The 57,671-nt window shown below is 69.9% G+C and carries 48 protein-coding genes (2 of these 48 only partly in view); 25 read left to right on the top strand and 23 right to left on the bottom strand.

Annotated features, from left to right (window positions below):
- The 3 genes from ACERZO_RS33570 to ACERZO_RS33580 form a co-directional block, all read right to left on the bottom strand.
- Positions 1–2,150: the 5' portion of a caspase family protein gene (locus ACERZO_RS33570; RefSeq protein WP_372669521.1), read on the bottom strand. 454 nt of this gene lie to the left of the window's left edge; the window shows 2,150 of its 2,604 coding nt (coding positions 1–2,150); the start codon lies at positions 2,148–2,150; its stop codon lies beyond the left edge, outside the window.
- Positions 2,147–2,494: an effector-associated constant component EACC1 gene (locus ACERZO_RS33575; protein WP_372669523.1), complete on the bottom strand. Its 348-nt coding sequence runs from the start codon at positions 2,492–2,494 to the stop codon at positions 2,147–2,149. The genes ACERZO_RS33570 and ACERZO_RS33575 overlap by 4 nt, the downstream gene beginning before the upstream one ends.
- A gap of 77 nt (positions 2,495–2,571) precedes the next feature.
- Positions 2,572–3,735: a cytochrome P450 gene (locus ACERZO_RS33580; protein WP_372669524.1), complete on the bottom strand. Its 1,164-nt coding sequence runs from the start codon at positions 3,733–3,735 to the stop codon at positions 2,572–2,574.
- Positions 3,736–3,885: 150 nt separating this feature from the next.
- On the opposite strand from ACERZO_RS33580, the gene ACERZO_RS33585 reads away from it, so the two are divergent.
- The gene (locus tag ACERZO_RS33585; protein WP_372669526.1) at positions 3,886–4,587 is read left to right on the top strand and encodes a VOC family protein; all 702 of its coding nucleotides are present in this window, start codon (positions 3,886–3,888) and stop codon (positions 4,585–4,587) included.
- Between the two features lie 14 nt (positions 4,588–4,601).
- Here the strand turns inward: ACERZO_RS33585 and ACERZO_RS33590 are convergent, their stop codons facing one another.
- The 3 genes from ACERZO_RS33590 to ACERZO_RS33600 all read right to left on the bottom strand — a co-directional run bounded on the left by ACERZO_RS33590 (position 4,602) and on the right by ACERZO_RS33600 (position 7,209).
- Positions 4,602–5,165, bottom strand: a complete 564-nt coding sequence (locus tag ACERZO_RS33590; RefSeq protein ID WP_372669767.1) for a TetR/AcrR family transcriptional regulator — start codon at positions 5,163–5,165, stop codon at positions 4,602–4,604.
- Positions 5,166–5,299: 134 nt separating this feature from the next.
- Entirely contained in the window at positions 5,300–6,358 is a 1,059-nt protein-coding gene (locus ACERZO_RS33595; protein ID WP_372669528.1) for a glycoside hydrolase family 75 protein, read from the bottom strand.
- A gap of 146 nt (positions 6,359–6,504) precedes the next feature.
- Positions 6,505–7,209, bottom strand: coding sequence for an SDR family oxidoreductase (locus tag ACERZO_RS33600; RefSeq protein ID WP_372669530.1), 705 nt, complete (start codon positions 7,207–7,209; stop codon positions 6,505–6,507).
- Positions 7,210–7,311: 102 nt separating this feature from the next.
- Between ACERZO_RS33600 and ACERZO_RS33605 the strand changes: the two genes are divergently transcribed.
- The gene (locus ACERZO_RS33605; RefSeq protein WP_372669532.1) at positions 7,312–7,806 is read left to right on the top strand and encodes a winged helix-turn-helix transcriptional regulator; all 495 of its coding nucleotides are present in this window, start codon (positions 7,312–7,314) and stop codon (positions 7,804–7,806) included.
- Positions 7,807–7,920: 114 nt separating this feature from the next.
- Positions 7,921–8,475 carry a snapalysin family zinc-dependent metalloprotease gene (locus tag ACERZO_RS33610; protein ID WP_372669534.1) on the top strand — a complete coding sequence of 185 codons (555 nt, stop codon included), beginning with the start codon at positions 7,921–7,923 and terminating at the stop codon, positions 8,473–8,475.
- Between the two features lie 60 nt (positions 8,476–8,535).
- On the opposite strand, the gene ACERZO_RS33615 is transcribed toward ACERZO_RS33610, so the two are convergent.
- The 4 genes from ACERZO_RS33615 to ACERZO_RS33630 are packed head-to-tail and all read right to left on the bottom strand — an operon-like array spanning position 8,536 to position 14,524.
- Positions 8,536–9,207 (bottom strand): GntR family transcriptional regulator, encoded by a 672-nt coding sequence (locus tag ACERZO_RS33615; protein WP_372669536.1) that lies wholly within the window; start codon positions 9,205–9,207, stop codon positions 8,536–8,538.
- Between the two features lie 29 nt (positions 9,208–9,236).
- A complete protein-coding gene (locus ACERZO_RS33620) occupies positions 9,237–10,217 on the bottom strand; it encodes an acetylxylan esterase (protein WP_372669538.1) in 981 nt (326 codons plus the stop codon).
- Positions 10,217–12,493 carry a glycosyl hydrolase family 95 catalytic domain-containing protein gene (locus ACERZO_RS33625; protein WP_372669540.1) on the bottom strand — a complete coding sequence of 759 codons (2,277 nt, stop codon included), beginning with the start codon at positions 12,491–12,493 and terminating at the stop codon, positions 10,217–10,219. Before ACERZO_RS33625 ends, ACERZO_RS33620 begins: the two co-directional genes overlap by 1 nt.
- A 42-nt stretch (positions 12,494–12,535) precedes the next feature.
- Positions 12,536–14,524: a fibronectin type III domain-containing protein gene (locus ACERZO_RS33630; protein WP_372669542.1), complete on the bottom strand. Its 1,989-nt coding sequence runs from the start codon at positions 14,522–14,524 to the stop codon at positions 12,536–12,538.
- A 190-nt stretch (positions 14,525–14,714) separates the two neighbouring features.
- Between ACERZO_RS33630 and ACERZO_RS33635 the strand changes: the two genes are divergently transcribed.
- Positions 14,715–15,866, top strand: a complete 1,152-nt coding sequence (locus tag ACERZO_RS33635) for an AAA family ATPase (RefSeq protein WP_372669544.1) — start codon at positions 14,715–14,717, stop codon at positions 15,864–15,866.
- Positions 15,867–16,139: 273 nt separating this feature from the next.
- Here the strand turns inward: ACERZO_RS33635 and ACERZO_RS33640 are convergent, their stop codons facing one another.
- Entirely contained in the window at positions 16,140–17,138 is a 999-nt protein-coding gene (locus tag ACERZO_RS33640; protein ID WP_372669547.1) for a LacI family DNA-binding transcriptional regulator, read from the bottom strand.
- A 154-nt stretch (positions 17,139–17,292) separates the two neighbouring features.
- Here ACERZO_RS33640 and ACERZO_RS33645 point away from each other — a divergent pair, with 154 nt between their 5' ends.
- The 8 genes from ACERZO_RS33645 to ACERZO_RS33680 all read left to right on the top strand — a co-directional run bounded on the left by ACERZO_RS33645 (position 17,293) and on the right by ACERZO_RS33680 (position 27,970).
- Positions 17,293–18,369 carry an ABC transporter substrate-binding protein gene (locus tag ACERZO_RS33645; RefSeq protein ID WP_372669549.1) on the top strand — a complete coding sequence of 359 codons (1,077 nt, stop codon included), beginning with the start codon at positions 17,293–17,295 and terminating at the stop codon, positions 18,367–18,369.
- Positions 18,369–19,934, top strand: coding sequence for a sugar ABC transporter ATP-binding protein (locus ACERZO_RS33650; protein ID WP_372669551.1), 1,566 nt, complete (start codon positions 18,369–18,371; stop codon positions 19,932–19,934). The genes ACERZO_RS33645 and ACERZO_RS33650 overlap by 1 nt, the downstream gene beginning before the upstream one ends.
- Positions 19,927–20,889 carry an ABC transporter permease gene (locus ACERZO_RS33655; RefSeq protein ID WP_372669554.1) on the top strand — a complete coding sequence of 321 codons (963 nt, stop codon included), beginning with the start codon at positions 19,927–19,929 and terminating at the stop codon, positions 20,887–20,889. Before ACERZO_RS33650 ends, ACERZO_RS33655 begins: the two co-directional genes overlap by 8 nt.
- A complete protein-coding gene (locus tag ACERZO_RS33660) occupies positions 20,886–21,860 on the top strand; it encodes an ABC transporter permease (RefSeq protein WP_372669556.1) in 975 nt (324 codons plus the stop codon). Before ACERZO_RS33655 ends, ACERZO_RS33660 begins: the two co-directional genes overlap by 4 nt.
- Before the next feature lie 30 nt (positions 21,861–21,890).
- Positions 21,891–24,386, top strand: coding sequence for a LamG-like jellyroll fold domain-containing protein (locus ACERZO_RS33665; protein ID WP_372669557.1), 2,496 nt, complete (start codon positions 21,891–21,893; stop codon positions 24,384–24,386).
- 131 nt (positions 24,387–24,517) lie between these two features.
- Positions 24,518–26,875 (top strand): DNRLRE domain-containing protein, encoded by a 2,358-nt coding sequence (locus ACERZO_RS33670; RefSeq protein WP_372669559.1) that lies wholly within the window; start codon positions 24,518–24,520, stop codon positions 26,873–26,875.
- Between the two features lie 34 nt (positions 26,876–26,909).
- Complete coding sequence (locus ACERZO_RS33675) at positions 26,910–27,308, top strand: carboxymuconolactone decarboxylase family protein (RefSeq protein WP_086681834.1); 399 nt, start codon at positions 26,910–26,912, stop codon at positions 27,306–27,308.
- Complete coding sequence (locus ACERZO_RS33680; RefSeq protein WP_372669561.1) at positions 27,305–27,970, top strand: epimerase; 666 nt, start codon at positions 27,305–27,307, stop codon at positions 27,968–27,970. The genes ACERZO_RS33675 and ACERZO_RS33680 overlap by 4 nt, the downstream gene beginning before the upstream one ends.
- On the opposite strand, the gene ACERZO_RS33685 is transcribed toward ACERZO_RS33680, so the two are convergent.
- From ACERZO_RS33685 to ACERZO_RS33695, 3 genes are read right to left on the bottom strand one after another with little or no spacing between them, the layout of a single operon-like run.
- On the bottom strand, positions 27,930–28,571 hold the full coding sequence (locus ACERZO_RS33685; RefSeq protein WP_372669563.1) for a TetR/AcrR family transcriptional regulator: 642 nt from the start codon (positions 28,569–28,571) through the stop codon (positions 27,930–27,932). The two genes, ACERZO_RS33680 and ACERZO_RS33685, sit on opposite strands and share 41 nt — an antisense overlap.
- 19 nt (positions 28,572–28,590) lie before the next feature.
- Positions 28,591–29,007: a PGPGW domain-containing protein gene (locus ACERZO_RS33690; RefSeq protein WP_372669565.1), complete on the bottom strand. Its 417-nt coding sequence runs from the start codon at positions 29,005–29,007 to the stop codon at positions 28,591–28,593.
- Complete coding sequence (locus ACERZO_RS33695; protein ID WP_372669568.1) at positions 28,974–30,398, bottom strand: serine hydrolase domain-containing protein; 1,425 nt, start codon at positions 30,396–30,398, stop codon at positions 28,974–28,976. The genes ACERZO_RS33690 and ACERZO_RS33695 overlap by 34 nt, the downstream gene beginning before the upstream one ends.
- A 132-nt stretch (positions 30,399–30,530) precedes the next feature.
- On the opposite strand from ACERZO_RS33695, the gene ACERZO_RS33700 reads away from it, so the two are divergent.
- The 3 genes from ACERZO_RS33700 to ACERZO_RS33710 all read left to right on the top strand — a co-directional run bounded on the left by ACERZO_RS33700 (position 30,531) and on the right by ACERZO_RS33710 (position 33,315).
- Positions 30,531–30,866 carry an ArsR/SmtB family transcription factor gene (locus tag ACERZO_RS33700; protein WP_372669570.1) on the top strand — a complete coding sequence of 112 codons (336 nt, stop codon included), beginning with the start codon at positions 30,531–30,533 and terminating at the stop codon, positions 30,864–30,866.
- Positions 30,863–31,321: an SRPBCC family protein gene (locus ACERZO_RS33705; protein ID WP_372669572.1), complete on the top strand. Its 459-nt coding sequence runs from the start codon at positions 30,863–30,865 to the stop codon at positions 31,319–31,321. The genes ACERZO_RS33700 and ACERZO_RS33705 overlap by 4 nt, the downstream gene beginning before the upstream one ends.
- Before the next feature lie 767 nt (positions 31,322–32,088).
- Positions 32,089–33,315, top strand: a complete 1,227-nt coding sequence (locus ACERZO_RS33710; protein WP_372669574.1) for an HNH endonuclease signature motif containing protein — start codon at positions 32,089–32,091, stop codon at positions 33,313–33,315.
- Positions 33,316–34,008: 693 nt separating this feature from the next.
- Here the strand turns inward: ACERZO_RS33710 and ACERZO_RS33715 are convergent.
- Positions 34,009–34,593: an FMN reductase gene (locus ACERZO_RS33715; protein WP_372669576.1), complete on the bottom strand. Its 585-nt coding sequence runs from the start codon at positions 34,591–34,593 to the stop codon at positions 34,009–34,011.
- Positions 34,590–35,726 (bottom strand): LLM class flavin-dependent oxidoreductase, encoded by a 1,137-nt coding sequence (locus ACERZO_RS33720; RefSeq protein WP_372669578.1) that lies wholly within the window; start codon positions 35,724–35,726, stop codon positions 34,590–34,592. Before ACERZO_RS33720 ends, ACERZO_RS33715 begins: the two co-directional genes overlap by 4 nt.
- Positions 35,727–35,834: 108 nt before the next feature.
- Here ACERZO_RS33720 and ACERZO_RS33725 point away from each other — a divergent pair, with 108 nt between their 5' ends.
- From ACERZO_RS33725 to ACERZO_RS33735, 3 genes are all read left to right on the top strand, one after another.
- Entirely contained in the window at positions 35,835–37,238 is a 1,404-nt protein-coding gene (locus tag ACERZO_RS33725; RefSeq protein ID WP_372669580.1) for a hypothetical protein, read from the top strand.
- Between the two features lie 134 nt (positions 37,239–37,372).
- Positions 37,373–39,424 (top strand): DNA gyrase/topoisomerase IV subunit B, encoded by a 2,052-nt coding sequence (locus ACERZO_RS33730; RefSeq protein ID WP_372669582.1) that lies wholly within the window; start codon positions 37,373–37,375, stop codon positions 39,422–39,424.
- Between the two features lie 27 nt (positions 39,425–39,451).
- Positions 39,452–41,935: a DNA gyrase/topoisomerase IV subunit A gene (locus tag ACERZO_RS33735; protein ID WP_372669584.1), complete on the top strand. Its 2,484-nt coding sequence runs from the start codon at positions 39,452–39,454 to the stop codon at positions 41,933–41,935.
- 18 nt (positions 41,936–41,953) lie between these two features.
- Here the strand turns inward: ACERZO_RS33735 and ACERZO_RS33740 are convergent, their stop codons facing one another.
- Positions 41,954–42,280 carry a hypothetical protein gene (locus ACERZO_RS33740; RefSeq protein WP_372669587.1) on the bottom strand — a complete coding sequence of 109 codons (327 nt, stop codon included), beginning with the start codon at positions 42,278–42,280 and terminating at the stop codon, positions 41,954–41,956.
- 119 nt (positions 42,281–42,399) lie between these two features.
- Between ACERZO_RS33740 and ACERZO_RS33745 the strand changes: the two genes are divergently transcribed.
- The 7 genes from ACERZO_RS33745 (at position 42,400) to ACERZO_RS33775 (ending at position 53,342) form a co-directional block, all read left to right on the top strand.
- Positions 42,400–46,725, top strand: a complete 4,326-nt coding sequence (locus ACERZO_RS33745) for a hypothetical protein (RefSeq protein ID WP_372669589.1) — start codon at positions 42,400–42,402, stop codon at positions 46,723–46,725.
- A 98-nt stretch (positions 46,726–46,823) separates the two neighbouring features.
- Positions 46,824–47,516, top strand: coding sequence for a Crp/Fnr family transcriptional regulator (locus ACERZO_RS33750; RefSeq protein WP_372669591.1), 693 nt, complete (start codon positions 46,824–46,826; stop codon positions 47,514–47,516).
- A 72-nt stretch (positions 47,517–47,588) separates the two neighbouring features.
- The gene (locus ACERZO_RS33755) at positions 47,589–48,284 is read left to right on the top strand and encodes a Crp/Fnr family transcriptional regulator (RefSeq protein ID WP_372669593.1); all 696 of its coding nucleotides are present in this window, start codon (positions 47,589–47,591) and stop codon (positions 48,282–48,284) included.
- Between the two features lie 83 nt (positions 48,285–48,367).
- The gene (locus tag ACERZO_RS33760; protein WP_372669595.1) at positions 48,368–49,882 is read left to right on the top strand and encodes a hypothetical protein; all 1,515 of its coding nucleotides are present in this window, start codon (positions 48,368–48,370) and stop codon (positions 49,880–49,882) included.
- 25 nt (positions 49,883–49,907) lie between these two features.
- The gene (locus tag ACERZO_RS33765; protein WP_372669596.1) at positions 49,908–51,821 is read left to right on the top strand and encodes a hypothetical protein; all 1,914 of its coding nucleotides are present in this window, start codon (positions 49,908–49,910) and stop codon (positions 51,819–51,821) included.
- Positions 51,822–51,876: 55 nt separating this feature from the next.
- The gene (locus ACERZO_RS33770; RefSeq protein WP_372669598.1) at positions 51,877–52,092 is read left to right on the top strand and encodes a hypothetical protein; all 216 of its coding nucleotides are present in this window, start codon (positions 51,877–51,879) and stop codon (positions 52,090–52,092) included.
- Positions 52,089–53,342, top strand: coding sequence for a CHAT domain-containing protein (locus ACERZO_RS33775; protein ID WP_372669600.1), 1,254 nt, complete (start codon positions 52,089–52,091; stop codon positions 53,340–53,342). Before ACERZO_RS33770 ends, ACERZO_RS33775 begins: the two co-directional genes overlap by 4 nt.
- A gap of 27 nt (positions 53,343–53,369) precedes the next feature.
- Here the strand turns inward: ACERZO_RS33775 and ACERZO_RS33780 are convergent, their stop codons facing one another.
- The 6 genes from ACERZO_RS33780 to ACERZO_RS33805 form a co-directional block, all read right to left on the bottom strand.
- The gene (locus tag ACERZO_RS33780; protein WP_372669602.1) at positions 53,370–54,482 is read right to left on the bottom strand and encodes a hypothetical protein; all 1,113 of its coding nucleotides are present in this window, start codon (positions 54,480–54,482) and stop codon (positions 53,370–53,372) included.
- Positions 54,479–55,165: an SMODS-associated NUDIX domain-containing protein gene (locus ACERZO_RS33785; RefSeq protein ID WP_372669604.1), complete on the bottom strand. Its 687-nt coding sequence runs from the start codon at positions 55,163–55,165 to the stop codon at positions 54,479–54,481. The genes ACERZO_RS33780 and ACERZO_RS33785 overlap by 4 nt, the downstream gene beginning before the upstream one ends.
- A 78-nt stretch (positions 55,166–55,243) precedes the next feature.
- Positions 55,244–56,080, bottom strand: a complete 837-nt coding sequence (locus ACERZO_RS33790) for an SDR family oxidoreductase (RefSeq protein WP_372669606.1) — start codon at positions 56,078–56,080, stop codon at positions 55,244–55,246.
- Positions 56,080–56,892: a MaoC/PaaZ C-terminal domain-containing protein gene (locus ACERZO_RS33795; protein ID WP_372669607.1), complete on the bottom strand. Its 813-nt coding sequence runs from the start codon at positions 56,890–56,892 to the stop codon at positions 56,080–56,082. The genes ACERZO_RS33790 and ACERZO_RS33795 overlap by 1 nt, the downstream gene beginning before the upstream one ends.
- Positions 56,889–57,320 (bottom strand): type II toxin-antitoxin system Rv0910 family toxin, encoded by a 432-nt coding sequence (locus ACERZO_RS33800; RefSeq protein ID WP_372669609.1) that lies wholly within the window; start codon positions 57,318–57,320, stop codon positions 56,889–56,891. Before ACERZO_RS33800 ends, ACERZO_RS33795 begins: the two co-directional genes overlap by 4 nt.
- Before the next feature lie 8 nt (positions 57,321–57,328).
- Positions 57,329–57,671 carry the 3' portion of a lipid-transfer protein gene (locus tag ACERZO_RS33805; protein WP_372669611.1) on the bottom strand. 842 nt of this gene lie beyond the right edge of the window, so 343 of the gene's 1,185 nt are visible here — the last part of the coding sequence; the start codon falls outside the window, past its right edge — the gene reads right to left on this strand; its stop codon occupies positions 57,329–57,331.

The following is a 57,671-nucleotide window of genomic DNA, read 5'->3' on the forward strand; positions in this document are numbered from 1 at the left end:
CCGCGGGAAATCCCGTAGCGCAGCTGCGAAAGCACCGATCCGGTGTAGACCGCGGAAGTGTCGTAGTGCCGGGTCACCAGCTGGCGGGCGTCCGGTCGCGCGGTCGCGACGATCGCCTCCACGTTCGACCGGACCGCCGCGGACGAGACGGCCGGGGATTCGGCGACGAGCGAGGTGAGGGTCTCCAGCGAGTCGATCGAGCCCGATTCGCTGAGCCGCCGCACGCTGGCCGCGGCGATCAGGTACTCGAGCGTCGCCGGGTAGCCGAACTGCACCCCGTGGCTGTTCTGGAGCAGGATCCGGTCTTCGATCAGCAGGCGCAGGAGGCTCACCGCGTCGGCCTTCGGGATCCGCCCGGTCCTGGCCAGCACCGCGACGGCCTGCTCGACCGGCGCCGTCGCTTCCGGGACGTCCATCAGGTCCATGGCGAGCCCGGTGAGCATCCCGCTCAACCGCTCGGCGTCGAGCCAGGGCAGCAGCCGGACGATCGACTCGCTCTTGCTCCGCACGTACCCGGCCAGCAGGTGCTCGCCGAACGCCTCGGCGGCGTCGACCTGCCCCTCGTATTCGTGGGTCTCGGACAGCAGCCGGAGGTTGACCGGCAGAGCGAGGGTGCGCCGGGCCCCGGCCGGGACGGCGCCGGTCAACCGGTAGTCGTAGGCGGCGGTGTAGCGGGTGATCGCGGTGTCGAGTTCGGCGGGGGTGAACTCCGGGATCGTCCGCCGGAACGGCACCATCGACCGTCCCTCGAGCACGGTGAACCACCGGTCCCAGTCGTTCTCGCGGATCGTCAGCAGCACCGAGATCGGGAACGCGAGGAGGCCGTGGCGCCGGGCGTGCCGGTTGAGCTTCCGGTCGACGAAGCGGAACAGGTCGATGACCTGCTTCTGGTCCGCCACGTGGTCGGCTCGTTCCAGCCCGTCGACCACGTACACGAGCGGCACCCGGGCCGCGACCAGTTCGGCCAGCCCGTGGTCCGGCCCGAAGGCGTCCAAAAAGGACCGGAGATCGTCGGCCACCGGACCGCCGGCTCGCCGCAGCACGGCGCCGAACCGCGTGGCCGAGCGGGACAGCTGCACGGCGAGCATCGTCTTGCCGGCGCCGGGAGCGTCGCTGAGCACGATCAGCTGCGGGGGCGCGACCCGGTCGACGAGCCCGCCGGACAACGCCTTGCTCGCCCGCCGGGTGTGCCTCAGGTTGGCGGGTGCGAGGGCGCCGATCGCCGACTCGATGTCCCGGTCGACCGGCCGCCGGACGTAGAGCCGGTCGTGGTCGCGCAACCGCTCGCGACGCAGGAAATCGGCGGACGCGCGGGAACAAGCCGTGCGCACCCGTTCGAGCGCGGCCTGGCTTTCCGCGTCCCGTTCCTCGGCGCTGAGGTCCCGCCGCACCGCGTCGGGCCGGAACGCCTTGTTGCGGAACGACGTCTGGGCGCCGAGGTTGTTGCGATCCCGCGCCTGCGGCTGTGGTCGCGCCCGGGTCCGCAACCGGGCCCGCACGTTGTTGTAGAGGTCGTTCAGGCTGATCAGCTGCGGGCCGTCGACCAGCCCTTCCTTCAGCACCTCGATGATCTCGTGGGTGAAGGCGGTGTAGTCCTGGTCGGCGGGCGCCTGGGCGAGCCGGTTGGCCGGCGTGGCGGTGAGCACGAAGGACCCGTCGACCTCCGCTTGGGCGGCGTAGGGCGAGTCGCCACCCAGCGTCTTCTCGGCCGCCCGGCCGCTGTAGCAGCAGTCCAGGATGATGATCCGCCGCGTCGCCGGGCTCTCCACGATCGGCTCGCGCACGTCGTCGTACCGGACCTGCAGGTACGGCTTGCCCGGAACCGACTTGGCGACCGTGAGGTACAGGTCCCCCGCGCGGTTGGTGAGCCCGTGGCCGGCGTAGTAGACCAGCAGCATGTCGGTGGCTTCTTCCGCCGCGGCGGAAACCGGGTCGATCAGGTCACCGGGCTCCGCCGGATCGAGCACGATCTTGCAGTGCTCGGGGGCGACCCCCCACACCTCCGGATCGTGCAGCACCCTGGCGAGGCCGCTGAGGTTGTTCCGCACGGAGTCCAGATCCGGGAGGCCGGGGTCCCGGTACCGGCTGCTGCCGGCGAGCACCACCCGCGACCGTTTCGGATCGGGGAGCAGGTGCCCGGCTCCGGTCATGCGTCGTCACCGCGGCCGAGCACCTCTCGGACGATCCCCTCGGGGTCGGCGGCTCGCTTCGCGTTCACCCGGACTTTCCGGCCGTCGGGCGTTTCGATGGTGATCTCGACGTCGGAGCGGCGGGGTTGCGCGAAGAACACCTTGAGCGACGACGCCACGACCCCGACGGCCCCGCCGCTGCCGAGGGCCACCATCAGCACGTCGGCGACGGCACCCATCTCACCGGCCGCCGGCGGGCGGTCGATCTGCTTGACGCGGCCGCGCAGCTCGGGTTCGTCGCGCAACCACTGGTACAGCGAGCGCAGCACCTCCGCGTCGTCGTCCGAAGAGAGTCGCAAGTCCACACCGATCCCCCGTTTCCGCTCCGAGGGAAGTCGATCCGGGAGGTACTTCCGTTACGGGACGTCACGCAGCGCGATCATCACCACGTGACCGGGAGGCAGTGCACCCCGTACACCAGCATGTCGTCCTTGAAGGCCAGTTCCTCCACCGGAACCGCGAGCCGCAGCCCCGGAATGCGCCGGTACAGCGTCCCGTACACCACCTGCAGCTCCACCCGGGCCAGCGTCTGGCCGAGGCACTGGTGCACGCCGTACCCGAAGGCGACGTGGTGGCGAGCCTCGCGCGTCACGTCCAGGCGGTCCGGGTCGGCGAACACCGCGCCGTCGCGGTTGGCCGCGTCGCCCGCCGCGATGAGGCCCTCGCCCGCGCGGATCAGCTCGCCGCCGACCTCGATGTCCTCGACCGCCACCCGGCGACGCCCGGTGTGCGTGATGTTCAAGTACCGCAACAGTTCCTCGACCGCCCGGCGCAGCAGGTCCGCGTCGCCGGTGCGGACCAGTTCGAGTTGCGAAGGGTGCTCCAGCAGCGCCACCGTGCCGAGCGCGATCATGTTCGCCGTCGTCTCGTGGCCCGCCACGAGCAGCAGCTGGCCCATCGACGCGACCTCTTCCGCGCTCATGCGGCCGGTCGCGTACTGGGTGACGGCCAGCTTGCTCAGGACGTCGTCACCCGGCGCAGAAGCCTTTCGCTCCACCAAGCCGCCGAGGTACGCGAGCAGTTCTTCGGTCGCCCGCACCGACTCTGCGGGTGTCGCGTTCGTCGACACCATGACCTTCGTGATGTCCTGGAACAGTGCCCGGTCTTCGTAGGGCACGCCGAGCAGCTCGCAGATCACCAGCGACGGCACCGGCAAGGCGAACGCCGTCACGAGGTCGACGGGTTTCGGGCCGGCCAGCAGGGCGTCGACCAGGGCGTCGACGATGCGCTGGATCGCCGGGCGCAGCGCCTCCATCTTCTTCACCAGGAAGTCGCCGGTCAGCAGGCGCCGCTGGGCCGCGTGCTCGGCACCGTCCATGGTGATGAAGGACTTCGCGCGCTGCCGCCGGGCCGCGGAAGCCGCGCTCTGGTGCGGGTAGCCGGGCCGGTCGGAGTCGGCGCTGACCCGCGAGTCGCGCAGCACCGCGCGAACGTCGTCATAGCGCGTGACCAGCCACGGCGTGCTGCCGTTCCACAACCGGACGCGCGACACCGGAGGCAGCTCGCCGAGTTCGGCGGGCGGGTCGAAGGGACACTGCCGGGTCATCGGAAACGCGGGCACACCGTCCACCGGATACCTCCCGAAGCTGCCGGAAATTTACATAGCTATGCTAAGCATCTTCCGGGGACTTCGCCACTGGTTCCGCCGGTTCGATATTGCGTTGCCGCGCCACAAGCCGATGTCTACGTTCCGGTGATGCCTTCACGACTGCTGGCGGTGACGTACGAGGCGGAAAACCCCGCCGAACCGGCCCGCTTCTGGGCCGAGCTGCTCGGCCGGGAGGTCGTCGACGACGCCGGCGGCGTGCTGCTGCCCGGCGGGGACACCCAGCTCGGCCTGCGGTTCGTCCCGGGCCGCGCCGGCCGGACCGGCGCGAACCGGATGCACCTGCACCTGACCAGCGCCGACCTCGACGACCAGCGAACCATCGTGGCCACGGCGGTCCGGCTCGGCGGCCGCCACGTCGACGTCGGGCAGCGACCCGAGGAGGGACACGTCGTCCTGGCCGACCCGGCGGGTTACGAGTTCTGCGTGATCGAGCCCGGCAACGGCTACCTCGCCGGGTGCGGCCCGCTGGGCGAGCTCACCTGCGCCGGCACCCGGCGGACCGGCCTCTTCTGGAGCGAGGCGCTGGGCTGGCCGCTGGTGTGGGACCGAGGCGAGCAGACCGCGGTCCAATCACCGCGCGGTGGCACGAAAGTCGCCTGGGACGTGTGGGACGGCACGCCCGTGGCGCCGAGCCGGCAGCGCTTCGAACTGCTCCCGGCCGACGGCGACCAGCGGGCAGCGGTCGACGCGCTGATCTCCTTCGGCGCCGCTCGACACGACACCCGCGACGACGGCACCGTCGTGCTGGCGGATCCGGACGGCAACGAGTTCCGCGTCCGGCCCGGCTGACCGGCTACCGGCGATCAGGCGAACACCAGCGACACCAGCTCGTCCACGAACGGCTCCACCAGCTCGGCCCCCGTCCGGTTCAGCACGCTGTGGAACAACGCGACCCGCCCGTGCGCACCCACGAAAACCACCGCCGCCGCCCGCCCCGGCGTCACCCGCAGCGCGTGCCCCGCCTCGACGCACCTCTCGAACCCCGCCGCCAGCCGATCGATCACGTCCAGCAGCGGGCCTTCCGCCGGGCCGCCCGGCTCGACCCGGGACGCTCCGTTCGCGAGCATCAGGCGGTAATGGCCCGGGTTCTCCATCGCGAACGTGCAGTACGCGTGAATCTGCGCCCGGACGCGGCCGACGACGTCGGTTTCGCCGAGCGTCTCCTCCGCCGCGCGCATCGATTCCGCGAGCCTCGCGTATTCGTGCTCCAACAGGCCGCGCACCAATTCCGCGCGGTCGGAAAAATGCTGGTAGATGCTGGCCGGGGCGATGCCGACCGCGCGTGCCACGCCGCGGATCGTCAGGCCGTCTTCCCCGCCGAGCTCGGCCAGCAACCGCGCGGCCGCCGCCAGGATCTCCCCGCGCAGCCGTTCGCCCTCACCCCAGCGGTTCCTCGTTCGGCCGTTTCCGGCTTCGACGCTCTCCGGCACCCGGCCATTCATACGCCCGGGTGCGGGCCGCCCGTGTTCCGGGGTCCCCGAAAGGACCCCGGAACGGACGGTCAGTGGTTGTTCACGAACTGCCGCGCAAGCGCTTCCCCGGTGCTCACGGCGTTGGCGTGGCTCTCGATCGGGGTCACCTTGGAATTCTTGAAGAACAGATAGGTGACGCCGGAATCGGTTCCGCCGTTCGACGGGTCGGGGTTGATCCCCAGCGAACTGGCCGTCGCGTACGACGCCTCGCCGATGATGTCGGTCGGCCCGGTGTCGCCGACCACGGCGTAGGTGACCTGGTTGTTGTAGATCACGGCCACCACGCCGGCGCCCGCGATGCCGAACTTCCGGTAGTCCCACGTGCTGCTCGGGCTCGGCACGACCACGTACGGCAGCGTGGCCGCGTTCAGCGGTTTCCCGTCGGACTGGTGGAACGCGGTGTCGGCCTGGAAGCAGCAGTCGGTGTTCTCGTTGCACTGCGACGTCCGCTGGCCGTCGCAGTCGATGTCCATGTCGGCCTTCCAGAAGACGGCGTCGGAGAGCCCGCAGACCGGGATCGTCCGGCTCGTCTCGGAATCCGTCTTGTACTTGCCGCTCGAGATCTGGCTGCACGCCGTCAGCTTCGAAAGCAGCTCGGACGCGCTCGGCGCACCGCCGCCACCCCCGGAATCGCCGACGATCAGCGAGTCGACGTTCGGGCCGCCGTTCGCGGTCGTCGCCGTGGCCCGGACGGTGTGCGTGCCCGCGGCCAGCGTGGCGGTCACCGCCGTGGTGGCCCACGTCGTCCAGGCACCGGTCCCGGCGAACGACGGCGTCGCCACGGTCGTGCCGTCGACGGCGATCGTCATCGGCCGGGCGGTCGTCGTGCCGTTGGCGAACCGGAAGCCCAGCGACGTGCTGCCGGCAGTGGCGACCGACACCGACCACTGGACGGCCGAGCCGGTCACGTTGTCGTAGTTGACGAATCCGGTGCCGGTGAACCCGGCGTGGTCGGAGTTGACCGCGCCTTGGGAGATGGTGGCGTTCTCGGCTTCGTAGGTGACTGTCGCGGCGTTCGCGGCTGCCGGCGCCACCAGAAGGGCGCCGACGGCCGCGATCGCCATGGCGATCGCCCGGGGTCTGTGCATGAGGACCTCCGACAGTTAGGAAAGTTTCCTTACTGTCGGAAAACGCTAAGTCGGCACACCGGCCCGGTCAAGACGGACCTCTGCGGGCCGGTGGGCTCTCGTTCAGCGGGAACCCGTTCAGCCGGCCGACACCGTCCGATGTGGACTCAGGAGGCGAGCGCCGGGTACAGCCCCGCGAGGTCGCCCGACAGCCCGGCCCGGACGTTGCGGCTGACGTCGTCGGCGAGCACCTCGAAGCGGCCCTGCTCGACGCCGTCGAGCGCGAGCCCGGCCACGACCGCCGGGTCGATCTTCGGCCCGTCGACGTGCTTGGCCATGTCGGTGTCCATGTAGCCGACGTGCAGCGCGGTCACCTGCGTCTTCTGCGACGCCAGCTCGAGGCGCAGCGCGTTGGTCAGCGACCAGGCCGCCGCCTTCGCCGCGGAGTACGCGGCGACCTGCGGCGAGGTGAACCACGACAGCACCGACAGCACGTTCAGGACCGCGCCACCGCCGTTGCGCTCGAGGATCGGCGCGAACTCGCGGGTCACGGCGAGCGTGCCGAAGTAGTGCGTGTCCATCTCGAGCTTGATGTCGTCGAGCGACCCGCCGAGCAGCGACGACCCGGTGGACGAACCGGCGTTGTTGACCAGCAGCGTGACGTCCCCGGCCTGCGCGGCGGCCTCCCGGATCGACGCGGGGTCCGTGACGTCGAGGCGGAGCGGCACCACGCCCGGCAGGTCGACGGACTCGGGGTTGCGCGCGGCGGCGTAGACCTTCGCCGCACCACGCGCGAGGAGGGCGGCGGCGAACTGCCGGCCGAGTCCCCGGTTGGCTCCGGTGACCAGCGCCACCGCACCCGTGATCTCCATGACGAGCTCCTCTCGCACCTGGCTTGCTCGTTGCAAGCTAGCTACGGCCGACTGTACGGCGTAGACTTGCTCGGAGCAAGCCAGGTAGGAGAGGTCACAGTCATGAGCCGCCGCATCACCTTCGAGGACAACTCCTGCCCGATCGCCCGCGCCGCCGACGTCCTCGCCGAGCCGTGGACGCTGCTGATCCTGCGCAACGCGACCGCGGGCACCACCCGGTTCGAGGACTTCCGCACCCAGCTCGGCATCGCCGACAACGTCCTGACGACGCGGCTGGCGAAGCTCGTCGAGCGCGGCCTGCTCACCAAGCTCCCCTACCGCGACGGCGGCCGGACGCGGTACGAGTACCGCCTCACGAAGGCCGGCTCGGACGCGTTGCCGGTGCTGCACGCCCTCGGCGCGTGGGGCGACGCCCACACTTCGTCGGAAAGCGCGTACGGCCCGATGCAGCTGGTCCACTGCGCCTGCGGCGAGTTGACCCGGCCGGGTGAGAAGTGCGACGCGTGCGGAAAACCGCTGGTCAGGGACGATCTGGCGTGGCGCGGCTCATGGCTGTCCAAGGGTGAGATTCCGCTGGCAGACCCCGTCGGTTGGTAAATCACCATTTTCCTTGCAGTACGAAAGTCGGGTCACAAGAGCCGCACGACTTTGTAAGTTCGACACCCAGCGCGCGCAAACCCGGCAAATTCCCCACGGCAAGGAGTCGTCCCGATGTCCCGGAAGTACCTGCTGCCCGGTGCCGCCGTCGCACTGGCGATGATCGCGACCCCGCTGACCGCCGCGCCCGCGATGGCGGCGCCGGAAGCGGCCACGATCGTCTACTACGACACCTCGGACGCCCCGACCTTCCGCGACGTGATCAACGCGGGCGCGGCCAACTGGAACGCGGCGGTGTCGAACGTCAAGCTCCAGGAGAGCTCCTCGGGCGCGTCCCTGCACTACACCGAAGGCAACGACCCGCGGGGCTCGTACGCCCAGACCGACGGCCACGGCAGCGGCACGATCTTCATCGACTACACGCAGGCCGAGCAGTACAACCAGACCCGCATCGCGGCGCACGAGACCGGCCACGCGCTGGGCCTGCCGGACCACTACGAGGGTCCGTGCTCGGAGCTGATGTCGGGCGGCGGCCCCGGCCCGTCGTGCACCAACGCGAACCCGAACTCGGAGGAGTCCTCGCAGGTGGAATCCCTGTGGGCCAACGGCTTCACCGGCGCGCGCAAGGCGCCGACCCGCGTCTACGAAGTGACCATGCCGGTCAAGTGACCGGAGTCTGACGTCGTCGGGGGAGGCCGCACCGGGTACGCCCGGTGCGGCCTTCGTGCGTCAGAGCCGCGACAGCAGGCGGTCCCGCGCCACTTCCAGGTGGTCGGTCATCGCCCTGCGCGCCGCCGCCGCGTTCCCCGCCACCAGCGCGTCCACGATCACCCGGTGCTCGGTGATCGTCTGCTCGCCGAACGGCTGGTTGTAGTTCAGCCGGAAGAAGTGCAGGTGGCAGTGGGTCCGCGCGAACGCCTGCTCGACCGCCGCGTTGCCGGCCAGGCGCAGGATCAGCTCGTGCAGCCGCTGGTCGTGCGCGGTCAATGCCTTGTAGTCGCTGTAGGCGTCTTCGGCCGGGGCGGGCGGACACGTCGCCAGCTCGGCTTCGAGCAAAGCCACGTTCGCGTCCGACATCGCCGCCGCCGCCAGGGCCGCCGACGGCGGCTCCAGCAGCAGGCGCAGCGCGTACATGTCGTCGACTTCCTTGCGGTCGAGCAGTTCTGTCACCCGGTACCCGCGCAGCGGCAGCCGGCTGACCAGCTCCTCGGACTCCAGGCGCGCCAGCGCCTCGCGCACCGGCGTGCCCGACACGCCCAGCTCGCGCGCGATCTCGTCGATGTTGACGCGCGCGCCGGGCTCGATGCCGTCGTTCATGATCAGCGCCCGGATCTGCTCGTAGACGCCGTCGGCGAGCACCTGCCTGCTCGGCAGGGCTTCGAGCCTTCGTCCGGCGGCCACTCTGGCTCCCCTCGTGTCGTGCCTACAGGCTACTGCTTGCCCGGGACCGATCGCCTCCCGTGAGGATGCAGAATGGTCCGGAATCCTTCGAGCACGGCCTGGACGTCTTCGGCGCCACCGGCTTCGTGGCCGTTGTACTCCCAGACGCCGAGCTGTTTCGGTCCTTTGTAGACGTGGTAGGCGCCGAACACCGTGGACGGTGGCACGATCCCGTCCATCAGCCCGGTGCTGAACCAGGCCGGCGCCGTGGCGCGGGCGGCGAACCCGACGCCGTCGAAGTAGGACAGCACCTCGAACACCCGCGAGATCGCGTGCCGGTGGCCGGCCAGGTACCGGGACAGCTCGACGTAGGGCCGCTCCCCGCCGACCAGGCTGGCCCGCCGGAAGTCGCAGAGGAAGGGCGCTTGCGCGTGCAGGGCCGCCACGTCCGGCACCAGGCCCGCCGCGGCGAGCGCGATGCCGCCGCCCTGGCTGTTGCCGAGCACCGCCACCCGCGCCGGGTCGACCTGCTCCAGCGCCCGGACCGCGTCGACCGCGCGGACCGCGTCGGTGAAGACACGCCGGTAGACGTAGGTTTCGCGGCTCTCGATGCCGCGGGTCAGGTGGCCGGGGTAGGCCGGTCCGCTGCCGACCGGGTCGGCGGTGACCCCGCCTTGGCCGCGGATGTCGACCTGCAGGTGCGCGTACCCGGCCGAGGCCCAGTGCAGCTCTTGGAGAGCACTTCCCCGGCTGCCGCCGTAGCCGTGGAACTGGACGATCGCCGGCAGCGCTCCCTCCGTGCCGCGCGGCAGCCGCAGCCAGGCACGCTGCGGGTGGCCGCCGAATCCCGGGAAGGTCACGTCGAACACGTCGAGGGTTCGCAAGGGGGTCTCCACCGGGACCAGCCGCGGGGCCGGGTCGTGGTCGCGGGCTTCGGCGAGCGTCGACGCCCAGAAGCCGTCGAAGTCTTCCGGTGCTTCATAGGAGCTGCGGTACTCCCACAGCGCGTCGAGGCCGAGGTCGGGGTACATCACAGTCCTTTCAGGACGGTCGATTCGCCGGTCCGCAGCCGCAGCTCGGCCTCCCGGCCGCGGTAGCGCACCCGCACCGGCTCCGCCGGATCGCCCGACAACCGCCGCAGGACGGCGTACCGCAGTTCGCCGTCGCGCCACTCGACGTCGGCCGCGAGCCCGCCGCGGCACCGCAGTCCCCGCGCCTCCCCCGACGTCCAGTCAGCGGGCAGGGCGGGCAGCAGCGTGACGACGTCGTGGTGGCTCTGCAGCACCAGTTCCGCGAGCCCGGCCGGGAAGCCGTAGTTGCCGTCGATCTGGAACGGCGGGTGCGTGCTGAACAGGTTGGGCAGCAGCCCGCCCCACTCGGAGCCGTCGACCGGAGCGTCGCGGTGGCGGTCGCCGGTGAACGGCTGGGTGGCCTCGCTCAGCAGCTTCCGGGCGGTCTCGCCGTCGCCGAGCCGCGCGCGCAGCGCGATCTTCCACGCCCACGACCAGCCCATCGCGCCCGGTCCACGCCGGTCCAGGACCCGCCGGGCCGCGTCCAGCAGATCCGGGGTGTCGAGCCGGCCCAGGGGGTAGAGCGCGACCAGGTGCGACAGGTGCCGGTGCGTCGAATCCGCTTCGGGAAGGTCCTCGGCCCACTCCCCCAGCCGCCCGTCGGGCAGGATCGGCCACGGGCGCAGCCGCGGCAAAGCCCGTTCGATCTCGGCGTACAGCGGATCGTGGACTTCCAGAGCGTTCATCGCGGCGAGGCCGCGCTCGAACACCGCCCGGATCAACGCGATGTCCATGGTCGCCGAGTGGGTCAGCGACTCCTTCGTCCCGGCTTCGGAGAGGAACAGGTTCTCCGGGGACGTCGACGGGCACGTCTCGAGGAAGCCGTCGCGTTCGACGAGCCAGTCCAGGCAGAACTCGGCGCAGCCGCGCAGCAACGGCCACGCCGTCGTCGCCAGGAAGCCGAGGTCGCGCGTGAAGTCGTAGTGCTCCCAGGCGTGCTGGACGAGCCAGGCGCCGCCCAGCTGCCAGAGCGCCCACGAGGGGTTGCCGTGCCCCATCCCGGCCGGCAGCGCCCAGCCCCACAGGTCGGTGTTGTGGTGGGTGACCCAGCCGCGGGTGCCGTACAGCTCGCGGGCGACGTCGGCGCCGGTGACCGCGAGCTTGCCGAGCAGGTCGAACAGCGGGAGGTGGCATTCGCCGAGCCCGGTCGTTTCGGCGGCCCAGTAGTTCATCTGGGTGTTGATGTTGATCGTGTAGTTCGACGACCAGGCCGGGCGGAGGTCGTCGTTCCAGATGCCCGAGAGGTTCGCGGGCGGCGCGCCGGGCCGGGACGCGCTCGCCAGGAGGTAGCGGCCGTACTGGAAGAGCACGGTCGCGGTGAGCTGTTCGTCCGTTCCGGACAGCAGTTCGGCGACGTCGTGGGTGCCGCCCCGCCGTTCGCCGATGGTGAGCGAAGAGGCGCCGAGCAACGGACGCAGATCGGCTTCGTGCGCTCGCCGCAGTTCCACGGCTCCGGTCTCGATGGCCTGCTCGGCCAGCACGGCCGCGCGCCGCCGGTGCTCGTCGCGGGTGTGCCGGCGGTCGCCGATCCAGGCGTCGTACGCGCTGGTCGAACTGGCCAGGACGATCAGGGTACCCGCCGAAGTCCGGGCGACCCGGACGGAAACCGCGCCGAACGGGTCATAGCCCTCGACAGTCCCGTACCGCAGGGGCTCCTCGACTTGGGGTTCGTGCCGGGGTGCGCCGTCGATCGGGATCTCGATGCCGAGGTCCAGGCCGTCCCGCGACACCTCCCGCAGCCGTGTCGACACGTCGACACCGACCTCGGTCACCCCGGACAGCGCGACGCACAGGACCTGCGCGGGCCGGCTCACCCAGGTCGTCCGTTCGACGTCGTGGCCGCCGATGGTCAGCCGTTCGGTGGCCACGCCGCTGTCGAGGTTGAGCGTCCGGCCGTGCGAGGTGCCCTCGGGCAGCGTCAGCCAGAGGTCCACATAGGGCAGGAACTCCTGGCTGTACGGCCCTTCGAAGCCCATCAGCAGGCTTTCGGCCCGCCGGAAGTCCTTCGCGAACACAGCTTCCCGCACTTCGGCGAGCCGTTCGGGTCCGGCGTCGACACCGGCCAGCGCGGCCGCCGGGCCGTCCGGCGTGCCGGACCAGACCGTGGCGTCGTTGACCTGGATCCGGGTGCGACCGGCGCCGCCGAAGACCATCGCGCCGAGCCGGCCGTTGCCGACCGGCATCGCCTCGGTCCAGTCCGCGGCCGGGTCCGGCCAGGAGAGCAGCAGATCCGTCATTTCAACCCCGTGAAGCCGATGGAATCGACCAGCCGGCGGCCCCTAGACGGTGATCTTGTCGACGTCGTAGACATAGCCCGCCTGGTTGCCGATCTGGACGGTGTTGGCCCCGGCCTGCAGGTACACCGGGACGGTGACGGTCTGCGGCGTGTTCCAGTCGTTGTCGTTGCTGCCGGCGACCGGCAGCGGGAACGACGTACCGTTCACCGTGACGATGCCGGTCCGGCTGGAATCGCCGTCCACATAGGACAGCTGCATCAGGTAGGTGCCGGCCTTCGGCACGGTCACGGTCGGCAGGACGACGTAGCCGCTGCCGCCGAGGTAACCGACCTTCTTCCCGTTGCTGCACGCGCAGTCGTAGACCGTCGCGCCGCCCTGGGGACTGCCGTTCTCCGCCTCGTAGGACTTCGGGCCGTCCGCCGCGGGTGTGGTCACGCTGATCTTCTTGCTCGCGGCCGAGGGCCGCCCGTACCGCTGGTTCGCGACGACGGTGAAGTCGTAGCTCGTCGAGGGCCGGAGGCCGGTGACCGTGACGCTCGCGGTGCCGGTCGTGGCGACCTTCTTGGTCCCGGCGAAGACGTCGTAGCTCTGCGCGCCCTTCGAGGCGTCCCACGCCAGCGAGACGCTGGTGCCGGTGGCCGCGGTGCCGTGCACGACCGCCGGGGCGGCGAGGGCGTTGCGGTCGCGCGGGGTGACCTTGAACAGGCGTGAGCCGTGCACCGGCAGGTCGCCGGCCGCCTGGTCGACGTTCTTGTGCGCCCAGAGGTCGCGGATCTCGACGGGGCCGGAGATGCCGAGCTGCGCGAGGTCCGCGGTGACGCGGGCCGGCGTCGCGGCGAGGTTGAACAGCGCCATCGTGTAGCTGCCGTCGGCGTTGCGGTTGTACCAGACCTGCTGGTCGGTCGTCTGGCTCACCGGCTTGGCCGGGATCCCGGCCTGGTCGACCGCGATGACCTCGTCGTTGGTGAGCAGCTTGACGCCGTAGTCGTCGAGCTGGGTCAGGTCGTCGCCGATGTAGAGCGGCGCGGCCTCAATCGCCCACAGCGTCATATAACTCTGCCGCTCGGCTTCGGTGAGGCCGTCCATCTTGCCGCTGCCGACGTCGACGGAGTCGAGGTTGTTCCAGTGCCCGGGGCCGGCGTCGGGGATCCACTGCACGACGTCGTTCCAGCGCTGCTTGACCGAGTTGTTCCAGGTCACGAGGGTGTCGCAGTAGCACTCGACGTCGGTGTCGACGCGCCAGCCGTTCGTGTTGGCCTGCCAGACGTCGGCCTGGCGGTGGCTGAGCGCCCAGGAGATCACGAACTCCATCGGGCGGCCGGTCTTGGCGATGGCTTGGTGCCACGCCTCGACGTCGGAGGTGTTGGTGTAGTTCTCGCCGCCCTTGAAGGAGCCGGGGCCGACGCCGTCGAGCTTGAGGAAGTCGACGCCCCAGCCGGCCAGCAGCCGCGCCACGGAGTCCACGTAGGACTGGGCGCACGGGTTCGTGAAGTCGATCTTGTAGGCGGAGTCCCAGCCGTTGGTCTTGCGCAGGTCGGGGTAGACCAGGTCCCGGGTGTGGCAGTTCGTCGTCCCCGCGATGGGGGAATTGCCGTCGTCGTAGGCCTTGAGGTCGAGACCGACGGCCAGGTACGAGCCGAGCTTGAGGCCCTTCTCGTGGACGTAGTCGGCGACGTACTTCATGCCGTCCGGGAACGTCGTCGGGTTGACGACCGGGCGGGCGTTTTCGTCGAAGCCGCTTGCCCAGCCGGCGTCGATGTTGACGTAGGTGTAGCCGTGTTGCTTGAACTTCGCGGCGAGGACGTCGGCCTGCTGGAGGACGTGGGCCTCGGTGAGCCAGCTGGCCGGGCCGGTCGGGTTGACGCCCGGGTAGTTCGTCGACTCCAGGCTCCAGCTGCTCCAGCCCAGGTAGGGCTTCTGGGCCACCGGTTGCTGTTGTTCGGCCGCGGCCGCCGCGGGGGCCGTGAGCAGGCCGGCGATCACCGTCAGGCCGGCGAGGGCACCCAGGGCCCGTCTGCCGCGTGCTGCCATGACCACTCCTTCGAGGTCGGTGGGGACGTCGTCAGACATCGGAGGACCACGGCGCTTTTGCCCGCAACCGTGGATCCTATAGGATCGACGACGGCTGATTCTTGCTGCTGGGGATCGCGGATGTCAACGACTGCACCGGACAGAGATCGGACGAATCTGAACTGTCGGGGGTGACGGCTAGGTTCGGGGCATGCTGACCACGCTGGCCGTCGAGAACTACCGCTCGCTGCGCGACCTGGTGCTGCCGCTGTCCGGGCTGACGGTGGTGACGGGCCCGAACGGCAGCGGCAAGTCGAGCCTGTACCGGGCGTTGCGGCTGCTGGCGGACGCGTCCCGCAACGGCGCGGTGGCGGCGCTGGCCCGCGAGGGCGGCCTGCCGTCGACGCTGTGGGCGGGCCCGGAGAACGGCGCGCGCCCGGGCAAGCGGGTCCAGGGCACGGTGCGCACGAAGGCGGTCGGCCTCCGGCTGGGCTTCGCGGGCGACGAGTTCGGCTACGCGCTCGACCTGGGGCTGCCGGTCCCGGGCGAGACGATGTTCAACCTGGACCCGGAGTTCAAGCGGGAGGCGGTGTGGGCGGGGCCGGTCCTGCGGCCGGCGGCCCTGCTGGCGGACCGGGCGGGTCCAGCAGTGCGCACCCGGGTGGCCTCCGGCGCGTGGGACGACGAGCGGTTCAAGATCCGGCTGTCGGACAGCATGCTGAGCGAGTTCGCGGACCCACGGGCGTGCCCGGAGCTGCTGGTGGTCCGCGAGCGCATCCGATCATGGCGGTTCTACGACCACTTCCGCACGGACGCGACGGCCCCGGCCCGCCAGTCCCGCGTGGGCACGCGAACGTTCATCCTCTCCCACGACGGCGCGGACCTGGCCTCGGCCCTGCAGACGATCATCGAGATCGGCCGCGCGGCAGAGCTGGCAGCGGTCGTGGACGCGGCGTTCCCGGGCTCACGGGTGTCGGTGGAATCCCAGGAGGAGGTGTTGTCGATCCGCTTCCACCAGCACGGGCTGTTGAGGCCGCTGTCGGCGGCGGAGCTGTCGGACGGGACGTTGAGGTTCCTGCTGTGGGTGGCGGCGTTGCTGACGCCCAGGCCACCGGAGCTGCTGGTGCTGAACGAGCCGGAGACATCCCTCCACCCGGACTTGCTCCCGGCACTGGCAGCGCTGATCGCGACGGCGGCAAAGGAGACGCAGCTGGTGGTGGTATCGCACGCGGCGGCGTTGATCCGGGCGTTGTCGGAGATATCCGAGGTGGCGGCGTTGGAGCTGGAGAAGGAGGGCGGCGAGACGAAGCTGGTGGGGCAGGGGAGGTTGGACCGGCCAAGCTGGCACTGGCCGACCCGCTAGACCGGCCCGGTCACACCGGCGGCCAGACGTCTTGAATGAGTCATTCAGGACCTCCAACGCCCTGAATGACTCATTCAAGACATCCGGCGCCCCCGGCAGCCGGCAGCCGGCAACGCAAGCCAACCAGGAGATCACCAGACCTCCCCCGCCCCTCATCCTCGCCGCACATCAGTCGCCGGTTGAGTTTGTCAAGGCACGCTTTCCCGCCTTGACAAACTCAACCGGCGACTGAACACTCCGCGAGGAGGGGCGGGGGATGTCGGTTCCGAAAGATCAACCGCCCGTGCTCTCCCGGATCTCCAGCGCGAACGGCGTCTGGATGTCCTGCGGCGCCAACCCCTTGTCCCCCGTGATCCGCCGGTGCACCAGATCGATCGCCGCCTCGGCCAGCGCCGTCTTGTCCGGCGCGATCGTCGTCAACGACGGCAGCGAAAACGCGCTCTCCTCGTTGTTGTCGAACCCCACGATCGCCACGTCCTCGGGCACCCGCAGCCCCAGCTCCGCCACCGCCCGCAACGCGCCGATCGCCAGCAGGTCGTTGAAGCAGAACACCGCGTCCGGCGGCGCGTCCGAAGCCAGCAGGGACTTCATCGCCGCCGCCCCCACCGACCGGTGCCACTTCTCCGCCGGCGCCACCAAAGCGTCCGAATAGGACAGACCCGCCGCGGCCAAGCCCGCCCGATACCCCGCGAGACGCTGCGAAGACGTCCCACGAGAGGGATTCCGCCCGATGGCCGCGATCCGCGTGCGCCCCAGCGAGGCCAGATGCGACACCGCCGTCTGCGCCGCCAGGACGTTGTCGATCGCGACGTGGTCGATCGGCACGTCGACCGCGTGCTCGCCCAGCATCACCAGCGGGATCTCCCCCGGCGAGGGGAAATCCGCCGCCTCCAGGGCTTCCGGGTGCACCAGCGCCCCGTCCACCAGGTGCGGCCCCAGCGACGACAGCGTCTCGCGCTCCCTCGACCGCGTCCCCTGCGTCTGCTCGATCAGGACGCTCCAGCCCCGCTTCTGCGCCGCCGTGATGACCAGGCCGGCCAGCTCGCCGAAGTACGGGATCGACAGCTCCGGCACCATCAGCGCCAGGAACCCCGTGCGCCCGCGACGCAGGTTCCGCGCGCCGACGTTGGGCCGGTAGCCCGTCGCCGCCAGCGCCTCCTCGACCCGCCGCCGGTTCTCCGGCTTGACGAAGGCATAGCCGTTCACCACGTTCGACACCGTCTTCACCGACACTCCGGCGAGCGTGGCGACGTCTTTGAGCGTCACGGTCACGGGCGGCTCCTTCGGGATAGTGAGCACGAAGTGTAGCGAGGATTTGCCGGTTTACAACGTTGTTCCAACGATGTAAAAAGTACCTCAAGGCTCCCGCGGTGAAGTGGATCACCCCGGTGAGCGGGCCACCACCGTCGCTGCCCGAGGAGTCACCGTGCCGCTGTCCCCCCGTCCCCTCCTGGTCCTGGCCACCGCGGCCGCCGCCGCGCTCACCCTGACCTCCTGCACCAGCCGGGAAGAAACCCCCGCGGCCCCGTCGAGCGGCGGCGGACCCGCCGCCAGCGCCCAGTCCGTCGCCCCGAGCGCCGACGGCTGCACCATCGACAAGACCGGTTACCCCAAGGTCGACCTGAAGACCGCGGTGGTCGGTTTCTCACAGTCCGAAAAGGAAGCCAATCCCTTCCGGATCGCCGAGACGCAGTCCATTCGCGACGAAGCCGCCAAGCTCGGCATCGCGAACGACAAGCTGCTCGTCACCAACGCCCAGAGCGACCTGAACAAGCAGATCAGCGACATCAAGTCGATGCTCGACCGGGGCGCCCAGCTCCTCGTCGTCGCGCCGCTGAACTCCGACGGCCTCCAGCCGGCGCTCGACGCGGCGAAGGCCAAGAAGGTCCCGGTCGTCACCATCGACCGCAAGGTGACGTCGCAGCCCTGCACCGACTACCTGACCTTCATCGGCTCGAACTTCGTCGAGCAGGGCAAGCGCGCGGCGCAGGAGATGGCGCGGGTCACCGGCGGCACCGGCAAGGTCGCGATCCTGCTCGGCGCGTCCGGCAACAACGTCACCACCGACCGCACCTCCGGCTTCAAGGACGAGCTGGCGAAGACGGCCGGCCTGAGCGTGGTCGCCGAGCAGACGGGTGAATTCGACCGCTCCAAGGGCCAGGCCGTGATGGAGCAGCTCATCCAGAGCCACCCGGACATCACCGCCGTCTACGCCGAAAACGACGAAATGGGCGTCGGCGCGGTCAACGCGCTCAAGACCGCCGGCAAGACGCCGGGCAAGGACGTCAAGGTCATCTCGATCGACGGCACCCGCAACGCCGTGCAGCTGATCGCCGACGGCAGCTACAACGCCGTGATCGAGTCCAACCCGCGCTTCGGCCCGCTGGCCTTCCAGACGCTGCAGAAGTTCGAGAACGGCGAGGCCATCCCGGCCAGCATCGTGATCACCGACGACCAGTACGACGAGACCAACGCTTCGCAGAAGGTCGGGAACGCGTACTGATGACGGCAGCCACCGAAGAGGACGTCGCCATGACGACCGCACCGGTGCTCGAGGTGGCCGGGGTGACCAAGCGGTTCCCCGGCACCCTCGCGCTCGACGACGTCAGCTTCGCGCTGCGACCGGGCGAGGTGCACGCGCTGGTCGGCGAGAACGGCGCGGGCAAGTCCACGCTGATCAAGGTGCTCACCGGCGTCTACCAGCCCGACGAGGGCGAAGTGCGCCACCTCGGCGAGCCGGTGACGTTCAAGCGGCCGATCGACGCGCAGCGGGCCGGGATCTCCACGATCTACCAGGAGGTCAACCTCGTCCCGCTGATGAGCATCGCCGGCAACGTCTTCCTCGGCCGCGAGCCGCGCACGAAGGCCGGTCTCGTCGACTGGTCGAAGATGTACGCCGACGCCCGCGAGCTGCTCAAGGGCTACGGCATCGAAGACGACGTCAAGCGCCCGCTGCACACCCTCGGTGTCGGCGCGCAGCAGATGGTCGCGCTCGCCCGCGCGGTCTCCACCGATGCCAAGGTCGTCATCATGGACGAACCGACGTCGTCGCTGGAGCCGCGCGAGGTCGAGACGCTCTTCGAGGTGTTGAACCGGCTGCACGCCGAGGGCATCGCGATCGTCTACGTGAGCCACCGGATGGACGAGCTGTACCGGGTCTGCGAAAGCGTCACCGTGCTGCGCGACGGCCGGGTCGTCCACAGTGGACCGTTGAAGGACCTGCCGCGCATCGAGCTGGTGTCCAAGATGCTCGGCCGCGAGATCAAGCAGATCCGCGAAGAGGGCGTCACGGCGTTCGGCGAGGAACACGACGTCGAGCGCGAACCGCTGCTCAAGGCCGAGGGCCTGTCCGGCATGCGGAGGCTGCACGACGTCTCGGTGAGCATCCGGCCCGGCGAGGTCGTCGGCCTCGCCGGCCTGCTCGGCTCCGGCCGCAGCGAGACGGCGCGGGCCATCGTCGGTGCCTTCCCGCTCGACGGCGGATCCGTGCTGCTGGCCGGAAAACCGCTCAAGAAGGGCAAGATCAAGGCCGCCATGCGGGCCGGGATCGCGCTGCTGGCCGAGGACCGCAAGACCGACGGGATCATCCCGAACCTGTCGGTCCGCGAGAACATCGTGCTCGCCGCGCTGCCGACGCTCTCGCCGTTCGGCCTGGTCAGCAAGTCCAAACAGGACAAGATCGTCAAGATCTTCATGGAGCGCCTGCGGATCAAGGCGGCCAGTCCCGAGCAGAAGGTCTCGGAACTGTCCGGCGGCAACCAGCAGAAGGTGCTGCTCGCCCGCTGGCTCGCCACCGGCCCGAAGATCCTGCTCCTCGACGAACCGACGCGCGGCATCGACGTCGGCGCCAAGGCCGAAGTGCAGGCGCTGATCGACGAACTCGCGCGGGAAGGGCTCGGCGTGCTGCTCATCTCGTCCGAACTCGAAGAGCTGATCGACGGCTCCGACCGCGTGGTCGTGCTGCGCGACGGCTCGGTCGTCGGCGAGCTGACCGGCGACGGCATCACCGAGGAGAACGTCCTGACCGCGATCGCCGCCGAGACCACCGAGGGTGACAACGATGTCTAGCGCCACCCTGACGAGAACCCCCGACCGCGCGAAAGTCACCGCGTGGCTGCAGAACTACGGCGTCTACCTGGCCGTCGTGGTGCTGCTGCTGTTCAACGTGTTCTTCACCGAGAACTTCCTGTCCGCGGCCAACTTCCGCACCCAGCTGGTGCAGGCGGCGCCGGTCTGCATCGTCGCGCTCGGCATGGCGCTGGTGATCGGCACCGAGGGCATCGACCTGTCGGTCGGCTCGGTGATGTCGATCGCGGCCGCGCTCATCCCGCTCTACCTGGGCGCCGGGCCGCTGATGGCGATCATCGTCGCGGTCGTCGCGGGCGTGCTTTCCGGTTTGTTCAGCGGCTACCTGGTGGCGTACCTGGGGATCCAGCCGATCATCGCGACCCTCGCGTTGCTCGTCGGCGGGCGCGGGCTCGCGCTGGTCATCGCCCACGGCCAGCTCGTCCAGCTGCGCAACCAGGACTTCCTGGCGCTGGGCACCGGCGACCTGCTCGGCGTGCCGATCATGGTGATCGTCGCGGGCGTGCTGGCGGTGCTGACCGGGCTGGTCGTCCAGCGCACGACGTTCGGGCGGCACCTGGTCGCGGTCGGCGGCAACCGCGCCGCGAGCACCCTGGCCGGTCTGCCGGTGAAGCGCGTGCTCATCAGCGTCTACGTCATCTCCGGGGCACTGGCCGCGATCGCCGGCGTGCTGGCGACGTCGCGGCTGGCCGCCAGCGACCCGAGCGACGTCGGCCTGCTGATGGAGCTGTCCGCGATCACCGCGGTCGTCGTCGGCGGCACGCCGCTGACCGGCGGCCGGGCCCGCGTGCTCGGCACCGTGTTCGGCGCCCTGCTGATGCAGCTCGTCCAGGCGACCCTGATCAAGCACAACCTGCCGGACTCCACCGCGCAGATGGTCCAGGCGGCCATCATCGTCGTCGCGGTCTACGTCGCCCGTGAGCGGAGCAGCCGATGACAGCCGTCCAGACCACCGCTCGGAACGCGGCGTTCGCCGGGGTACTGCAGCGCCAAGGCGCGGCCGTCGTGCTCGTGCTCGGCATCTTCGCTTCGTGGTTCGCCTTCCCGCACTTCGGCACCGCGGACAACCTGCGCAGCCTGGTGCTGCAGGGCTCGTTCCTCGCGGTGATCGCGCTGGGCATGACGTTCGTGATCATCTCCGGCGGCATCGACCTTTCGGTCGGCTCGAACTACGCGCTGGGCGGCGTCCTCGCCGCGTGGGGCGCGCAGTACGGGCTCGTCGTCGCGATCCTGTTGCCGCTGGCCGTGTGTTCGCTGATCGGGTTCATCAACGGCCTGCTCATCGCCCGCACCGGGATGGCGCCGTTCATCGTGACGCTGGCGTCGCTGCTGTTCGCCCGGGGACTGTTGCTGGCCCTGACGTCCGAAGGCTCGACGACGTACAAAGTGGACCCGGGCTCGGCGTTCCTCTGGCTCGGCCAGGGCACGATCTTCGGCATCGGCGTCCCGGTGTACCTCACGCTCGTGCTCTTCGCCCTCGGCGGGCTTCTCCTGCGCCGCACGCGGTTCGGCCAGTCGGTGTTCGCCATCGGCGGCGCCGAGCAGTCGGCGCTGCTGATGGGCCTGCCGGTGGCCCGCACGAAGATCAGCCTCTACACGCTCAGCGGCGCGCTCGCCGGGTTCGCCGGTGTGCTCACCGCCGCGTACCTGCAGTCCGGCGTCACGGTGATCGGCGTCGGCACCGAACTGGACGCGATCTCGGTCGTCGTCATCGGCGGCACGCTGCTCACCGGCGGCGCCGGGACGATCATCGGCACGCTCGTCGGCGTGCTGCTGCGCACGCTGATCCAGAACGTCATCAACCAGATCGGCACTCTCGACTCCAACTACCAGACGGTGGTGAGCGGGGCCTTCCTGCTCGTCGTCGTGGTGATCCAGCGCGCGCTGGCGCGCTCCCGGACCCGCTGAGCTCCGTTCCCCCGACAGGAGGTCTCAACGATGTTCCACCCTGCCCGAAAAACCCGGAGATGGCTGACCGCGGCCGCGGCGTTCGCGGTCGCGGTGGCCGGCCTCGGCACCGTGCCGGCGGCCAGTGCGGCGGACGCGCCGCAGTGGCAGCGGCTGACCCCACCGCTGTCCACGCCGTGGACGAAGGACGTCTCCCCTGCCAACGCCCTGCCCGACTACCCCCGGCCCCAGCTGACCCGCGACAAGTGGCAGAACCTCAACGGCGTCTGGGAGTTCGCCAAGGCGACCCCGGGTGAGGCCGCGCCGATCGGGAAGACGCTCGGCGAGCGGATTCTCGTGCCGTACCCGGTCGAGTCCGCGCTGTCCGGGATCATGCGCCACGAAACGAACATGTGGTACCGGCGCGCGTTCGAGGTCCCGAAGACCTGGCAGATCGGCAAGGGACAGCGGCTGCAGCTGCACTTCCAGGCCGTCGACTACGACGCGACGATCATCGTCAACGGCAGGACCGTCGCCCGCCACACCGGCGGCTACGACGCGTTCACCGTCGACGTCACCGACGCGCTGACCACGGCCAGGACCCAGGAGCTCGTCGTCGGCGTCGCCGACCCGAACGACCAGGGCGGCCAGCCGATCGGCAAGCAGCGCCAGCCCGGCGACGGCATCTTCTACACGCCGACCTCCGGCATCTGGCAGACCGTGTGGATGGAGCCGGTGGCGACCGCGCACATCGACCGCCTGGACGTGACGCCGGACGTGGCGACCGGCTCGGTCACGGTGAACGCCGTGGTCGGCGGCCCGGTGCGCCAGCGCGTCGAAGCCGTCGCCTACGACCACGGGCGCCCCGTCGGACGCGTGTCCGGCGACGCGAACAAGCCGTTGACGCTCAAAGTGGACCGGCCGCACCTGTGGTCGCCGGACGACCCGTTCCTCTACGACCTGCGCGTCAAGCTGTCCGGCGGGGACGAAGTCGGTTCGTACTTCGGGATCCGGTCGATCAGCGTCGGCAAGACCGCCGACGGCAAGCAGCGGATGCTGCTCAACGGCAAGTTCGTCATGCAGGTCGGCCCGCTCGACCAGGGTTTCTGGCCGGACGGCATCTACACCGCGCCGACCGACGCGGCGCTGAAGTTCGACCTCGAGCAGGAGAAGGCGCTCGGCTTCAACATGGTGCGCAAGCACATCAAGGTCGAGCCGGACCGCTGGTACTACTACGCCGACAAGCTGGGCTTGCTGGTCTGGCAGGACATGCCGGCGATGAAGGACGACGTGGAGCCGTCGGCCGCCTCGCGCGTCAACTACGAGTCCGAGATGAAGCGGATGATCGACCAGCACCGCAGCTTCCCGTCGATCGTCACCTGGGTGCCGTTCAACGAGGGCTGGGGCGACTACGAAGTCGGCCGCATCGCCGATCTCGTCAAGTCCTGGGATCCCTCCCGGTTGGTCAACGCCGAATCCGGCGTCAACTGCTGCCGGTCCGAACCGGACAGCGGCAAGGGCGACATCTACGACGACCACACCTACACCGGTCCCGGCACGCCGATCCAGACCGGGACGCGCGCGGCGGTCGACGGCGAGTACGGCGGCCTCGGCCTCAAGGTCGCCGGCCACGAGTTCGACGCGGCGGGCAGCTTCGCCTACGAGATGGAGCCCGACAGCGCGACGCTGACCCGGCGCTACGGCGAGCTGCAGCAGCGGCTGCTGCTGGTCGCCCAGCGGTGCGGCGTCTCGGCCGGCGTCTACACGCAGACCACCGACGTCGAGAAGGAGGTCAACGGCTTCTTCACCTACGACCGGCAGGTGAAGAAGATGGACTTCGCGGCGGTCCGCGCGGCGAACCTCGCGGTCATCAGGGGCGCGACCGGCGCTCCCGTGTCCGGGCCCTCGGTTCCGCAGGGCACCCCGGGCATCGACGGCATCGCGGCGTACCCGTTCGACGAGAACGCGGGCACGGTCGCCGAGGACGTCGTCGGCAGCCACGACGCCACGCTCGTCGGCGGCGCGTCCTGGACGGCGGGCAAGACCGGCTCGGCGCTGGCGGTGAACGGGTCGGGCCAGTACGCCGACACGGGTGCCGCGCTGGTGGACACCGAAGGCAGCTACAGCGCGGCGGCGTGGGTGAAGTTCAACGCCGTGGGCGACGGCTTCCAGACGATCGTCAGCCAGGACGGCCCGAGCAACAGCGCGTTCTTCCTGCAGTACTCCGGCCAGGACCACCGGCTCGCGATGAGCTTCGTGGGCACGCGGGCCCTGGCGCCCACGGCCCCGGAAGCGAACCGCTGGTACCACGTGGTCGGCGTCCGCGACGCGGCTTCGGGCACGCTGAAGCTGTACGTGGACGGTCAGCTGGCGGCCACGAAGAGCGTCTGCCTCGGCGACGCGTCGACGGGCAACACGGTGATCGGCCGCGGCAAGTACGGCGGCGGCCCGGTCGACTTCCTCAACGGTGCGGTCGACCAGGTCCACGTCTACGACCGCGCGCTGTCCGACGCGGACGTGAGCACGTTGTACGCCAGCGGTAAGTAGCCGTTTGTCCGGAATGGCCGCATCGGGAGATCCCCGGTGCGGCCATTCCGCGTTCTTGCGCCGAAAACGGCGTAACGGCAACGAAAGGACCGTCGATACGGGACTGAACCGAACTTCTTGGGGGAGGCCCGATGGGCTCGAAGATCCGGGCGGCAGCCGTGTGCGCCGCCGTCTCCGCACTGGCCGCGACCGTGCTCACCGCGGCGCCGGCCGCCGCTTCGACGATCACCGAAAGCACCGCCGGCTCGTGGGCGTACATCGACTCGGCCGCGCCGCGCACCAGCTTCGCGAACCCGGCGGGTGACCTCCCGGTGGGCGCGCACACCTACGCGAACGGCGTCAGCCACGTTTCGAAGGCCTACGTGACGTTCGACCTCTCGGCCCTGCGCGGGAACCGGCTGGAGCGCGCGGGGGTGTCCATCGACGAGACCGCCGTCGCCGACTGCTCGACGCCCCGCACCACCCAGCTGTGGCTGACCGAGCCCGCGAAGAAGCCGACGTGGAACAGCCAGCCGGCCGAACTGGTCCAGGCGGGCGGGCCGGTCATCGACACGTCCTGCCCGGCCCGCGGGGTCTTCTGGAACGCCACCGCGGCCCTGCAGAGCGCGCTCGACGCCGGCCAGAAGACTGCGACCTTGGCCATCCGGCTACCGGACGACCAGCAGAACGACCCGAAGTTCGGCCGGGCCTACAACCCGCACGCCACGCTGAGCATCACCTACAACCGGGCGCCTTCGAAGCCGGCCCAGCTCACCGTGAACACGTCCGCGTGCACGGCGAAACCGGTCGTCGCCGGTGCCGGTTCGACCACCCTCGGCGCCGCGGTCACCGACCCCGACGGTGACTTCGGCACGGCCGAGTGGGCGCTGTGGCCGGTCGACCACCCCGAGCTGCGCGTGACGATCCAGAACTCCTTCACCGGGAACGGCGTCTCGCTCGACGTGCAGGGCCGGCTGGCCGACGCCACGACGTACGCGTGGCAGGTCCGCGCGCTCGACCGCACCGATGCGGGACCGTGGAGCGCCATCTGCAAGCTGACCACCGACTTCGTCCGGCCGGACAAGGCGCCGGTGGTGACCTCCGCGGACTACTACGAAGTCGGGCTCGGCACCGGCGGGACGGGCATCCCCGGCTCGTTCACCTTCACCGCCAACGGAGTTCCGGACGTCGTCGGCTACTACTACGGCCTCTTCGACACCCCGGGTTCGTACGTCCCGGCCACGCGCAAGGGCGGCCCGGCCACGGTGACCGTGGTGCCCCAGCAGAGCGGCCCGCAGTACCTGTCGGTGTGGAGCGTCGACGCCGCGGGCGCGCGCTCCGACCGCACCGACTACCGCTTCTGGGTGGCGTCGAACGAGCCCGGCGTCGCCTGCACACCGTGGGACGGGTATGTCGGCGAAGCACGCCAGTGCACGTTCACCCCGAACGGGCCGTCCCCGGCGACCGCGTACGTCTACCACCTCGGCCAGGACGACGACCGGACCGTGCCCGCCGGACCGGACGGCACCGCGACGGTCACCGTCGTGCCGACCGACTACCAGCAGCCGTACCCGGAGCTCACGGTGCGGGCGAAGCTGGCGAACGGCTACGTGACGGGCCCGTCGGCCACGTCGTTCTCGGTCGAGGCCGGCGAACCCGAGATCACCCCGCTCACCACGAACCCCGTGCAGGGGCGGCCCGCGCAGTTCCGGGTGCACGCCACGCTGCCGGGCGCGGCATCGGTGACCTACCGCTGGCAGGACCAGGAGTGGGCCACCGCACCGGTCGACGAGAACGGCGACGCGACCGTGACCGTCACGCCGGCGACCGCGTCCTGGGGCGTGTTCATCGCGCACAACACCACCGCGGCGGGGATCCGCTCCGGTGACGCCTGGGTGAACCTGAACGTGGCCTCGAACCAGCCGGCCGTCACGAGCGCCGAGTACCCCGCGAACGACGCGGGCGGCGCGGTGGGCACCCCGGGGACGTTCGTGTTCTCCTCGCCCGTGGCGGGCGCGGTGAGCTACGGCTACGAGTTCGACGGCGGGCCGTCCGGCACCGTCGCGGCGGGCCCGTCCGGCACCGCTTCCGTGGTGTTCACCCCGACCCGGCGCTACCCGAACTCGGTCCGGGTGACCACGACGTTCGCCGACGGCGTGGTGTCGGAGGCGACCGTGTACACGTTCACCGCCAAGTCCGCGGCGCCCACCGTGACCTGCGACTCCGGCGCCGACTCGGTCCGGCCCGAGCAGCACATCCAGTGCTCGGTGCAACCGCTGCAGGCGAACCCGGCGAGCTACGGCTACGCGATCGGGTCCGGCGCCGAGACGGCGGTGCCCGCGTCCGCGGACGGCACCGCGTCGTTCGGCTTCGACGTGCCGGCCGATCAGCCGAACGCCGCGTACCTGACGCTGCGGACGTGGAGCGTGAACGCGGCGGGCGTCCGGTCGGACGAGACCACCACCCTGTTCTACGTGTGGACCGTGCCGGGGTCCGCGCGCGCGGTTTGACCTGGAGCCCGCTCCAGCCGCTACCGTCGCTGTCATGACCGATGATCGTTTCGAACGCGGCAAGCGGGCTCTGGTCGACCTCAACGGGGAAGAGACCGCCCAGCGCGTGCTCGACAGCCTCGCGGACATCTCGCCGAAGCTCTCCGACAGCCTCGTGTCGTGGGGCTTCGGCGAGATCTACACGCGGCCGGCGCTCGTGCCGCGGGACCGGCAGCTCGTCACGCTCGGCATGCTCACCGCGCTCGGCGGGTGCGAGCCGCAGCTGGAGGTGCACGTCAACGCGTCGCTCAACGCCGGGCTGAAGCCGGAGGAGATCGTCGAAGCGCTGCTGCAGTCGGCCGCCTACTGCGGCTTCCCGCGGGCGCTCAACGCGACCGCCGTCGCGAAGAAGGTCTTCGCCGAACGTGGGCTGCTGCCGGTGGCGGACGCATGAGGGTCGTCCTCTTCGGCGCGACCGGCATGGTCGGCCAGGGCGCGTTGCGGGAGTGCCTGCTCGACGAGCGCGTCGAGGCGGTGCTGGCGATCGGCCGGTCCCCCCTCGGCGTGACGCACCCGAAGCTCACCGAACGCGTCGAGGAGGATCTGTTCGCCCTCGAGCCGATCACCGGCTACGACGTGTGCCTCTTCTGCCTCGGCGTGTCCTCGGTCGGCATGGCGCCGGCGGAGTACGAGCGGATCACCTACGAGCTGACCCTTTCGGTCGCGCGGAAACTGCCCGAAGGCACCACGTTCGGGTACGTCTCGGGCCAGGGCACCGACAGCACCGAACGCGGCCGGGTGCGCTGGGCGCGGGTCAAGGGCGCCACCGAGAACGCGCTCGCGAAGCTGCCGTTGCGGACGTTCGCCGTCCGCCCCGGCTACATCCAGCCGATGCACGGGATCACGTCCAAGACCACGTTGTACCGGACGCTCTACCGCGTCGCGATGCCGCTGTACCCGCTGCTGCGGCGGCTGTTCCCCCGCTTCGTGACGACCAATGAGGAAGTCGGCCGGGCGATGCTGGAAGTCGCCGAGAACGGCTACGAGAAGCCCGTCCTCGAGAACACCGACATCGTCACTGCCGCCGCGCGACGAGGCCGGCCAGCAGGTTCGTGAGGTTCTCCGCCACCACCGCCTCGAACCCCGGCGCACCCCCGGCCTCGGCCGTCGCCAGCGCGACCGCCTCGGTCGGGTTCGCGTAGGGCCACGCCCCCGACACCACGACCACGACGGCCCGGGCGAACACCCGGGCCGCATCCGCGGACAGCTCCGGGACGCCGGCGCGCACCAACGACGCCAGCCGCTCGAGGTTCGCGGCCGCGCGGAGCTTGAAGCCGCGCGCGAACTCCAGGGAGATGTTGCGCTCCAGCACCGGCGCCATCGCGCTGATCAGCTCGCACAGCAGCCGCCGCTCGGCCAGCGTCGCCGCGATCGTCCCGGCGATCCGCTCTTCCCGCTCGAACGGCAGCTCCCCGAACGCCAGCTCGTCGAGCCACGCCGTCCACGCCGTGTCGAGGACCTCGAGGAAGACCGCCTCACGGCTGTCGAAGTAGCGGAGCACATTGGACTTCGCGAGCCCGACGCGGCAGGCCAGCTCCCGCAGGCTGATGTCGGCGACCGGGTGTTCGGCCAGCAGCTCCCGCGCGGCGGCGAGGATCGCGGTGCGGCGCGCCTCGACCTGCTCCGGCCTCCGGGCCCGCTGGAATCCGGCGCTCATGGCGCCGACAGTATCCCCCTCAGCTGCGACTGGTGGCCTCGCGCCGGGTCTTCACCCGCCGGTAGCTCCAGATCAGCAGCGCGAACAAGATCACCGACGACAGGATCAGGCTCGACCCGGTGCTCCAGCCGGCGAACGGCAGCGACTTCACCGTGCCCCAGACGATCCCCGCGGCCAGCAGCGCCAGCCCGGCCAGCACAGACCCGGCGATCCGCAGCGGCGAGGAAACGCTCTCCTCGGCCGCCTTCATCGCGCGGTCGCGCACCGGGTCGACGTACTTCTCCAGCGCCGGGAACTCCGACGCCAGCAGGAGGAGCCCGGCGAGCACGAGCAGCAGCCCGGGGCCGGGCAGGACGAGCAGCAGCACCCCGACCACCAGCAGGATGGCACCGGCCACCGTGATCAGGATCCGCTTCGCCTGTTTGCCGAGACCCACTGGGCGTCTCCCCTCGTTTCGTCCGATTCTTCCTGGTCGCGGCCCCGCGTGCCACTCACGAGGGCGCGCGCCCTGGCCGCGGCCACGGTCAGGCCCGCCAGCGCGACCACGCCGAGCGCGACCACGAGCCCGGGCCAGACGTGGAGCACCTGGGCGTAGGTACCCCGCCGCCCGGCGAATACCCACCCGAGCAGCTGCGGCAGGAAGGCCAGCGGGACGAGCGGCAGCAGTGGCGGCACGATCCGCCACCACCGCCGCTTCCGCCGGGCTCGCCGTACCCCCAGGACGGCCAGTCCGACGGCGACGACGGCCAGCGCGGCCAGGACCCGGTCGGCGATCACCCCGGCGGGCAGCGCAGGCTCGGGAGACCGGCCCTGCAGCAGGCTCGCGAGGTCCTGGGCCAGCAGCTCGGCCTCGTTGTCCAGCGCCATGCCGGTGTTCGCCACCACCGCGACGCCGTACCCATCGGGCAGCAGCACCTGCGCGGCGGTGTGGGAGAACCACTCACCGGTGTGCGACGTCACGCCGTCGCGGACGCGCCAGCCCAGCGCGTAGTCGCGACCGGGCGCGGGCGTGTGCGCGCTCCGGACTGATTCCGGGGTCAGCACCCCACCGCCGTCCTGCTGCGCCCGCAGCCACTTCGCCAGGTCTTCCGCGGTGCTCAGCACGCCGTGGCTGCCACCGGTGAACCAGTCCGGTTCGGGCACCTCGACCTCGAACCCGAAGGCCCGGACGTACCCGGCGGTCCCGGGCGGTTCGTCCACGGTGGAGCTGGCAGTCATGCCGAGCGGCGCGAACAGCCGCGTTTTCAGGTACTCCGCGAACGGCTGCCCGGCCACGACCTCGACGATCCGGGCGGCCACTTCGTAGTTCGGGTTGTGGTAGTGGAACTGCGTCCCGGGCTCGCTGGCCAGCTGCGCGTCCTTCAGCCGCGAGACGGCTTCGGCGAGCGTGTGCGGCTGCGGCAACGCCAGGTCGGGGAAGGCGGAGTCGGCCATCCCGGACGTCTGGTCCAGCAGCATCCGGACGGTGATCCGCGCGCCGCGGTCGTCGGCGAGCCGGAAGTCCGGCAGGTAGCGCGGCACGGGTGCGTCCAGCTCGAGCCGCTTGGTTTCGACGAGCTGGAGCACGGCGAAGGCGGTCATGGACTTGCTCAGCGACGCGATCGGCAGCGGCGTCGACGCGGTGATGGGCCTACCGGCGGAGTCGTGGCCGTAGCCGGCGACGCGAACGACGTCACCGCCGTGGGTGACGGCGACCGCGGCGCCGGGGAGGCCGGTGTGGTCGAGGTAGGCGCGAACGTACTCGTCGATGCCGGACCCCTGATCGGCGGCGGCCGGGGTCGCGGTGGCGAGCAAGAGCGTCGCGAGCAGGAGGAAAAGCCTGGTCATGGCGGTGAACGTAGATCTTCGGCCGGGTCGGCGACCGCTGCCGGACGACGTCGGCCACCCCCGACTTTCGGCAGGTCTTGACAGCCCGGCTATATTCAACACATCGGTTGATAAACAGATTGGTTGATAAAGATGGCGGTTGACGAGGAGGCGCTGGACCGGGCGTTCACCGCACTCGGCGACCCGGTCCGCCGGGCCCTGATCGCCCGGCTGTCGCGCGGCGAAGCAACGGTCAACGAGCTGGCCGAGCCGTTTTCGATCACGAAGCAGGCGGTGTCCCGGCACATCCAGGTGCTGGAGCAGGCCGGCTTGATCACGCGCAGCCGCGACGGCCAGCGCCGGCCGTGCCACCTGGTGCCATCCGCCCTCGAAGCGCTGACCGGCTGGATCGACACGTACCGGCTGGCCACCGAACGCAGCTACCGGCGGCTCGACGCCGTCTTGGAAACCTTGGAGGAGCAGCAATGAGCACGACGATCACCGCCCAGCCCGGAACGCCGTTCATCGAGATCACGCGCGAGTTCGCGGCTCCGCCGTCGGCGGTCCTGCGCGCCCACACGGACCCCGAGCTGATCGTGCGCTGGCTGGGCCCGCACGGGATGGAGATGGAGATAGTCGAGCTGAACGCGAGGTCAGGCGGCACGTACGACTACATCCACCGCGACGCCCGGGGCGAGTACCGCTTCCGCGGCGTGTACCACACGGTGAGCGCCGACCGGATCATCCAGACGTTCGAGTACCTGGGCGCGCCCGGCGAGGTAACGCTCGATTCGATGGTGCTGACGGACCTGGGCGGGCGTACCCGCATGGTGACGCAGTCGGTGTACCCGTCGGTTTCGGCGCGCGACGCGGCGCTGGAGAGCGGGATGAGCCGCGGGATCACCGAGTCGTACGAGCGGCTCGACAAGGTACTGGCGGACTGAGATGCCGCGCGTCGTCGCGAGTTTCTGCATGTCGTTGGACGGGTTCGTCGCGCGGCCCGACGATTCGGTCGGGCCGCTGTTCGACTGGTACACCGCTGGTGACGTCGAGGTCCCGATGGTCGGGTATCCGATGACGTTCCGGGTTGCGCCGTCGAGTGCTTCGTATCTTCGGTCCTTTATGGACTCTGTTCGCGGCAGTGCTTTCGTCTGCGGGCGGCGGGTTTTCGACTACACACGGGGGTGGGGTGGTCGTCCTCCTGGTGGGGGTTCCGCCTTCGTCGTCACTCATCGTCCGCCGCCTTCCTGGTCTTCCTCTGTTCTGGCGCCCTTCACGTTCGTTTCGGATGTCGCTCACGCCGTTGAGTTGGCTGTTGCCGCCGGGGATGGGACCGTTGGGGTCTCTGGGCCCTCCATTGCTCGGCAGTGCCTGGAGCTTGGGCTTCTCACTGAGGTTCGGGTCGATCTCGTTCCGGTCTTTCTCGGTTCCGGGGTCCCCTACTTCTCCGGTCTCTCGCCTTCTTGCGCTTCGCTTGAGCAGGTTGAGGTTGTGGTCGGTTCTGGGGTGACACACTTGGTTTATCGGGTCCGCTACCCAGACTCTTAAAGATGACGGCTTCGCCGGGGCGTGGGAAATCGGCGCTCCTCGTGGTTTCCTTCTCGTGGTGGTCACCAGCGCCGATTCCCCACGCTACGGTGCCCCTGCCGGAGTTCTCGGTACTACCTGATCGTGTGGTGATCATGCGTTCGGGTTCGGCTAACCTTGTTGTATGGCAACAGAAGCGGTGTGGAAAACGGATGCGACGGTGCTGGCCGATCGCATTTCCACGCTGCTCACCGTCGTCCGCTCCGCCGAAGCCGAGATCGGTGCACTGCTGGCCGAAATCGAGACCCGCGGAGTGATGGAACTCTTCGGCTACCGCTCCACCGCGCGCTTGCTCGAGCACCTGGCCGACATCCCCAAGTCCGCGGCCGAGACGATGGTCAAACGCGCCCACGCCCTCCACCCCAGCCACCACCTCGACGCCACCCCCACCGCCGCCCCTTTGACTGCTGCTACTGCGGCGGAGGGTCGCCTGAGCAACCCGATGATCGACACGATCGTCGGGGCCCTGACCCAGATCCCGCCCGAGCACCGCGCCGACGCCGAGCAGCACCTGCTGGCTCTGGCCGCCGACGCGGGCCACAAGCAAGTCGCGGCCCTGGGTGCCCGCATTATCGCCCACCTCGACCCCGACGGCCCCGAACCCGACACCACCGAACCCGCGATCCCCAGCCGTGAACTGTCCCTCCGCCGCAAAAGAACCGGGGTATGGGAACTGCACGGCCGCTTCGACGACGAAACCGGCACCCGCGCCAGCGCCCTGCTCGACGCGTTGGCCGAACGCCGCACCAGCACCGGCGAGAGTGCCGACCTGCGGTCCCCGCAGGAACGCTACGGCGACGCCTTCTCCGACGCGATCGACCTGGCCCTCAACTCTCCGACCCTGCCCATGCAGGCCGGCGAACGCGCCCACGTGATGGTCGCGGTGCACCTCAACGACCTCAAATCCGGTCTCGGCGAGGCCACGCTAGGCGATACCGGCACGATGTCGGCGGCGGAAGCCCGGCTCCACGCCTGCGACAGCATGATCATCCCCGCCGTCCTCGGCGACAAGAGTGAGCCGTTGAACCTCGGTCGCCTTCGCCGCCTGATCTCCGCGGGCCTGCGCCGCGCGCTGTACCTGCGCGACCGGGGTTGCGCGTTCCCGGGTTGCCATCGCCCGCCGCGGCATTGCCAGGGTCACCATATCCACCACTGGTCCGAAGGCGGCCGAACAGACCTGAACAACCTGGTCCTGATGTGCGCCCACCACCACCGGCTGCTGCACCGCTCGGGTTGGGAAGTCCGCATCGCCGCCGACGGCCTCCCCGAGTTCCTCCCACCAGCGTTCCTGGACAAGGAACGAAAACCCAGGCGCAACAACCTGCACCAGCCGCTGCCCTTCGCAGCGTGAGACAACCAAACATGGGACAGGCCCGCAGCCAGACGGCTACGGGCCCACACCCACGCGCAGATCACGAACCCACGGCCCACATCAGCCGCTCATCTCACCGGGCGCTGAACACAGCAACTCCAACCGCTTGCTCCGGCTGAAGGTCAACCAGACCCACCAGAGCACCGCGCACCACAGCCCACCAGCGACTGACTCCGGCCCAGACCCCACCGCTGCCCCAACCACCTACGGAACTCCACCGCCAGCGCCCGCCCCCATGAGCACATGGCAACCAGGCACCGCGCGATTCCGTACCTCAACCGCTCCGGCAGCAACTCCAACCACCGCCCCACCCGAAGACCGCACAAGCGCCCACCGAACCATCCGCAAACCGCCAACCAGGCACCGACTCCAGCCCGACCTACAGCTGCTCCAGCAGCGCAGCGACCCCACCACCGCCCAACCCCAACGTCACCCGGCCCACCGGGCGCCACACTTCAGGCCCGCCAACAGCAGCCAACAGCTCGCACCCACCGCCGGCCCCGAGCACCGCCTGCCTGGCAGCAAGTTCGCCACCTCGGCAGGCGCAGCACCGCCTCATGCCCCCGGCTGGCCGAACCCCGCCAGGCAGTGGCTCCGGCGGCGATCACCGGATCCTGCGTCAACTCAACCGGCCGGACACCGATCAACCAGCAGCAACCGGCCGGCCGCCACCTACTCCCCCACCTCGGCCAACAGCTGCTCAAAGGGAACAAACCCCGTCCCCTCGCCACCAGCAACCCGACCCTCGACAGCCGCGGCCAACTCGGCCCCGGCCTTCTCGATCCGTCGCTGCAAAGCCCCCTCCCCGCTTCCCCAGTCCGAAGAAGCGGCGTAAACCCCGGTAGCCACCGGATCCGCCTTCAAGTACCCGAACAACGGCCGCAACTGGTAGTCCAACACCAGCGAGTGCCGCTCGGTTCCGCCCGTCGCACCCAGCAGAACCGGCTTCCCCACCAACGAATCCGCGTCCAGCACATCGAAGAACGACTTGAACAACCCGCTGTACCCAGCCGTGAACACCGGAGTCACCACGATCAGCCCGTCCGCGGACACCACCGTGGAGATCGCCGACCGCAGGTCCGGACTCGGAAACCCCGTCAGCAGGTTCTTCGTCACGTCCAGAGCGACATCGCGCAACTCCACCACCGAGACCGACCCGCCCCCAGCGGCGGCAACAGTCGCCGCGGCCAGCCGATCCGCCAGCAACCGGGAAGACGACGGTACCGACAACCCCGCCGTCACCACCGCGAGCTTCATTCCGACACCTCCGAAGACGACACAGCCGACACAGCCGACACAGCCGACGCGGACGAAGCGGACGAAGCGGACGAAGCGAGCGAAGCGTGCGTAGGCGCCTCAGGCACATGAACCGGCCGCATGGAGTCCAGCTCCTTCCGCAGCACCGGCACCACCTCCGACCCCAGCAGGTCCAGCTGCTCCAGCACCGTCTTCAACGGCAACCCCGCATGGTCCATCAAGAACAACTGACGCTGGTAATCCCCGAAGTGCTCCCGGAACGTCAGCGTCTTGTCGATGACCTCCTGCGGGCTCCCCACGGTCAACGGCGTCTGGTCGGTGAACTCCTCCAGCGTCGGCCCATGCCCGTACACCGGGGCGTTGTCGAAGTACGGCCGGAACTCCTTCCACGCGTCCTGGGACCGCGGGCGGATGAACGCCTGGCCGCCCAGCCCCACGATCGCCTGGTCCGCCTTGCCGTGGCCGTAGTGCTCGAAGCGCTGGCGATAGAACGCGATCAGCTGCTGGAAGTGCGAGGTCGGCCAGAAGATGTGGTTGGCGAAGAACCCGTCTCCGTAGAACGCCGCCTGCTCGGCGATCTCCGGGCTGCGGATCGACCCGTGCCACACGAACGGCGGAACTCCGTCCAGCGGCCGGGGCGTCGACGTGAACCCCTGCAGCGGCGTGCGGAACTTGCCCGACCAGTCGACGACGTCCTCGCGCCACAGCCGGCGCAGCAGCGCGTACTTCTCGATCGCCAGCGGGATGCCCTGGCGGATGTCCTCGCCGAACCACGGGTACACCGGGCCGGTGTTGCCGCGGCCCATCATGAGGTCGACGCGGCCGTCGGCCAGGTGCTGCAGCATCGCGAAGTCCTCGGCGATCTTCACCGGGTCGTTCGTCGTGATCAGCGTCGTCGATGTCGACAAGATGATTTTGGACGTCTGCGCCGCGATGTACCCCAGCATCGTCGTCGGCGACGACGGCACGAACGGCGGGTTGTGGTGCTCGCCCGTCGCGAAGACGTCGAGGCCGACCTCCTCCGCCTTCAGCGCGATGCGGACCATCGCCTTGATCCGCTCGTGCTCCGTGGGCGTGGTGCCGTTCGTGGGATCGGTCGTGACGTCGCCCACCGAGAAGATTCCGAACTGCATGACCTGACTCCCTTCGCGAGCCCCATCTTACATGCGCGTTCAACTACTTCCAAGCAAGAGATATTCCGGCCGTCAATGCCGTAGGGGGCACCAAGTAAGGTCAGCACCATGGACGCGGAGCTCGGTCGGCTGGGTCTGGCAGAACGTTCGGTACGACTACTCACGGGCCGCGACATCTGGGGTTCGATCACCCCGCTGCTCGCGCCCCGCCGGAACCTGGTGGCGGCCTTCGGCCACGTCGGCCCCGGCGCGGCCGCGCTGCTGCCGCTGGAACCCGGCGACACGGTGATCACGGACGCCAGCCTGGACATGGTGCTGTCCGGCGCGACGAGCCCGCACGCCCTGCTGCACTGGGTGAAGGCGGGCGTGATCGTGCACTCGCTGCGCGGGCTGAACGCGAAGCTGGTGATCGCCGAGGACGACCCGTCGTTCGTGGTCGTCGGCTCGGCCGACGTCACCGCCGCCGGCCCGCGGCAGCTGTTCGAGGCCGTCACGGTCTCCCACGAGAAGCACACCGTCGAGGAGGCCCAGGAGGCCTGGCTCGAGTGGTGCGACCTCGCCGGACCCGCGCTGACGGCCGCCGACCTGGAGCCGCTCCTGGAGCAGTACGGCGCCGGCAAGCCGGTCACCGCGCCGCGCCCCGCGGCCGGCCGCACGCCGCCCGCGCGCCCGGTGGTGACCAGCCGCCCGGCCACGCCCGTCCGCCCCGCGGCTCCCACCCCGCCGCCGTCACCAGTGCGCCCGGCGGCCGTGGACCGGCCCGCCGCACCCGCGGCGCCCGCCACCCCGGACCGGCCCGCCGCACCCCCGGCGACCGCGACCCCGGTGCGACCCGCCACCCCGGCAGCGGCCTCCCCTGACGCCGAGCGGCCCGGCGAGACCACCGAGCCCGGCAGCCCCGCCGCCCCCGAGGCGGCATCTTCGGCGCCCGCCACCGCGGAACCGGTTGCGGCACCGGCCGCGGCGCCGTCGAAAACAGAGCCGGCCGCCGAGCCCGCGGCCACCGACGTCCCCCGGCCGGCGTGGCCGCGCCCGGCGGAGCTGTACCTCGTCAGCCTCGTCGAAGGCGGCGAGCCGTCGGCCGAGGCCGAATACCGCCTGGAAGAGCTGCAGCGCGAGTACACCCACCCCGGCGAAAACGGCGAACAGCCGTTCCGCGTCGAGATGTTCTGGGCCGACGACGGCCAGGGCCAGGACCCGCCGCGCACGCTGCGCGCGGGCGTGCACGTGATCCGCGTCTACAGCCAGAAGCAGGGCCGCGCCCTGGTCGGGTCGCGGATCGAGGCCCCCGGCCTCGTGCTGCAGGCCCACGCCGACGAGTTCGCCTACCCGCGCCGCACGTACTGCTACATCCTGACCCGGGACCCGGCCGCGCGGCCGGCGTTCGGCGACCTGCGCAAGGCGCTCGCCGCGATCGGCGAAAAGCCGAACTTCCGGAACAGCTTCCAGGTCCCGCGGAAGATCGAAGCCCTGCTGGGCCTGTGGCCCGACCTGGGCTACGACCCCCGTTAGGGGGCGGCGCGCGCCACTCCCGGGGCGACAGGGCGGCGAAACTGTCGGGGCGGGCGGATATCCTGCAGTACGGTGCAGGCCAGTCCGCACCGCCACCAGCACTTTCGCGAGCCACGATCCGGGAGAACGACCCTGTGACTGCCGAGACCTTGTACGGGGCCGACGACCTGACGCATCTCGAGGGTCTCGAAGCCGTCCGCAAACGCCCCGGGATGTACATCGGCTCCACCGACAGCCGGGGCATCAACCACCTCTTCTCCGAGGTGGTGGACAACTCGACGGACGAGGGTGTCGCGGGCCACGCGACGAAGATCGTCGTGACCCTGCACGCCGACGGCAGCGTCCAGGTGGACGACGACGGCCGCGGCATCCCCACCGGCACCCACGCCAAGTCCGGTTTGTCCGGCGTCGAACTGGTGCTGACGCGGCTGCACGCCGGCGGCAAGTTCGGCGGCTCCGGTTACAAGACCTCCGGCGGTCTGCACGGCGTCGGCGCTTCGGCGGTCAACGCGCTGTCGCACCGCTTCGACGTCACCGTGAAGCAGGACGGCAAGGTCCACCAGATGTCGTTCAAGCACGGCATCCCCGGCACCTTCGACGCGCCCGGCCCCAAAGCGAAGTTCACCCGCCGGTCCGGGCTGAACCTCGTCGGCAAGATGAAGCGCGGCGAGCGCAGCGGCACGTCGATCCGCTACTGGTACGACGCGCGCTACTTCGAGTCCGGCGCGGCGCTGGACGTCGAAGGCGTGCGCGCGAAGCTGCGCAACACCGCGTTCCTCGTGCCGGGCGTCACGTACGTGCTGCGCACGGCGATCGAAGACACGATCAACGAAGAGACGTTCCACTTCCCGAACGGCCTGGTCGACATGGTCGACTTCCTGACGCCGTCGGGCGAGAAGCCGGTCTGCGGCACGCTGCTGATCACCGGTGAGGGCACGTACAAGGAGAACGCGGCCGACGCCGCCGGCGTCATGCAGTCCAATGTGGAGCGCCACGCCGAGGTCGAGGTGGCGCTGCGCTGGGGCACCGGCTACGAGCGCACGGTCGAGTGCTTCACCAACACGATCCGCAACGTCCACGGCGGCACGCACCGCCGCGGCTTCGACCGCGCGGTCACGAAGGCGTTGCAGGAGGCCATCTCCAAGACCCGCGGGCTGCTCAAGCCCAAGGAGGACATGCCGACGATCGAGGACGTCCTCGAGGGCATGACCGCCGTCGTGCACGTCCGGCTGCCGGAGCCGCAGTTCACGTCGCAGACGAAGGACGAGCTGTCCACCGCCGGCATCACCCGCGTGCTGCAGGGCATCGTCGACAAGCACGTCAAGGCCTGGACCGAAGACCGCAAGACGAAGTCCGAAGCGAAGGTCGTGCTGCAGAAGGTGGTCGACGCCGCGCGCGTCCGGCTCACGCAGAAGCAGCAGAAGGACGCGGCGCGGCGCAAGACCGCCCTCGAAGGCGCGGCGATGCCGCCGAAGCTGGTCGACTGCCGCACCACCGGCGTCTCCCGCAGCGAGCTGTTCCTCGTCGAGGGTGACAGCGCGCTGGGGTCGGCCCGGATGGCGCGCGTGTCGGAGTACCAGGCGCTGCTGCCGCTGCGGGGCAAGATCCTGAACGTGCAGAAGGCGTCCCTGGGCGACACGCTGAAGAACGCCGAGATCGCGTCGATCGTGCAGGTCCTCGGCGCGGGCACCGGCCGCACGTTCGACCTCACGACGATGCGCTACGGCCGCGTCATCCTGATGGCGGACGCGGACGTCGACGGTTCGCACATCCGGACCCTGCTGATCACGCTGTTCGCGAAGTACATGCGCCCGGTGATCGAAGACGGCCGGCTGTACGCGGCGATGCCGCCGCTGCACAAGCTCGTCACGAAGGGCCGCAACCCGGAGACGCACTTCACGTACACGCAGCAGGAGATGGAAACCAAGTACGCCGAGCTGGAGCGGGCGGGCAAGAGCATCGTCACGCCGGTGCCGCGGTTCAAGGGTCTCGGCGAGATGGACGCCGACGAGCTGTGGGAGACCACGATGAACCCGGCCACCCGCTCGGTGCGCCGGATCACCATGGACGACGCCGAAGCGGCCGAGGGCGCGCTGGAACTGCTGATGGGCGAGAAGGTCGAGCCCCGGCGGAACTGGCTGGTCGCCTCTTCGGACCGGATCGACCGCGACGCCATCGACGCTTAAATTTCTTAGCTACCAAGGAGTTCTGCCGTGGCACGCCGCAAGGGCACCACCACCAAGGTCGATCCCAGCGCGTTCGACCGCGCCGGCGCGAACGTCTTCGACAACTCGCTGAAGACCGAGATCGAAGACTCGTACCTGGAGTACGCGTATTCGGTCATCCACTCGCGCGCCCTGCCGGACGCGCGGGACGGGCTGAAGCCGGTGCACCGCCGGATCCTGTACTCGATGAACGAGAACGGCTACCGCCCGACGCACGCATACGTGAAGTCGTCGCGCGTGGTCGGCGACGTGATGGGCAAGTACCACCCGCACGGTGACGTCGCGATCTACGACGCGATGGTGCGGCTGGCACAGGACTTCTCGCTGAACGTCCCGCTGATCGACGGCCACGGCAACTTCGGTTCGCCGGACGACGGCCCGGCCGCGTCGCGGTACACCGAAGCCCGCATGTCGCCCGAGGCGATGCAGCTGGTCGGCGAGCTCGGCGAGGACACCGTCGACTTCCGGCCGAACTACGACGGTTCGCTCGAAGAGCCGTCCGTGCTGCCCGCGGCGTTCCCGAACCTGCTGGTCAACGGCACGTCCGGGATCGCGGTCGGGATGGCGACCAACATGATCCCGCACAACCTCGGCGAGGTCGTCGCGGCTGCGCGGTGGCTGATCACGCACCCGTCCGCGACGCTCGACAAGCTGATGGAGTTCGTGCCCGGCCCCGACCTCCCGACCGGCGGCAGCCTGCTGGGCCTCGACGAGGTCCGCCGCGCGTACGAGACCGGCCGCGGCGTGGTCCGGATGCGCGCGAACTGCGAGACCGGTCCGCTCGAAGGCAGCCGCGGCCGGCAGGCCATCACCGTCACCGAGCTGCCCTACGGCGTCGGGCCGGAGAAGGTGATCGAGAAGATCACCGACGAGGTCAACAAGTCCAAGCGGCTCACCGGCATCGCCGACGTCAAGGACCTCACCGACCGCGAGAACGGCACGCGGCTGGTCATCGAGTGCAAGGTCGGCGTCAACCCGCAGGCCCTGCTCGCGGACCTCTACCGGCTCACGCCGCTCGAGCAGTCGTTCGGCATCAACAACCTGGTGCTCGTCGACGGCCAGCCGCAGACGCTGGGCCTGAAGGAGCTGCTGGAAGTCTTCCTGCGGCACCGCTACGACGTCGTCACGCGGCGCACGAAGTACCGGCGCCGCAAGCGCGAAGAGCGGCTGCACCTGGTCGACGGCCTGCTGATCGCGCTGCTGAACATCGACAAGGTCATCAAGCTCATCCGCGAGAGCGAAAACGCGCAGGCCGCGAAGGACGGCTTGATGACGCGCTTCAAGCTGTCGGAGATCCAGGCGACGTACATCCTCGACACCCCGCTGCGCCGGCTCACGAAGTACGACCGGCTGGAGCTGGAGTCGGAGCAGGAGCGGCTGCGCGAGGAGATCGCGGAGCTGTCGAAGATCCTCGACGACGAGTCGGTGCTGAAGAAGCTCGTGTCGGCGGAACTGGCGAAGATCGCGAAGGACTTCCCGACCGAGCGCCGCACGTCCCTGATCGACGGTGACCTGAAGGAGGTCCTGGCCGCGTCGAAGCCGTCGGGTCCGCTGGAGGTCGAGGACGACCCGTGCCAGGTGATCCTGTCGGCGACCGGGCTGGTGGCGCGCACCGCTGCGGAGTCCGAGGAGTCGACGGAGACGCGCCGGCGCAACGGCCGCGTGAAGCACGACGCCGTGGCGGCGGTGGTCCACACCACGGCCCGCGGCCAGGTCCTGCTGGTGACGAGCCGCGGCCGCGCGTTCAAGACGGACGTACTCCCGTTGCCGGTGCTCCCGGAGCAGGCGGGCACGGTCTCCCTGCGCGGCGGCATGGCGGCGCGCGAACTGGTCCCGCTGGAGAAGGGCGAGACGGTCGTCGGCATCGCGCCGCTGGGCGAGCAGGCGGCGGGTTCCCCGGGCCTGGCGCTGGGCACGAAGGCCGGCGTGGTCAAGATCTGCTCACCGGAGTGGCCGGTCCGCTCGGACGAGTTCGAAGTGATCTCGCTGAAGGACGGCGACGAGGTCGTCGGAGCAACGTGGCTGACGGACGGCTCGGAGACGCTGGCGTTCGTGTCGTCGGAGGCATCGCTGCTGAAGTACGCGGCATCGCTGGTCCGCCCCCAGGGCCTGAAGGGCGGCGGCATGGCGGGCATGAACGTCGGCGCGGGTTCGGTGGTGTTCTTCGGAGCGATCCGCACGGACGACGACGAGCACGGCGAGCCGTTGGTGATCACGTCGACGGGTCAGAGCGTGAAGGTGACGCCGTTCAGCGAGTACCCGGCGAAGGGCCGGGCCACGGGCGGGGTACGAGCGCAGCGGTTCCTGAAGGGCGAGACGGCTTTGCGAGTGGCGTGGATCGGCCCGCGCCCGGCAGGCGCGGCAAAGAACGGCGACCCGGTGGAGCTCCCGGAGATCGACGTCCGCCGGGACGGCTCCGGCCACGCGCACCCAGGCCCGGACGTGGTGGGCCACCTCATCGAGCGCGACTGAGCCGGGCGGGCTGAGTGGTCAAGACGGCCACTCAGCCTGTCCCGGCATGGGAATCCCCCACAGCTGACAGGTCGGCGGCTGGTCCGGTGCCGCTCGCACCACGCGGTCACACAAGTCCCGCGGGCACCGATGCGACGCAACCGGTCCCGGCGGAATCTCCTCGGCGAAATCGCCGTTGCGGATCGTCTGGTCCAGCTCCGCCGCGATCAAGCGGTCGATCTCCGCTTCGAGCGCGTGCCACCCGGAGAGAGTGTCCTGTCCCGCACGCGTCGCCGCCACCAGTTCGTCGAAACGGGGCCGCAACGCGAACCAGGTCGCGTCGCCGCCGATTCGCCGCAGGCTCAAGCACACCGCGCTCCAAGCTTTCCGCCGGGACTCCTCCGACATAGCACCTCCGGTGTTTTCGCCGGTGACGGACCTCGGTAGAGTGACCAGCCTACGCACCCTCGCCGGGGAGGTTCAGGGTGGCCAACGCCGAAATCCTCGTCCGGGACGTCGAACTTCCGCCCGGGTACAGCGGCATGATCCGACACGCGCTACAGCGGATCGGGAACGACTGGCACGGCCCGGTCGAGCTGATCGAAATCACCCGCCTGATCGACGGTGGACGCAGTGGTGCGGCCGTCATCGAGATCGCGTTGCGGGCCGGAGGGGAATATCGGCGACGCGTCGTGAAGATCGGTCCAGCGGAAGAAATGGCTGCCGAGTACGACAACTTCCGCCGACATTTGGCGGACTACCGGACCGCGGTCTGCGCTCCCATCGAGGAAGCCACGCCGGGCGCCATAAAGACCGAGGAGCAGCGGGACGGCGAGGTCGAGGCCGTGGTGTACACCCACGTCAGCGCCTATGCGGGCGGACGGCCGCAGACACCCGCACCCACGCTCGAGGAACTCATCGACGCCGCGTTCCGCGAGCAAGCCGGAGTCCGCGAGATCCGGCAGCTGATCGAGCGGTTGTTCACGAAGATGGCGGACCCGTTCCACAACCGCCGGCGTGTGTACGAAAAACGGACTCTACGCGACCTCAACCCGTCACTCGGCCCCGATCTCGTACTCCACCCCGCAATGGTTCAGAAGGAGCCGATATACGGGGAGGATGTCCTCGAATCCTCCCTCGGTTCCGGAAAGTTCAGCCGAGGTACGGAACTGCGGATAGCGCACTCCGCCGGGGCGGAAATCCGTGTGGAGTCACTCGACGGTGGTGCCGCGCTCGCCGGGCACGTGGTTCGCATCAGGTCCACCGAGCAACGCCAGAAGCTGGATAGCGCCTTCACGACCGTCGACCGGGACGGGGTTTCGGTCATCGCCGACGAAGTGCGAACCGCCGATCCGGCCGACGGCTTGCGTCCGGCGCTGACAGACCCGCGCTTCGGCCGGTTCCGCAGTATCGTGCACGGGGATCTGAACGCGCGCAACGTGATGTGCGTAGAGGGCCAGCCGATCCTGATCGACTACGCCAAGACGACCGACGGCCACCCGCTGCTCTCGGACGCCGCGTGGCTGGAGATCAGCCTGCTTCGTGACGTCTTCGCCGAACTCCCCTACCCGGACTTGGTCCGAATCCAGCGTTTCCTTGCGCTGGCCAACCGGTTCCGGTCGGTGGTCGCCGACGTCATCGAGCTGGAGCAGGTCTTCGACGAGCTGCTCGGGGACCGTGCTCTGGTGGCCTTTCGGATCCTCCACGAGGTCCGGATCCAAGCCCAACGCGCGTTCCCAGGTGAAGACGGCTGGCTCGACTACCTGGCCCAGCTGCACTTGGCGGCTTATCGCACAGTCAAGTGGGATGAGCAGCAGCCGTCCGCGCTTCGCGCGGTACACGCGGCGGCCGCGGTAGCCACGGAGTGGCTGGCCGCCGAAGATCCCTATGCGCACTGGGACGACTTGCCGGAGCTCCTGAACCGGCTCGCCCCGATCGTAGAGTTCTCCCGGCCGGATGCAATGCCGGCGATGACCGATCTACTGACCGCCGTGGACGCCCAGCATCCCGGCGCCGACCTGCCCGAGGTCGACGAACTGCGGAATCGGTTCGTCCGGGCCCGCTACCTCGACCGGGCCCGCGAGTCGGTCGTCGAATTGTCGCGGGAGCACGAAACCTTCCACGAAACGGTGCCGGTTCCACTGGGGAAGACGACCGTCGTGGCCGGCGGGCCCGGCTCCGGAAAATCCCGGCTGCTGCGCGAGCTGGCCTACCGCGGTGCGCTCGACATCGCTCGGCCCGGACCGGAAACGGGGCCGCTGCGCGTGCCGTTCCTCGTCACCGCCACCGACCCGCCCCCGGAGCTGCCCCGGGAAACCCTCGTTCTCGGCGGTGCTCACCTCCTCCTCGACGGCCTCGACGAGGTGCCCCGCGCAGACCGGCACCGGATCGCCGCGGAGTACCGCGCGCTGCTCGACCGCCATCCCAGGCTTCGGCTGACCGTCGTGGTGCGCAACGGGACCTGGGCGGCGAGTGCGTTCGGCAGCCCGGTGCTCGAGCTGGAACCGTGGGACGGCTGGCAGATCACCCGGTACCTCAGCGGGCTGGCGCTATCGGAATGCTCAGCCGGCGCGGTCAAGGACGAAATCCTGGATCTTCACCGCGCCGATGGAGCGGCGGCACCGGGGTTCGTCACCATGATCGCCGAAGCCGCACTCGCATCGGAGTGGCCGGCCCTGGGCGACGACTCGTACGACAAGCACTTCGCCGGGGACCTCACCGACGAGGAACTGGCGGCGCTCGGTTCGTTTGCCACCGAGATCATCGACGCGGGCGGGCCGGTACGGCCCGCTGCCGACCTCAGCGCCTTCGTCGATCGCGGGATCCTGGAGAACGCTGGAGACGGCTTGCGGTTCCGCCGGTCGGCGGCACGGGACTTCTTCGCCGCGCGGACGTTGAGTACGGCAACCGATCTCGTCCCGCAGCGAGCCCGCTCGTTCGCCTGGCGCGACGTCTGCCTGCTCGCCGCGAGGCTGCCCGGCACCCCTGGCTCGGTCGTCGACTTGATGGCTCGAAGTGTGCGCACCGCCGACCCGCGCTACGCGGCGCGACTCGTGTCGTACTTGCCGACGGTGGCTCTCGGCTACCTGGCGGACTGGAACGCCGTCATTTCGGATCCGAATGCGGGGACGCACGCACACTTGGCCGGGGCAGAAGCCCTGCTGCTGACTGCGGTGCCCCAAGCCAGGCAAGCACTCCTCGGGATCCTGCTCGACCACGCGACACCCGATTCGACTCGAATCGAAATCCTTCAGGTGATCGGAGCGCACCTCGCCACCCACCGGGCCGACGACACCCTCGTGCACTGGGCCCGCCACGCCCTCGGCTCGGTCTTGGCCGGCGACCACACCGCCGAGGTCCGGGTCGAGGCGATCGCGGCCATCGAGACCGGCCGGATCCGCGGGCTGGAGGTGCTGCTGGCGGAGCTGCTGCGATCCACCGGACAAAAGGTCGCCGCGGCTGCCGACGATGTACTGCGCACGTCGGAGGTGCTCGTCCCGCCCAGCATGGAAGAGGTCAGGACGGCGCTGACGTCGATGCGCCTCGCCGAGCTCGAGGACCGGCTTCCGACGTTGTCCGGCGCACACGCCATCAGAGCGGCCTACGAGCTGCGGCTGGAACTGCTCGAACGGACCGGATCCCCGGCGGAGCTCCTGCGCCGGAGGTTCAACTACGGGATCGGATCCGCGGTCGGTGAACTGCTCGAAGGATCCGGCTACCAGGGCCTGGGCGCAGGAGCCGCGACCCAGCCGGCGGATCTGTCCGAGCAGGAAGCGGTGGCTTCGGGACACCGGATCCTGAGTGGCGGACTGCCGGACCAGGACGCCCTGGTCTTCGCTGCCCAGGTGGACTCGCCGCTGCACCTCCTGCTGATCGCCGCGGCGGCGGTGTCCTCACCGGCCACTGTCGACCACGCGGTGAACTTGATCGCGGAACTCGCCCCGGTGGTGACGGCGGACCGGATCGAAGGGCTGGCTGCGCTGGGGCAAGCGGTCACGGCCACGGATCGGCGACGAGGGTTCGTCGTGACCCGGCAGGCGGCTCGCGTACTGCGCGACCGCGACCTCGCGGCACGCCGGTACTGGCCGTGGGCCACGATGCTGGCCCACACCCGTCCCTCGTTCGCCGAGCTGGACCAGCTCCTCGCCGACGGCGTGGACGGAGCTCTCGAGGAACTGGCGAATTACGCACCGTCCTGGGACGGGGTGCGCCCGCCGGCACCGCGAATCGGCGCGGCCGCCCGGCAGTTCCTCCTCGGGAGAAGCCAGCACGAAGAACCCGATTGGGCGCTCGCCGTCGCGGCGGCCGGGCTGACCGAGACACTTTCCCGAGTAATCGAAATCGCCGGGAACCGCACACCCGATACCGTTGTGGAGACAGTTTCCACCGGCCGTTATGGAATCGTTGAAATAGCCCCGCACGCCCGCGTGCTCGCTGCACTGGGCGGACTCGGCCGACTAAGCGACGAGCCGGACGCGGCCCATCGCGTGCTCGACGAATTCGACACCGCGGGTGCACATCCGAGCGTCGAGCTCGGCCGTCTGGCCGGCCTCGCTCACCTCGGGGACGGCGAACCTCTGCTCCGCACGGCCCGGGGCGACGGCACCCCGCTGGACACCGCGGCACGGCAGGCGATCCGCCACTGGATACCAGGCCCGTGCACACCAGCCGATCTGCGGGATTCAGGCACCGTCGCGGCGCTGCTGCTGAGTCTGCGGGCCGCACCCGGAATATCGCCGGAACGACGTTCACTGCTCGACGAACTGACTCACGAAGCAGAACAATCCCACGGAAACATTTTGCCTCGATGACGACAATTAGGCCGAACGGGTTGTAACACTGGCGCCATTCCCGGCGAGCTTGTTGTGGTGAACCACGCAGCCCGGCAGGGGAAGGAGCAGGGTCGCTCATGGTCGTCCGCGATCAGCTTCCGGCGGAGCGAGGATTGTTCGCCGCATTGCCACCGTCCGCGGTCGCCGACCTCCTCCGGATCGGTGCCCAGCGCGTCTACCGCCCGGGAGAAGTGCTGGTGCACGAAGGCGAGGCAACCACCTTCGTCGTGCTCCTGCTGGAAGGGTGCGTCAAAGTCACCGCGACGACCGCCGACGGTGGCCGGGCGCTGCTCGCCGTCCGAGGTGGCGGCGAGTTGGTCGGCGAACTCTCCGGGCTGGACGGCCGGCCACGCTCGGCTACCGTCACGGCCGTCGGACGGCTGTACGCTCGGGTGATTCCCTGGACGGAGTTCCAGCACTTCCTCATCCAGCACCCGGACGCGGCGATGGCGGTCAGCCGGATGGTGGCCGCCAAGCTCCGCTGGTCCACCGAGCGCCGGATCGACTTCAGCGGCTACGACGTTCCGGTGCGCCTCGCCCGCATCCTCGTCGCACTCGTGTCCGCTTACGGCACGCTCGAGCCAGACGGCTGGGAGATCGGCTTTCCGATCACTCAGCCCGAACTCGCCGCGTTGATCGGGGCCGCCGAGCCGACCGTGCACAAGTCGCTCGCCGAACTGCGACATCGGCGGGTGCTCGACACCGGCTACCGGCGGATGACGATTCTGGACCTACCCGCACTGCGCCTAGCCGCGGGCCTCACCTCGTAGCAGAGCCGCGAAAGCGGGCAATCCCGTGCCAGCACGGCATTCTCCGCTCCCCTGAGCGGCACAGTGCTGACAGTGGACGTCGATGAATGGCCCTACCGCTCCCTGCTCGGCAGGCTCAGCCGCCGGGCACGGGAGGCGCTTCTGCGGCTCGGCACGCCGGTCGGCTACGACGCACACCAGCGGATCATCCGCCAAGGGGATTCGGCGCGGCACACCCTGCTCGTCCTGAAGGGCCTGGTGAAGATCGTCGTCGACACCGAGCGAGGGCGGGACGTCGTGGTCGCCGTCCGGGGCCCGGGTGACCTGCTCGGCGAAATGGCGACCTTGGAGCGGCGACCGCGAGCCGCCCACGTGATCGCCTGCGTGCCGGTCAAGGGCCGGATCATCCAGAGTCCGGACCTGGGCGATTTCCTCAAGCACAGCCCGGAAACCTGCCTGGCCGTGGCCCGGGTGCTCAGCGAACGCCTGCGGGGCTCGGACCGCCGGGGGATCGACTTCCTGGTTTGCCCGGCACCGGTTCGCGTCGCCCGCACGCTGCTCGACGTCACGCAGCGGTGGGGTGAAGCCGCCGAAGCCGGCCGCGTCGCCATCCCCCTGTCGCAGAAGGACATCGCCTCGCTCGCCGGAACGGGGCTGAGCTCGGTGGAGAAAGCCTTCAAGCTGCTCGAGGAGGCGGGCGCACTCGACCGCCGGTACCGGCGTGTCGTCATTACCAACCTGAGCGGGCTGCGTCGATTCGGCGAACTTCCTGACGAGATCCCGTACTAGTACGGGGTCACCGATCGCGTTCTGTCACAGAGTGGTGGCGGTCTCTTCCGGACGAAGGCCGTCAAGCGCTGAAAGGGTTCTCGATGCCGACTCCCCGTGACAGGTTCCAGCAAGTGCGCAACGCGGTCAGCGTGCTCGGCAGCCGCCGGGCGGACCCGGTGCCGGGAGAGGACGTCTTCGCGCGTGCACACCCCGAAACCGTGAAAGTGACCGAGCAGTACCAGTACGAGCAGGAGATCTCGCGCAATCCCTCCACGCGGCGCAGCGCGCCGCCCGGTGGCGAGATCGAGATCGTCGTACCCTTCGACGGCGCCGACCACTTCACCCGTCAGGCGTGCGACGACGTCGAGGCAGCGATGCGCGATCGGCATCCCGGCGAGTCGGTGAACGCACTGATCGGACACGTGGTCTTCGCCGGGCACCAGCAAACCGACCTCGGCGATCGCCTCGGCCTCGACGACACCTACGGTGCGCTGCCGATCCGCGTCCCGGTCAGCGGGGAGGGCAGTCCGGGCGGGCTCGAGGAGCTGAAGGGCGACCGGCACGCCTGCGTGATCAACCACAGCTACGCGCCGAAAGCCGACCTGCTCGAAGTGGTTCCCATCGACGTCCAAGTGGAGCTGCTCGACCCGGACACCGTCGGCGACCTGGGCACGATCACCACGAACGGCCACGGCGGAGTGGACTTCTCCAAGCTGGGCCAGCAACCGAACTTCGAGTCGTTCCTGTGCCTGGTCCTCCGGGTCCGGCTGGTGCTGCCGTGGAAGGAGGAACGGGACAAGCCCGAGCCGGTGATCGACCGCATCTCCCTCGACTGGCCGTCCATCACCTCCCTCCAGGCGCTGACGCTCAGGCTGCCGGAAAGCCAGCGCCGGGCGCCGATCACGTACAACCCGATCGAACGCAGCATCGAGTGGCGGGACATTCCGATGCGGCAGGTCACGGAGGCCACCGGCCGGACGGACGAAGCCGTGTTCACCAGCGAGGAGATGGCGCTGGTGATCGAACAGCCGGGTGAGCTGTACCAGCAGCCGAGCCTGGACGGCCGGGTCGAGGTGAAGATCCCGGGCTATCTGCTCTCGGGCATGCAGACCCGGCTCTTCGACGGTGCCGGGCGAAGGGTCGAGCGCGACGGCCACGAAGAGCTCAGCTGGGTCGGTTCCCGGATTCATCTCATCCTCGACGACGCGTTCGCGCGCCGGACCTTGAAGCCGCACCAGCACCTGTACTTCGACGAGGTCATCCCCGAGGACGCACGCATCGCGGATATCGAGAACGCGTTGCGCACCAGGGGTTTCACTGTGCGCTTTCACCCGATCTCGAACGACGGTACAAGACGGCAGTGGGCGGGCACGGCCGAACGCCCGGAGGGTCCGGAGAAGATGACGCTGCGGCTCTACGTCGAAGGAACCCGGCACGAGACCGAACGGCAGATCCGCCGTGGTGGCCAGGTCTTCACCACCACTTTCCCGAGCGGCGAGCTCAGGCTGTTCATGTACGGCGCGCTGCCGCGGACGAGCGGCGCGATCACCCGCGAAATGAATGCGCTGCACGCCGTCATCCGAGACCGCTTCGCCCGCATCCGCGCCACCCACTGACCCGCCACGAGAGGGAGCCGAACAGATGTCGATCAAGATCCGGTCGCGGGCCCCGCGAACCCGGTGCCACCGCTGCGGGTCGCCGGAGGTCGCGGCGCTGTGCCACCATTGCGGCCGGCCACTGTGCAAAGACCACCGCTCGGGGCCGCTGGTCACCAGTGAATTCGACGGCCTGGGGTTCCAGAAGGCCGAACCGCAGCACTGCGCGAACCACAAGCACGTCGTGAAGCCGTCGATCCGCAAGTACGTCTACCTTGCGGGTGCCGTGGCCGCATTGGGTGTCCTGCTGATGTTCGCGTCGGTGCTCGTCGGGCTGTTCCTGCTCCTGGCCGGGCTCGCCGCCGGCGCGGCGGTCTGGTTCGAGGATCACCGCCGGACCGCCACGGCGTTCGAAAACCGGCCGAAGCTGCCGGTGGTCCCCAGCATCGATGCGGTGCGGGTACGGGAAACCGTGCAGGGCAAGCTCGAGCTGGACGAACGCGGCGCCTACCGCAGTTCGGTGACCCCCGTCGAGGGCAGCATCACGCTGGACATGACGTTCGGCCGCCCGGACCAGGACCGCCTGCGGGACTACCGCGCGAAGTTCCGCCTCGACCCCGCGCAGGACGTCGAATTCTCGGCCGGGTACGCAGTCTTGCTCGGCCGTGCCGGACTCGAGTTCACCGACCGGGCGCTCACGCCGCCGGTGCTGCCGCTGACCGGCCTCGTTTCCGAACACCCCTTCCTCGCTTCGCCGGAAAGCCGGGCGGGGGCCAAGTGGCAGCTCGACCTGACCCACCGGCTCACCAGCGGGCTCGAGATCGACGCGTTCCCGCTGTGGCTGACCCCGGCCCTCGTGCCCGAATCCGACCAGCGAGCACTGCAACTGGACCTGCAGTGGCTGGGCAACTGGCCATCGGAGGAGTCGGGCCTCGAGGCCGACAAGGTCGAGCGCCTCACCCTGTACGTCCCCACGTCCTGGGGAAACGTCGAATTCGTTTCGGAGAGCGCGACCATCGGCAGCGAGGCGGACCCGGTCAACGGCGGGCGGATGATCGAGTGGAAGCAGCTGCCGCTGGGAGCGCGCGCCGATCACCGGTTGACGCTCGCGGTCCGCTTCGAGGACCGGATCCAGCTCACCGACGTGATCAAGGGCTCGCTCGTGGTTTCCTTCAAGGGCGCGCTGTCCGGGCTCGAAGGCATCGACTTCTACCACCCGATGGGCGGCCGCCGGACCGGTCGGCGCGACAGCGAGGTGAAGACCGAGGTCACCGCCGACGTCACGCTCAGCCTCAGCGGCGTGCGGTACCAGGACGTACGGGTCGTGCCGGACCAGAAGAAGGACGATCTGCTCGTCCGCCCGGAAAGCCACGAGTACCCCGGCGTGATTCCCGACCACGAGACGCTGATCGCCCTGACCGACGCGATGAGCGATAGCGGGTACTACGTCAAATGGGTCATCGGGCACTCCCCACGCAACGGTGACCGGGCCAACACGCTCAACCGGGCCTGGGACATCGGCGGACGGCTCTACGAAGGTGTCTACCCGGTCGACTTCTACGTCGGGCTCGCCGGCGAAGAGGTCTACGGCGGGGACATCCACGCGGAGGCCGGCAACAGCAAGATCCGCCTTTCGGTGAAGGGAGCGTACGCCAGCAACGAAATGGAAGAACGCATCGAGTCCGTCTGGTACGGACTGCACGACATCGTCGGCGAGACGTTGAAGGAACGGAAGCGGGCCGAACCGGCCGGCCGCGGATACCGGTCCCGGCAAGCCGGGACGAAGGACGACGACCGGGCGAAGGCGCTCCAGGACCTTCGACGGCGACGGCGGGAGTTCCAGTTGGCCGTCGCGGAAGGCCGGATTTCGGAGGAGCTGTACCGGCAGTTCGACGCCGAGATCGAGCGGGAGATGGCGGAGCTGAACCGGGCAGGCGGCTCGTGGGACGGGGAGAACTGAAATGGCGTGGGAATGCAGTGATTGTAACGCCCGGGAAGATCAGCAAGGAAAGGTCGTGGTCGACGCCGTCTGCCACCACTGCGGGAAGCCACTGTGCCGTGAGCACCAGATGGTGGTGGCCCTCGACGAAGCGTTCACCCCGACTCGGCTCGCCGACACGGTGCTGTCGACCGGCCTCGACGGGTCGGCGATCGGCTTCGGCGTGCACTGCGAAAGCTGCCGCCGGGCCCACCACGGGCGAGCCACGCTGCTCGATGGGCTGCCGAAATGATCGAAGCCGAGTTGCTGGCCGAGCGGCTGAACGTCGGCCGCCCGGCCGATCTCACCGTCCGGCTGACCAACAAAGGTGACGGCCCCTGCACGAACATCGTGTTCACGCTGCGACTGCCACCCCAGGTCCCGGCCGTGCGCGGCAACCGGGCGCTCGAAGCGTCGCGGCTCGCGCCGGGGGAAAGCTGCACGGCGGTCGTCCGCGTGCGGCCCCGGCTGATCGGCAGCTGGGCAGCCACCAGTACCAACTTCTCCTTCCGCGACCACCGCGGCGCGGCCTTCCGGGTCTCGGACTTCAGTTCGCCACTGGTGGTGGCCGCCGCGGTCGAAGAAGTGAAGGTGCCGCCTCCGGAGTTCGGGATTTCGCTGTCTACGTCGGTGCTGGCCCTCGGCGAATGGGACACCTTGCGCGGACACGTGACCAACACTGGACCGACTCCGATCAGCTGGGGCCGGCTGAGCCTGCAGGGACCTTTCGAATTGGATCCCCACGGGGTGGACGCCGACCTCGGCTGCCTCCAGCCGGGTGAGCGGGAGTCGTTCGCGTTCCCCGTGCTGGCGCGGGAAGCCGGCCGTGAGGTGCCGGTGCACATCAGCGCGATGTGCGTCGACGGGCTGGCACAGCGCGTGGAGACGACGAAGCAACTGTCGGTGCAGGTCGGCAAGGCGGTCGGAGCGAACCCGGACCAGGTGCGGATCCTGTACCTGGCCGCGAACCCCTCCAACTCCGAGCACCTGAGACTGGCCGCGGAGGTGCGGGACATCAAGCAAACCCTGCGGCTCGGCTTCGAGCGTGACCGCTTTGAACTGGCCGAGCACGGTGCCATGCGAGCCAGGGACCTGACCCAGGCGCTGCTCGACTTCTCACCGCGGATCGTCCACCTCTCGGGGCACGGGGCCGAGGACGGGCGGTTCGTGGCCGAGACCGAAGACGGTGGTCAACGGGTGCTCTCCACGAACGGCGTCGCCGCGCTGTTCGCGGAGGTCTCGGACACGGTCGAGTGCGTCATCGTCAACGCCTGCTACAGCGAGAGCCTGGCGCAAGCGCTGTCGGAGCACATCAGCTACGTGATCGGGATGCGCAGCTGGATCGGCGACCGGTCGGCGATGGAGTTCAGCGTGGGCTTCTACCAGGCTCTGGTGGCCGGGCGGGCGATCGAGCCCGCGTACCGGTTCGGCCGCGCGGCGATGGTGGCCGGGGAAAGCAGCGGACGCGGCGCCGACGTGCCGATCCTGTTCCGCAGGCCCTGACCAGTCGCCGGCGGAGCCCGCTGGGCGCTACGGCCCGGGCCGGGGAACGTAGACCCAGGCGCGTTCGGCGAAGTTCTTCTGCGGAATGCGGACGTCGGCCGGCTGGAAGTGCGCCGGATCCAGTGAGCCGTACCCGTCGGCGATGATGTCGGTGTAGACCACGTCGGAGACGATAAGCGCGAAGTCCGCGGCGGGCTCGCGGGCGAGGGCCGCGCGGACCGGGGCGCTGTCCAGCAGGCGGTGCACGGCGATGGTGACGCCGCCGAGCCAGCCGTTGGGCCCCGCGGCGACGTGCCCGCGGTGCAGCGCGACGCGCAGCCGCAGCCGGGCGTGCGCGTTGAGGTCGGCGTTGGTCGAGGCGAGTTCGCCGCGGACGGCCGAGACGAGCCGGGGGATCACGACGGATTCGTCGACACCGGACGGCAGGATGGCGAACTGCCCGTCCCCGGACTCCTGGAGATCGACGTCGTGCTCGCGCAGGCCAGCCTCCCGGCGTGCTCGCGCGAGCACGTCGACGAGCCGTTGCTGGGAGCGAGCGGCTTCACCGGTACTGAACCGGCTGTACGACTCCGTGTCGACGGCCACGCACAGCCGCACGGCCGGGGGCCGGGTGCTCACCGGCCGCGCCGGCCCCGTTGGCAGGCTCGACGGGGAGGCCCAGCCTTCCGGCGGGCGCACCTCGAACCGCACGGGCGGGCACCCGCCGTGGCTGCGTCGCGTGCGACCCGTCAGCACCGTGCCGTCCACGCGCATGAATCCGGTCACCTGCGCGAGTTCCGCTGGTGCGCGAAGCACCGCTCGCGCTTCACCCGCCGCTGGGACCGGGTCGTGCCCGAGCGGGTCTCCGAGCAACCAGCCACAGCCCCCGGGCAGCTCGCCGACGGCCATGGGTACTTGCGGGCCGTCGGCTTCGACCACTCCCACGCGGCCATCGTCGAAGCCCAGGACCAAGTGCGCTGCCACGAACGGCGGACCGGCCGGGTCCAGCTCGAACCGCACGCGCAGCTCGAAGATCGCCGTCCCGGGCGGTGGTTCGGCGTCGACGTCGGCGGCCGCACCGACCCGGGGCGGATCGAACCGGACGTCGCCGAGCTTCCGGCCGCCGGAGCCGGTGAGCTGCGCGACGGCGGGTCCGGTCACCGGACCGGCGGCAGGTCCGCGGCCAGCCGCGCCGGACCTGCGAGGAACGCACTGTGCGGTGCGATGAGGGCCGGTCCAAGCCGTCCGTGGACGATGTCGTCGAAGCTGGCGCAGATCACGCCGGTCCGGCGCTCGTCGTGACCGGCTTCGAGCAGTTCGCCGCGCAGCCGCACCGCGTCGGGGTTCAGCAGCGCGAGGTCGTACACCTCGAAGCCTCGCACCTGCAGGTACGGCTTCCCGGGCACCTGGTCGGGTCCTTCCCGCACCGTCCGGACCGGGGTGAAGGCGACTGAGCGGGTGAGCGGCTCGGCCGCCTCGAGCCCCACCTCGGCCAGTTCTTCCCGGAGTTCCCGGCGCAGGCATTCGGCGGCGGTCTCTCGGTAGGCGCCGGTGGCGAACCAGGCCTGGAACAGCCGCAGCGCACCGCCCGGCAGGAAACCCCGGAGGTCCGCTTTCATCTTCTCGGCGCCGGTCGCCGTTCGTTCGGGCCGGAACTCCCACGTCTCGAGCAGGCGTGCCGCCGGCGGGTGGATCTTGACGACGCCACCCGGTGGTCCGTACGAGCCCGGCCGTTTGGGCGAATCGAAGAGGACGTACCGATCGTCGTCAGCGATCCGGAGCAGTGCACTGAAGGAAACCCGCACCGGGTGGCGCCGTTTCGTGAATCCGGCCGCAACGCCCATCGCACACTCCTTCCATCCGGTGCCTACCACGATGGCACAGCGGTGCGACGGTCGTCAGCCCATGGCCGGACCACTCGATCACGGGAGCCGGGCCGCGATGTCGTCGATCTCCCACGGGCCTTCGGTCTCGATGACCTTCACGTCGTGCCAGCTCGCCAGTTCCGAGATCGCGCCGCCCTGGACCGCGAACACCTTGCCCGTCAACGGACACTTCGAAGACGCCAAGTACGCCACCAGCGGCGAGATGTTCGCCGGTGAGAACGCATCGAACTCGCCTTCTGCCACTGGTGCCGCGAAGATCGCGCCCATCCCCGGGGTCGCCAACGTCAGCCGCGTGCGGGCGATCGGGGCGATGGCGTTCACCCGCACCCCGTAGCGGTCCAGCTCGGCCGCCGCGACCAGCGTCATCGCCGCGATCCCGGCCTTCGCCGCGCCGTAGTTGAGCTGGCCCGGGTTCGGCAACGTCGTCCCCGACGCCGATGCCGTGTTGATCACCGACGCCGCCACCGGGGAACCTGCCTTGGACAGCGACTTCCAGTACGCCGCCGCGTGGTGCAGCACTGCCGCGTGCCCCTTCAAGTGGACCGCGATCACGTCGTCCCACTGCTCCTCGGTGAGGCCCGCGACGAAGCTGTCGCGCAGGATGCCCGCGTTGTTCACCACCACGTCCAGCCGGCCGAACTCGGCCACCGCCTGGTCGACCAGCTCCGCCGCGCCTGCCCACGACGCCACGTCCGACGTGTTCGCCACGGCCGAACCACCGAACGAGCGGATCTCCGAAACCACCTCCGGGTCCGGCTCGATGTCGTTGACCACCACCGAAGCGCCCTCACGCGCGAACAACAACGCGTGCGACCGACCGATCCCCCGGCCCGCGCCGGTCACCAGCGCGACACGCCCCTCGAGTGCACCCATCAGAACTCCGCCAGTCCGTCTTTGATCACGACCGTGTCCCCTACCGTGGTTTCGAAGGCGAAAGAACCGGGCCCCACCGCCCAGATCGACGTCGACAGGTCCTGCCCCGGCAGCACCGGCGCGGCGAACCGGACGGCGAGACGACGCAGCCGGCCCTCGGGCGCCACCGAAGTCAGCACCGCCCACGACGTGAACGCCATCGTGCACAGCCCGTGCGCGATGATCCCCGGCAGACCCGCCGCCCGCGCGACCTCCTCGTCGAGGTGGATCGGCATCGGGTCGCCGGCCGCCGGGCCGTAGCGGAACGTCTGGTCGTCGTCAACGTGCTGGCCGACCTTCGCGACCGGCGGACCGGAAGGCGAAGAGCGGTGGGAGGGCCCGAGCGTGCCGCGCTTCTCGCCGGCGTCGAAGCCGCGCACGAAGAACGTCACGTACTGCTCGTTGACCAGCTCGTCACCCGACCGGCACTCGAGGTAGACCGTCGCCCGCGTCCCCTTGGGCAGCCCCTCGTAGCCGGTCATCTTGGCGCGCGACACGAGAGAATCACCAGGCCGGATCGGGCGGTGGAACCGGAAGTCCTGCTCGCCGTGCAGCACCCGCCCGAACAGCGACGGCGGCACCACTTCGAGGGCCGGTTCCAGCAGCGACTGGAACACCGGCACGATCGCGAACACCGGGCTCGCGACGTCGCCGGAAGCGTGCGCCGGGATCGGGTCGTTGGTCGCCGCCGCGTACTCGACGAGCCGCGAGCGCGTGACCTCGAACGAGACCGGCTCGGTCCACTTGTCCAGCCCGGCGGGGTCGAACTTCACGCGACCAGCGCCTTGAACTTCTCGAGGGACTCGTCGAGGTTCTTCTTCCCGTCCTTCTCGACGGCCTTGCCCAGCGCGCCGACGATCATCGCGCCGGTGAACTCGGCTTCGATGGTCGCCGCCGAGCCGGCCCCGGCCGGCGCCACCGACAGTGAGAACCGGATCTTCACCCCGGCCATCCCGGTGCCGGAGATGACCAGCTGCGAAGGCGCTTCGTAGGAGTCGACCGTCCAGGTGATCGTGTTCGCCATCCCGAGCATCGTGACGACCTCGGACACCTGCGACCCCTGCGAGAACTCCGCCGGGACGTCGCCCTTCCACTTCGTGTGGATGGTCAGCCACTTCTCGAAGTTGTTCGGGTTCGAGAACTCCGCCCACACCTTGTCCGGCGCGGCGGGCAGTTCGACGGACGCGCTGATCCGGCCCATGGTTTCTCCTAAGCTCGCTGGTAGGCGGTGACGACGGCGGCGCCACCGAGTCCGATGTTGTGCTGCAACGCGGCCCGCACGTCGGGGACCTGGCGCGCGTCGGCGTCGCCGCGCAGCTGCCAAGTGAGTTCGGCGCACTGGGCGAGCCCGGTCGCGCCGAGCGGGTGCCCCTTGGAGATGAGCCCGCCGGACGGGTTCACGACCCACCGGCCGCCGTACGTCGTGTCCCCGGCGTCGACGAGCGCCCCTCCTTCACCTTCGCGGCAGAGGCCGAGTGCTTCGTACGTGAGCAGTTCGTTGGCGGAGAAGCAGTCGTGCAGCTCGACGACCTGGAAGTCGGCCGGCCCGAGC

The sequence above is a fragment of the Amycolatopsis kentuckyensis genome (assembly GCF_041679295.1).
Lineage (GTDB): Bacteria > Actinomycetota > Actinomycetes > Mycobacteriales > Pseudonocardiaceae > Amycolatopsis > Amycolatopsis kentuckyensis_A.

What these genes read in the sequence shown, in the direction of transcription:
- ACERZO_RS33580 (WP_372669524.1), bottom strand. Translation starts at nt 3,735, where the DNA reads ATGACCCGGCAGTGTCCCTTCGACCCGCCCGCCGAACTCGGCGAGCTG.
- ACERZO_RS33585 (WP_372669526.1), top strand. Translation starts at nt 3,886, where the DNA reads ATGCCTTCACGACTGCTGGCGGTGACGTACGAGGCGGAAAACCCCGCC.
- ACERZO_RS33595 (WP_372669528.1), bottom strand. Translation starts at nt 6,358, where the DNA reads ATGCACAGACCCCGGGCGATCGCCATGGCGATCGCGGCCGTCGGCGCC.
- ACERZO_RS33600 (WP_372669530.1), bottom strand. Translation starts at nt 7,209, where the DNA reads ATGGAGATCACGGGTGCGGTGGCGCTGGTCACCGGAGCCAACCGGGGA.
- ACERZO_RS33605 (WP_372669532.1), top strand. Translation starts at nt 7,312, where the DNA reads ATGAGCCGCCGCATCACCTTCGAGGACAACTCCTGCCCGATCGCCCGC.
- ACERZO_RS33610 (WP_372669534.1), top strand. Translation starts at nt 7,921, where the DNA reads ATGTCCCGGAAGTACCTGCTGCCCGGTGCCGCCGTCGCACTGGCGATG.
- ACERZO_RS33620 (WP_372669538.1), bottom strand. Translation starts at nt 10,217, where the DNA reads ATGTACCCCGACCTCGGCCTCGACGCGCTGTGGGAGTACCGCAGCTCC.
- ACERZO_RS33625 (WP_372669540.1), bottom strand. Translation starts at nt 12,493, where the DNA reads ATGACGGATCTGCTGCTCTCCTGGCCGGACCCGGCCGCGGACTGGACC.
- ACERZO_RS33630 (WP_372669542.1), bottom strand. Translation starts at nt 14,524, where the DNA reads ATGGCAGCACGCGGCAGACGGGCCCTGGGTGCCCTCGCCGGCCTGACG.
- ACERZO_RS33635 (WP_372669544.1), top strand. Translation starts at nt 14,715, where the DNA reads ATGCTGACCACGCTGGCCGTCGAGAACTACCGCTCGCTGCGCGACCTG.
- ACERZO_RS33650 (WP_372669551.1), top strand. Translation starts at nt 18,369, where the DNA reads ATGACGGCAGCCACCGAAGAGGACGTCGCCATGACGACCGCACCGGTG.
- ACERZO_RS33655 (WP_372669554.1), top strand. Translation starts at nt 19,927, where the DNA reads ATGTCTAGCGCCACCCTGACGAGAACCCCCGACCGCGCGAAAGTCACC.
- ACERZO_RS33660 (WP_372669556.1), top strand. Translation starts at nt 20,886, where the DNA reads ATGACAGCCGTCCAGACCACCGCTCGGAACGCGGCGTTCGCCGGGGTA.
- ACERZO_RS33665 (WP_372669557.1), top strand. Translation starts at nt 21,891, where the DNA reads ATGTTCCACCCTGCCCGAAAAACCCGGAGATGGCTGACCGCGGCCGCG.
- ACERZO_RS33670 (WP_372669559.1), top strand. Translation starts at nt 24,518, where the DNA reads ATGGGCTCGAAGATCCGGGCGGCAGCCGTGTGCGCCGCCGTCTCCGCA.
- ACERZO_RS33675 (WP_086681834.1), top strand. Translation starts at nt 26,910, where the DNA reads ATGACCGATGATCGTTTCGAACGCGGCAAGCGGGCTCTGGTCGACCTC.
- ACERZO_RS33680 (WP_372669561.1), top strand. Translation starts at nt 27,305, where the DNA reads ATGAGGGTCGTCCTCTTCGGCGCGACCGGCATGGTCGGCCAGGGCGCG.
- ACERZO_RS33685 (WP_372669563.1), bottom strand. Translation starts at nt 28,571, where the DNA reads ATGAGCGCCGGATTCCAGCGGGCCCGGAGGCCGGAGCAGGTCGAGGCG.
- ACERZO_RS33695 (WP_372669568.1), bottom strand. Translation starts at nt 30,398, where the DNA reads ATGACCAGGCTTTTCCTCCTGCTCGCGACGCTCTTGCTCGCCACCGCG.
- ACERZO_RS33700 (WP_372669570.1), top strand. Translation starts at nt 30,531, where the DNA reads ATGGCGGTTGACGAGGAGGCGCTGGACCGGGCGTTCACCGCACTCGGC.
- ACERZO_RS33705 (WP_372669572.1), top strand. Translation starts at nt 30,863, where the DNA reads ATGAGCACGACGATCACCGCCCAGCCCGGAACGCCGTTCATCGAGATC.
- ACERZO_RS33710 (WP_372669574.1), top strand. Translation starts at nt 32,089, where the DNA reads ATGGCAACAGAAGCGGTGTGGAAAACGGATGCGACGGTGCTGGCCGAT.
- ACERZO_RS33715 (WP_372669576.1), bottom strand. Translation starts at nt 34,593, where the DNA reads ATGAAGCTCGCGGTGGTGACGGCGGGGTTGTCGGTACCGTCGTCTTCC.
- ACERZO_RS33720 (WP_372669578.1), bottom strand. Translation starts at nt 35,726, where the DNA reads ATGCAGTTCGGAATCTTCTCGGTGGGCGACGTCACGACCGATCCCACG.
- ACERZO_RS33725 (WP_372669580.1), top strand. Translation starts at nt 35,835, where the DNA reads ATGGACGCGGAGCTCGGTCGGCTGGGTCTGGCAGAACGTTCGGTACGA.
- ACERZO_RS33750 (WP_372669591.1), top strand. Translation starts at nt 46,824, where the DNA reads ATGGTCGTCCGCGATCAGCTTCCGGCGGAGCGAGGATTGTTCGCCGCA.
- ACERZO_RS33760 (WP_372669595.1), top strand. Translation starts at nt 48,368, where the DNA reads ATGCCGACTCCCCGTGACAGGTTCCAGCAAGTGCGCAACGCGGTCAGC.
- ACERZO_RS33765 (WP_372669596.1), top strand. Translation starts at nt 49,908, where the DNA reads ATGTCGATCAAGATCCGGTCGCGGGCCCCGCGAACCCGGTGCCACCGC.
- ACERZO_RS33775 (WP_372669600.1), top strand. Translation starts at nt 52,089, where the DNA reads ATGATCGAAGCCGAGTTGCTGGCCGAGCGGCTGAACGTCGGCCGCCCG.
- ACERZO_RS33785 (WP_372669604.1), bottom strand. Translation starts at nt 55,165, where the DNA reads ATGGGCGTTGCGGCCGGATTCACGAAACGGCGCCACCCGGTGCGGGTT.
- ACERZO_RS33790 (WP_372669606.1), bottom strand. Translation starts at nt 56,080, where the DNA reads ATGGGTGCACTCGAGGGGCGTGTCGCGCTGGTGACCGGCGCGGGCCGG.
- ACERZO_RS33800 (WP_372669609.1), bottom strand. Translation starts at nt 57,320, where the DNA reads ATGGGCCGGATCAGCGCGTCCGTCGAACTGCCCGCCGCGCCGGACAAG.